Raw genomic sequence first — 57,492 nt, forward strand, 5'->3', positions numbered from 1 at the left:
TGGAAGTGGTGCAGTCGATTTTGAACCGCACGGAGTCCCGACAGGAATTGGCGATCGCCCGTCGCCCGGCCTTATATCACCAGGGAGCGATTGTTTCGACCATCGATCAGAATTTGGTGGGGGATCCGCTTGCCCTGCAAGCATTGGTGGATTTGCTCAATCAGCACCGTAAGGAAATTGCCTTTTGTATTGCCACTGGCCGGCGTTTGGATGCGGCCCTCAAGGTTTTGCGGGAACACAATATTCCCCAACCGGATGTGTTGATGACGAGCCTCGGCACAGAAATTTACTACGCCCCTCAATTGACGCCCGATCGAGCTTGGTCAAATCACATTAATTATCTTTGGAATCGTCAACGGGTGGTGGATCTTTTAGGGGATTTACCTGGGTTAGAGCTTCAACCTAAATTATTCCAAAGCACCTTTAAAATTAGCTATTTTTACGATCCGGCGATCGCCCCTAGTGTTGAAGAATTAAAACGCATTTTATTTAAAAATGATCAGACCGTAAATGTCATGTTTTCCTTTGGTCAATACCTTGATGTCGTGCCGATTCGCGCCTCAAAAGGTTACGGGTTACGCTGGTTTGCAGAACAGTGGGAAATTCCCCTCAACCGCATTCTAACGGTGGGTGGTTCCGGGGCCGATGAAGACATGATGTTAGGCAATAGTTTGTCTGTGGTCGTTAAAAATCGCCACCGGGAAGAGCTTTCGGATTTAAACAATATTCAACCAATTTATTTTTCTGAAAAAGAATTTGCGGCTGGCATTTTAGATGGTTTAGCCCACTACAATTTCTTAGAATTGTGTCGTGCGACGGGACAAAATCATGACTGATCGCTTGCTGTTATGTACTGATCTAGATCGCACTTTGATTCCCAATGGTGCCGCCCCAGAATCTCCCCAGGCAAGGGCTTATTTCCGTCAATTTGTTGCCCAGCCCCAAGTAACTTTAGCCTATGTCACGGGACGCCATTTAGCTTTAATTGATCAGGCGATTTTAGACTATCAACTGCCACACCCCCAATTTGCGATCGCCGATGTGGGTAGCAGTATTTATACTTGGCAAAATTCCCAATGGCATCGCTGGCAAATCTGGGATGAACACCTCGCGACGGACTGGCCAAAACAAGGGGCGATCGCCATCCATCACCGCCTTGCCAATCACCCGGCTCTCCAACTCCAGGAATCAGCCAAACAAAGCCACTATAAACTGAGCTATTATGTCGATCTTCAAGCAGATAGTCAACAATTATTAATTGAGATCCAAGCACTTTTAGAAAAACATAATTTTTCCACCCATTTAATCTGGAGCGTTGATGAAGAAAAGCAAATAGGCTTATTAGATATCTTGCCTTCCCAAGCGAATAAATATCAAGCTATTTCTTTTTTGATGGCTACCCAAAAATTTTCTTTAACCCAAACGATTTTTGCTGGGGATAGCGGCAATGATGAGGCAGTTTTAAGCAGTCCCATTCCTGCGGTGCTTGTGGCCAATGCCCCCCAAGAATTAAGAAAAAAGCTTCAAAATGCCCATGATCAAGCCTCACTTTATTTTGCTCAGGGTAATTGTTTAGGTATGAATGGCAATTATAGTGCTGGAATTTTAGAGGGCATTTTTTATTACTTTCCTGAATATCAACAATGGCTTAATTCCACCTAAGGAAACGTTTGACTATGGCAAAAAATATTGTAATTTTTGGTGAAGTGTTATGGGATATTTTTCCCGACAATGATAAAAAGCTGGGGGGCGCTCCCTTCAATGTGGCCTGGCATCTAAAGGCGTTTGGGGCCAATCCTTTGTTAATTTCTCGGATTGGTGCGGATGATCTTGGATTAGCAATTCAAACCAAAATGCAGGCTTGGCAGATGACCCTTGCTGGCCTCCAAATAGATGAAATTCATCCCACCGGAATCGTTAAAGTCACCCTTGAAAAGGGTCAACCCCAATATGAAATTACCGCCGACTGCGCCTATGATTTTATTGATAGTCAACAGTTTCCATCTTTAGGAGCTGATTTTTGGCTTTACCACGGTAGTCTAGCCCTAAGAAATGCAGTTTCTCAAGGCAGTTTCAGGGTACTTCAACAACAAGCAGACCAGATTTTTTTTGATGTTAATTTGCGCCAACCCTGGTGGACAGCAGCAATGATCAATTCTGCCCTAGCTGCTAGTCAATATGTGAAATTAAATACTGAAGAATTAACGTTATTAACGCCTGAATTTGCTTCGATTGACCTTGCGATTAATTATTTGTTGAGCCAGGATTCACTGCAACAAGTTATTTTAACGACGGGAGAAGCTGGCGCGAGTCTCTACACCCAAGGCGATCGCCAACAGATTTCACCTCAAAAAAATACCCCCGTGGTCGATACAGTCGGTGCTGGGGATGCCTTTTGTAGTGTCTGTTTACTGGGTCTGACATCGGATTGGCCCCCTTCTCTAACCCTAGAACGGGCGCAAGTCTTTGCCAGTGCCGTTGTGGGGATTCGGGGGGCTGTGAGTGAAGATCCCCACTTTTATCAACCCTTTATTCAGGCCTGGCGGTTATAATTCCCGGAAATAACCCAAGGTTCGTTTAATTTTTCTCGAACGATTTCCCATAAGCATCTTTGCTTTACTATAAATACGGTTAAATTTTTTAGACTTTAGGTTTCGGGCTATGTACGAACAGTTTTCCCATTCGATTTTAAATGAGATTCTGGATCAATTAAGGCCCGAACTCAAAGAACAAGAATTAAGTCATTTTTATACCCGTCTAGGTGCCAATTTCTACAGCCTTTTTGCCCTCTTTTATAAACTCTATGGTCGCCGCTCAGATTTTAAAGCGCAACTGCTAAGACTGGTCGAAGTAATGGCCTATCAATATATTGGGAGATCGCCAGAATTTAAGCAGACTGATCTAGCGCGGGAAAAAAACTTTAACTGGTTTCTGGAATCTCAATGGGTCGGCATGACTTTGTATGCCGATGGCTTTGCCGATGATCTCCAAGACCTCGGCGATCGCGTTGCCTATTTCAGCGAATTAGGGGTTAACTTCATCCACATTATGCCGATATTAGAGTGCCCTCGCCATGCCAGCGACGGTGGCTATGCCATCAGTAATTATCGACAAATCAACCCTAAAATTGGCACCCTCCAGGATCTACAACACCTCGTTGAAATCTTTCGCCAAAAGGAAATTTTATTGGCCCTTGATATTGTGATTAATCACACTTCAAATGAACATGAATGGGCGCAAAAAGCACGTAAAGGGGACAAAAAATATCAGAAATATTATTATATGTTCGACACGCGGGATATTCCCGACATGTTTGAAAAAAATCTTCCAGAAATTTTTCCAGAAACGGCTCCGGGTAATTTCACCTGGGATGAAGAATTACAAAAATGGGTGATGACTGTTTTTAACAATTACCAATGGGATCTTAATTATCAAAACCCGGCGGTGCTCATTGAAATGGTCGATATTATTCTTTTTTGGGCCAACCAAGGTGTTGATGTGCTGCGGCTCGATGCGGTCGCTTTTCTATGGAAAAAGATCGGCAGCCAGAGTCAAAACGAAAAAGAAGCCCACATGATTTTGCAGATCTTCAAAGACTGCTGCCAAATTACCGCCCCAGGGGTCATTTTCATTGCCGAGGCGATCGTTGCCCCTGTAGAAATTGTGCGGTATTTCGGAGAAGATGCGATCAACGCCAAAGAATGTGAAATTGCCTATAATGCCACGCTCATGGCCCTCCTGTGGGATGCCGCCGCCACCAAGAACGCCAAACTGTTAATCCAAGGACTCAAAAATATTCCAGCAAAGCTGGACCGCGCCACCTGGCTCAACTATATCCGCTGCCATGATGACATTGGTCTGGGGTTTACCGATGCAGATATTGCCCAGGCTGGCTATGACCCAAAATCCCACCGACGGTTTCTCATTGACTATTTTTGTGGCCAATTTGAAGGCACCGATGCGAGAGGTTTACTATTTGGTCAAAATTCTAAAAATGACGATGCCCGTATTTCTGGTACTTTAACGTCTTTAATGGGCTTAGAAACAGCTATTGAGGCCAACGACCAGCAAAAAATCGCGATTATTATCAAACATATTTTGTTACTCTACAGTATTATTTTTTCCTTTGGGGGCATTCCACTAATCTATTATGGCGATGAAATTGGCACTTTAAATGACTATTCCTACGTAGGAAATTTGAGTAAAGCTAATGATACCCGCTGGGCCCATCGACCGAAAATTAATTGGAAAAAAGCAGAACTACGACACATTGAAGGCACCATTGAACACCGTATTTTTTCTGCTTTACAACACCTGATCGCAGTACGTAAAGCAATTCCTGCCTTTGCTGATTTCAATAATCGTCAACTGTTATCCATTGATAATTCGCACCTATTTGGGTTTGTGCGCATTAGTCCCAATAAACGGGATCATATTTTAGTCATTGGAAATTTTTCACCGGAATACCAAAATTTAGATCTTAGTCACTTAGCCTGTCATCCTTTTGATTGCCATGACCAGGATTTATTGATTGATTTATACAGTCAAAATGCACCGGAAATTTTTGAAAAACAACTTGTGCTGGCACCGTTCCAGTTTTATTGGTTGAGTAAAATGCAGCCGAGTCTGACCACAACTTTGCTATAGGTTATTGCGCCAAGAACTAATTGAGAGAACCATTGGCTTTACTGCTACCGATGAGATAAAGCAACGCCATCCGCACAGCAACGCCATTGGTCACCTGCTCAGAAACAAGACTGAGGGCGGGATGATCCATCACATCGGAGGCGAGTTCCACGCCACGATTCACAGGCCCCGGATGGAGCACTTTAACATCTGGTTGACAAAATTTAAGGCGATCGCCTGTAATGCCAAACCGTTGATGATATTCCCGCAAACTGGGGAGGAGATGGGCGGTCATCCGCTCATGTTGCAGGCGGAGGGTCATCACAAAATCGGCGTCTTTGAGAGCAGGTTCAATGTCCCAGTGGAGCTTGAGGCTTCCCGCGGCGTCCGTGGCAAATTCCCGAAATCCTTCTGGGAGCAAAGTGGGCGGCGCGGCTAAGTGGACATCGGCCCCAGCGGTGGTCAAACTCCAAATATTCGAGCGGGCCACCCGGGAGTGCATAATATCCCCGACAATGGCAATTTTTTTGCCCCGCAAAAGTTCACACCGGGGATTTTCGGGATCGAGTCCCCGGCAAATGGTAAACAGATCCAATAGGGCTTGGGACGGGTGGGCGTGGAGTCCATCCCCCGCATTGAGAATACTGACGCCTGAATTTATCCGATCCATCTCGGCGGCGATCGCCTGGGGAACACCCGATTGCTGGTGGCGAATCACCATAATGTCTGCCCCCATGGCCAGATAAGTCTTCGCTGTATCCAAAATCGTTTCCCCCTTACTCAGGGACGAAGATCCCGGCGCAAAATTCATCACATCCGCCGAAAGCCGTTTCGCCGCCAACTCAAAACTACTCCGGGTACGGGTCGATGGCTCAAAAAACATATTTGTGACCACCTGCCCTTGCAGCGCAGGCACCTTCTTCATGCGACGAAATAAGACATCCCGTAAGCTAGTGGTCGTCTGCAGTACCGCATCCAGTTCCGTCACCGAAAAATCCATCAGTGACAGAATATGTCGCCTTGTCCAGATGGCCGTTGCCGTTGTCATAACTGTTCCCATTCACTATCAAGCCACAAAAAAAGAGGGCACTTTCTGTGACGCCCTCCCCATCTTAACCAATCAAATTAGGTGTCCTTACGCAGCATCCGTGTGGAAAAAGCTGAGGTGTAGCAAGTTCCGCTTCCAGGGGTGGGACTGGATTTCTCGCACAACCGCAGTGCCAGACCAATCGGGGGTTTTGACTTCAACTACGGTTTCGTTGGGGGTCACTTTTTTCAGCAACGTTAGGGCATCTTTGTAGTTCACCACAAAAACATCAGAATCAGCACCCTTATGGCCATAGAGGTTGACGGGTAGGAGGCCGTCACGGCGGAGTGCACGGGGGTTAACCCCTTCAGGGCGAGCTTGACATTCAATCGTTAAAGACATGGGAAATAACCTAAATAAATAGCGTTAGAAAATAAAAAGTTAAAAAATAGCAGGCTTAGCCGATGGGTTCACCGTTACGATCCAACAAAGCCCGTTTGGGGCCATGGATTGGGTCTTCGACGATGATCGTTTGTTCTCGACCTGCTCCTAGAGAAACAATGGCGATCGGCACGTCCATTAGTTCTGCTAGGAATTTCAAGTAGGCAAGCGCTTCCTTGGGCAACTCATCGAGGGAACGACAATCACTCGTGGGCTGTTTCCAGCCGGGCATTGTCTTGTAAATCGGCTGGCAACGAGCAAACAGATTAGCATTACTCGGGAAGTGTTCACAAGCTTCCCCGTCGATTTCGTAGGCCACACAGACCTTGATTTCGTCGAGGGAATCGAGCACATCTAGTTTAGTAATCGCTAGACAATCTAGGCCATTAATTCGTGCCGCGTAACGTCCAATAACGGCATCAAACCAGCCGCAGCGCCGCCGCCGTCCCGTGGTTGTCCCAAATTCTGCACCCACATGGCCAAGGAGTTCACCGATCTCGTCGTCGAGTTCTGTGGGGAACGGCCCTTCGCCAACCCTTGTGGTGTAAGCCTTAGCGACGCCAATCACGCGGTCAATGATGGTGGGGCCAATGCCAGCACCCACACAAGCCCCCCCAGCAATGGGGTTAGAGGAGGTGACGTAAGGATAGGTTCCGTGGTCAATATCGAGGAGTGTGCCCTGGGCGCCTTCAAAGAGGATATTTTTCTTCGCGTTGACGCCTTCAAAAACTTTAAGGGAACTGTCTACGACGTGGGGACGTAGCGCATCGGCATAGGCGCGATATTCTTCGATGACTTCTTGGGGATCTAGGGGAGGCAGATCGTAGAGTTTTTCGAGAATGACGTTTTTGTATTTGATCGCCCAAACAAATTTGTCTTGGGAGTTATCAAGATCCATGAGGTCTAGAACTCGTACTCCCGTCCGTTCGGACTTATCGGCATAGGTTGGGCCGATTCCCCGTCCGGTGGTGCCAATTTTGCGATCGCCGCGCATTTCTTCGGAGGCCCCATCGATTAAACGGTGGTAGGGCATCGTCACGTGGGCGGTTTGGGAGATAAACAGATTTTCCGTCGAAACATTCAGACGGTGGAGCTGATCAATTTCTTCGAGGAGGACTTTCGGGTCAATGACCGTCCCTGAGCCGATGATACATTCGGTATCTGGATATAAAATGCCGGAAGGGATTAGATGAAGCTTAAAAGTTTGTCCCTGCACAACGACGGTGTGTCCTGCATTCACGCCCCCTTGGGAGCGCACGACAACATCGGCGGATTTGCTCAGTAAATCCGTGATCTTTCCTTTTCCTTCGTCACCCCATTGGGCACCAATGACAACTACGTTAGCCAAGGGTTTGTCTACTCTAATTCACACAAACTTCAATTATTGTGACTTTGGCGATCTTGTGTCAAGCTTTTTAAAAAAGTTTTCTAAGGGAAGTCATGGAAAATATCAACAAAATCCCAGTGGTGATCAACGGTGCCGGTGGCAAAATGGGCCGGGAAGTGGTCAAAGCAGTGGCTGGGGCAGCGGATCTAGAAATTGTCGCTGCTGTGGATAAAAATCCGGCGCTCCTCGGTCAGGATGCAGGGGAAGTTGCGGGCTGTGGTGCGATTGAAGTGCCCATTGTGAATGATTTAGAGGCTTCCCTGGTCATGGCGACCCAGAGCAAAATCCAAGGGGTGATGGTGGACTTTACCCATCCCAGTGGGGTTTATGCGAATACGCGCGCGGCGATCGCCTATGGGGTGCGTCCTGTTGTGGGAACCACAGGATTAAGCGCAGAACAAATCAATGACCTCAAGGAATTTGCCGAAAAAGCCAGCACCGGAGCATTGATTATTCCCAACTTTTCCATTGGCGTCGTCCTCATGCAACAGGCTTCATTACAGGCCGCTAAATATTTTGATCACGTCGAAATCATCGAGCTACACCACAACCAAAAAGCCGATGCCCCCAGTGGCACTGCGATTAAAACGGCGCAGATGTTGGCGGAACTCGGCAAGCAATTCAATCCCGCTGAAGTAGAAGAAAAAGAAGAGATGCCCGGTGCAAAGGGAGCTGTCACCGAAGATAATATCCGCATCCATAGCGTTCGGTTGCCTGGTCTAATCGCCCACCAGGAAATGATTTTCGGTGCTCCTGGTCAAATCTATACCCTACGCCACGACACCAGCGATCGCTCCTGTTATATGCCCGGTGTACTGCTCTCGATTCGTAAAGTGACTGAGTTAAATACCCTTGTTTACGGCTTAGAAAATATCCTGTAGTACTTGCCAAAATTATGGCTAAATCCGCCGATATTGGCAGTAAACGTCTCATTAGTCTTAACCCTGATGCCTGGGTGCAGTGGGTCATGGGGGATCAAACGCTCCAGGCCCAGGAACTTATCGATCCCCAATTCCAGTGGGTCAGCCGGGATAGCGATGTGCTGTTGCGCGTGACCTGTCCCCAGGATGGCGATTTTCTGCTGCTCAACGAATTGCAGTTGCGTTATACCGCCCAGATGCCCCGTCGGATGACGGTCTATGCAGCCTTAGCGCGGGAAAAATTCAACTTGCCCGTTTACCCAGTACTGATCAATATTCTGCCCCCGGCAAGCAAACCCCAGATTCCGACTTCCTACCAAGCGGTGTTTAAAGGGTTACAAACGAGGCAGGACTATCAGGTGATTAATCTTTGGGAGGTGGAAGCTAATTTGGTTTTGGCCCAATCCCTAACCTCATTGTTGCCCTTTGTTCCGATTCTTGCCGGGGGGAATGATGAAAGCTTAATTCGAGAGGCGGTTCACCAACTCCGTCAAGAAGAACGACTCGATGAATTGGAGCCGCTGTTGGCCTTTTTTGCTAGCTTTGTATTGGATCTGCCCCTTGTTCAACAAATTATGAGGTGGGATATGACTGTACTTCGGGAATCGCCTTGGTATAACGAAATTCTTAGTCGAGGTCAGCGTCGAGGTCAGCGAGAAAAAGAAATTTCAGTTGTACTTCGTCTTTTACAAAGGAATTTTTCGGTGGAGGAAATTGCCGAGATTGTCGATGATTCTGTTGAAGCGGTGACCAAAATCATTCAGGATCATCAAGGGCGATCGCCACAAGAGGGCACCCAAGATTAACCAATGCTCATTCCCATTACCCAAGAGAAATTTGAACAACTGATTCCCCTGGTCGCCAGCGCCGAGCAATACCAATACTACTGGGGGAAAACCGAAGATTTTTTACGACGCGCCCTAATCTCCTTTATTTTGGTGGTCTTGTTTTATTTACTGGGCCTCTTGCTGCGAGAAACCGATTCCCTGCGGCTCCTGACCCAAATCATTGGTGGTTTGTATTGGTTTTGGTCGCCCATCTACTCAGCCAGTCTGAAAAACGCAGAATATCGGCGGCAAGCCTACTGTTTTTTTTGGCGGGGCAAGATTCTCGATGTTTACCTCACCGAAGAAATTGTCCGTACCCAGGAAGAAGTCGATAAACTTGGCCGTTTGTTGCGGGTCGAAAATCGAGAACGCCGCATTAACTTAGAAGTCGGTGACAAAGAAGGCTATTTGGCCCGCATTCAAGCCCCAGTCGCCCCCATCCATCGCAACCTCAAACCAGGCCAAGCCGTTGAACTGTTGGTGTTATCGAATCAGCGCAATCTCGGCCCCAAACTAAAGGTGACGGATGCCTATGTACCTCGACTGAATCTTTGGGTGGGGCTATATCCCTATTTGCGACGGGATGTGTTTTGGGATGTGCGGGAACAACTGCGGGTACGCTACAGCAAAAATCCCAATAATCCTCCCCCAAGACCCTATCCAAAACGGCCTACAACTCGTTTTTCAAGAAACTATTAAATAAGTATTAATTCAGTGTGCCTATCTATAAAAACAACTTTCATAATAGTCGGGGAAAATTATTTAGTTTCTGGGTTTATAAACAGAACATTTTGTCTGTTCAGTTTGTGAAAGATCTTGAGAAAGTTGTGTATTTTGAAAAATAGCTCCCTCATAATTTGGGCTAATACTAACAGCATCGACAACATTGATCGGTGTATTTGCCAAATATAATGGATCAGGTATTCCATAGCTTGAAGTAAATCTTACATGGTTAAGATCGGCATTCGTCAAATTAGCATTTTTGAAATCAACTCCGACTAAATTAGCTTCTTCAAGATTTGAATAGGTTAAATCTGCTTCCTCCAATTTAGTCGTTTTCAAATACGCACCACTACTAATCAGATTTTTAAAACCTATTATCCTCTGACTCCGACTTAATTGATTCAAAGGAACTCCATGGCTTATGCTTATAATCGACTGCAGCATCTTAACCCTTTCTGGTTCCGATGAACCTGGTATATCTAACTGCGATTGAAGTTCGGCTTTTTGTAAGCTTGCACCAATTAAAATAGCTTTCTTAAGATTGGCACCTTTGAGTTTGGCCTCTCTCAGATCAGAATGCGTTAAATCCGCTCCCTCGAGATTTGCAGAAGATAAGCAAGCTTTATAAAGAATAGCGTTTTTTAAATTTGCACCAGTTAGATTTACATTAGTTAGATTTGAGCCAGTTAAATCTGCTCCTTCAAGATTAATGTTAGTCAGGTTAAAGGCTAGGTTGTTACTCTTATCAAATAGAGATATACCGCTTAACGAGACCTTCTCTTTAACTAAGAATTCTAAGGCCTCAATTCTTGCATAGCTCATCTCCATATTACTTGCATAGGAGTTGTCAATGACTTGCCAGGCTTCATATATAGACTGACGTTTTCTATCAGAAGTCTCACAAATATAAAGAATGGCAGCAGAAGTAATAGCTATAGCTTCTAACTGTCCTAGAAAAATCTCTACTAATCTCCAATCAAATGGAGCACTAACATCAAATGTACTGGGATTTTTCCTCCAGTCTTCATCTGAATGCAAAGCAAGCAGAAAAATAATAAAAGTTGTTGAACAAATAATAAATAAACGATTTTTAACAATTTTAAAAAACAAGTTCATGAATACTATAAGTTTCCTTTGCGATTTACGCAAGTTAAGGTTTATTGACCGCCCCGACTGATGCGTAATTTTTAAACGACTCAAGAAAGCTCTTGGTACAGATTGTGGGTCTGGATATATTCAGTAACAGCGGGAATAACTGTCTTTTGTTTGCCTTCACTGCGATATTCACTGGAAGAAACCGAGGGTGGCACATAGGTCGCTGTTTCCCAGGAACCCTTGAGGGCTTCTAGTTGTTGGAGTGCTTCTGGTTGGAGAGGGTAGCCCCGGCGGGGAAAGATGAGGAGAGTAACTTGTCGGAGGAGATCCTTGGCCCGGTACCAACGGGGAATTTGACTGACTAGATCAGAGCCAATTACCAGAAAAAATGCTGTTTCTTGACCCCAAATAGTCTGGGCGCGCTGGAGAGTATGTAAACTGCGGCGATCGCTGAGGCGTTCATCCACCAGAACATTGTCGCAACCTAAATCTTCGATCACCAACTGCAACATCGCCGACCGTTGAGCCAAGGATGCCCCATGTTTTTTAAAGGGATTATCGGCAGCCCAAACCGCCACTTGATCGTAATGTTCACTGAGCCAGCGGAGGATCGCTTGGTGGCCCACCGTAGGTGGATCAGCACTGGTACCAAAGAGGGCAACGCGTGTCATGGAAACAGACATTGGTGTGACATGATGGGAGGTTAGGTTGTTCTGAGAAGTTTATATGAATTTACCCACTTGGATCACGGTTTCTCGATTGGCGGGTGTGCCTTTCCTCTTATTTCTGTTAGAAAATCCGACGCCGAGACTACGCCTCATTGCCCTAATTATTTTTCTCGTCGTGGCCCTGACCGATTGGCTGGATGGCTATTTAGCCCGCAAACTGGATCAGGTGACAGATTTAGGCAAATTTCTTGATCCCCTCGTGGATAAACTGCTAGTCACAGCGCCGCTATTATCTTTGGTTCATCTACAACAAATTCCTGCTTGGGGTGTTTTCTTGATTTTGGCGCGGGAACTGACCATTGCTGGTTGGCGCGTCACCGGGGAAAAGAAAATTCAGGGGGCAAATCTCTGGGGAAAAGCGAAAACAGTGACCCAAATTGCGGCGATCGCCTTGTTAATTTACCCAATTACCGCCCAAGGGGAAATATTGGCTTTCGGTTTATTCTGGCTGGCTGTCGCTCTGACCTTGATTTCCGGCCTGATTTACTTGCTGCCCCACACCCCAGATCGCGCTCAGGAGTAACCAAGTAAATAGATTTAAACGCAAATCGAGCACCGTCACATCAAGGGTATTAAACAAAACATAACCGCCAAAGGCCATCAGATAACTAAATAGGAGGAGGCGATTGCCCCGATCAGATAACCTGCGCCAGGCCAACACTCCCTGGGCATAGAGCCAGCCAATAGTACCGATCAGTAAAGCCGCGAAGGGAATGCCAATTTCAGAAGTGAGCATCAGATAAAAATTGTGGGGGTGGCCCAGCCAACGGTTCATCGCCACTTCGTAGCTGGGGGTAAAACTGCGGATGCCCCACCCCGTCAAAGGCCGCTGACGAATCATGTCTAGGACAAACTGCCATTGGGTAATGCGGAGATCTTCGATGGCACGGCCACGGTGCATTTGATCCGATAAACGTCCCCAAAAATAGTAAGGCACAATCTGACGCAGGGGATCCCGCCAGGGGGTTTGGCCAAAAGATGCGCCGAGAATGGCGGTACCGAAGCCCGTTGCAAAGCCACAAATCCACCACCAGCCCACATAAATGGCATAGATAAACAGCCCTAAAAAGGCGATCGCCCAGACATTCCGGGAATTCGTCAAAATCAGGGCAACACCATCGAGGAGTAGGGTCACGGTGAGATAGAGAAAAATTCGGGACTGCCGTAACTTTCCCCAAGCGAAATCCCGCAACCACAGCCCCACCCCCAATAAAAAAGCCATCAGCAGATAGGCGGCGCAAATGTTGGCATACATAAACGTGGAGGACAACCGCGTGGGGGGATTTCCTTCCCCTGTCAAACCCCAGCCAAACAGTTGCCAAATCAGAGGGGGCGTCCGCCAGCCAAACCAAAGCTCCCCTAAACCTAAAACGGCGATCGCCAAAGAAGGAGCCACAATCAGCCACGCCAAGCGCTCCAAACGTTCCAGGGTATTGAAGAGGGTCGAGAAAGCGAGAAAAACTAGGAAAAATGGGACAAAGTTAGCAACCCCCAACAAAGATTCCAAAGGATAGGGGGCGATCGCCGTTACTCCAAATAGCCAAATTGAAATGGCCCCAAAAATCCAAGTTAACGGTTGCTGCCATAGCTGTCGTCCAGCCTGTTTTAACAACATAATCATTTGAATCCCCAGACAAGCAACCCCCCAGCCAGGGGCGATCGGCAGGAGAACCATCCCCAGTTCTGTTAGGGGTGGTAAATATTCTAAAGTTGAGGCTGACGAATGTTTGATCATACCGAGGGGAAGGGAGCCACAGCTTTCAAATCCTACCGCACCACCCCACCCTTCTTGGATTGCTGGAGATTCTAACCGCCCCAAATGCCCCAACTGGTCAAGCCCACGAGACCCAAGCCCAAAGCCCACCAGAGAAACTGATTATCCTGGGTTTCGATTTGGGATAGATCTTCCAAATCCTCGATGGCAAGTGCTTTGGTTTCCATTTTTTTCTTGCCTTCGACATAGAGCGATTTTGCCGGATCAAGATTATCCAAGCTGGGGATTTCCGTGAGCCACTCTTTAGGCCGTTCGAGTTTGGGGGCTTCGAGAATATACAGTTGCCGCTGGGCCCGTTGGCTAGTGCTAGTAAAGGGATGGGTCATCAGTTCACGGCAGAGGGCGATCGCCTTTTCCCCTTGATTGTTCGCCTGGTACGCACTGACAAGCCAGAGTTGCACTTCCCCAGATTCGCGGGAATAGGGAGGTAGATTTGCAACGGTGCGCTGGAAATAGTCGATGCTTTGGCGATATTCCCCCTGAAGAAAAGCATCCTTGCCAGTTTCAAACAAAATTTGCGTCGTGGTATCCATCAAAAAAAACGGTGGCGCTGGAGAGCAGAATTTATTTTTGCTAGCCTACAAAATTTTGCGGCCCGTCAACATTTGGCGCACCTCTAACATCGCTGAATAGGTGGGCAGGATATGGAGGGTTTGCTCGGCTGGACTAAGGGCGATCGCCTGGTCGAGGGCTTTTGTTAAATCCGGTTCCACAATTAATTCGGCTTCCCCTTCGCAATAGCACAGCCGCAGGGCCATGTCGTAGGTGCGATCGCCGCTGATGATAATTTTGCCGGGGGATTGGGTGAGCTTTTCGAGATCCACATCCCAAATCCAGGACACATCGGTGCCGTCGGGGGTGCGGTCGTTAAGCACGACGAGGACGGTGCTCGTTTTCCCTTGCTGCTGTAAATCAGTGACGGCGCGGACTGTTTCGTTCATGCCCACGGGATTTTTTGACAACAGAATCCGCACCGGTTTTCCTTGGACGGTTAATTCTTCCGCCCGACCAAAGGCTGCTTTAAACGACTGAATCTGCTCGTTGATGATGTCCCGGTGAATGCCCAGGGTTTCCGCCAAGAGAGCGGCAGCAAGGGTATTGTATTTGTTGTAAACGCCGATGAGGATTTGACCCCAGTCTGGACTATGGATATCTAAGGGATTTTTGGCAAAGCCGCAACTATCACAGTGGTAATCGCCGAGGTGAGAGAGGTAAACGCCTTTGTAGGTGAGAGGTGCACCGCAGCGGGGACAATAAATGGAATCGACAGCGTGGGGGATGGCCTCTAGGTATAGGTCTGGTTCATTAAGGCCAAAAAATTTCACCGTTTGGCTGAGGTTTTGCCCCAGATCATTGAGGGTCGGGTCGTCGCCATTGACGATAATCGTGGTTTCCGGCGGGAGGGGGGCGATCGCCTGTTGCCAACGCTGACTAATGGTATCGACTTCGCCGTAACGGTCGAGTTGGTCACGGAATAAATTGAGGGCGAGGATATGGGTCGGGGAGCAGGTTTTGAGGAGGATCGGAATAATATTTTCATCCACTTCTAGGATCGCGTAGTCAATGTCGAGCTGGCCAAAAAGATTCGCGTGTTCCAGGAGGGCCGTCGTTAAACCATTGATCAAATTTGCCCCGGTAGCATTGTGGGCGAGCTTATAGCCCTGGGCTGTGAGGATTGCTTTGATTAAGAGTGAAGTCGTGGTTTTACCATTTGTGCCCACCACCAAAATGACGCCTTTTTTCGCCTGTTGGAACAGATCCGGCAGAATCTCTGGAAAAATGCGTCGGGCGATCGCCCCCGGTAAGACACTACCCGCACTGAGCTTGAGGCCCCGTACCAGCGCTGTAATTGTTTTGCCTAAACCACAGGCGATCGCCAACCGTACACTGCGCAAAATAGCCATTTCCTTCGGCTGTCTCCCAGACTGTCTAAGTCCTTAAACATAACAGAACTTGCAGTCCCTGCCTATCTCTGGGCGAGGTTCCATTGACAACTAACCAACGGCCTGGGGTAAACCTTGCCAGCCCCCATGGGCATTGGGTGAGTGATAGGTCAAATTAGCCAGCACCGGACGATCAATTCCCGGTAAATACGCTAAATTTTCTGGCTCGAGCAGCACATTCCGCAGGTCTGCCCCTTCTAATTTTGCCCCGACGAGCTTTGCTCCCCGCAGATCTGCCTCGACTAAACAGGCGAGCTTTAGATTGGCTTCGACGAGATTACTCCCCTGGAGATTCGCCTGCCGGAGATTAGCGCCATAAAGTTTCGCCCCTGAAAAATTTAGCCCTGCTAAATCCATGCCCAGCAAATTCACATCCCGTAAAAAAGCGCGGCTAAAATTGCCATGGTGTAAATTAGCGTGCTGGAGATCCGCATGGCCGAGGCGTGCTTCCTGGGCATTGACCCAAGCTAAATTTGCCTGATTTAAGTTTGCCTGGCGTAGGTTCACCCGGGCGAGATTCGCGCCGCACAGATTAGCCCGCCGGAGATTCCCACCCCGTAGATTGGTATGGTCTAGGCTGGCTCCACACAAACGCGCTTCGACCAATTGAGCGTTGACCATAAAAGCCCCGTCTAAGGTCGCTTTCGTTAAATCTGCACCAACAAGCTGGGCATCGTTTAGTTTGGCATGGGCGAGGTTTGCCCAATTTAATGCCGCCCCAGACAAATCTGCTTTTAGTAAAAATGTTCGACTCAGATTCGCACCCATGAGGTTAGCCCCTTGAAAGTTGACGCCAATTAATGCCTCACCCCGGAGATCGGCTCCCTGCAGATTAATCCCGGCAAAGTTTCGTTCCCCATGTTCGTAGGCGCGTAGTAATTGTTGAACATTCATGGATTTCGACCCACAAAACAAAAAATAGCGCTAATTCCATGCCATGACTGGACAGAATCACGGTGATGGGCTGCTATTTCAATTCACGTTTATTCTATATCTTAAAAAATTCTTAAAAGGGAATCTCCGGGGCGATCGCCAAAAAAATTCACGAAGATTTTGGGAAACTTAATAACTTTCTCTGGGGTTGGAAATGCCTTAAAAACTGAGATCTACTGTTACATTTCTTCTTAAAGAAATATTGATTTTTCACTAAGCAAAAGTCATCAACAAGCCTTGAAAAATCGTTTTTTAGCTGGGTTTAACTGTAAAGAGATAAAGCCTTTTGTGATTTCTGGGAGGAGAATTAATCGCCCCTCCATCGGAACGTCACGCAGCATTTTTCTGAGAAAATAAGTGGCAAGCGTAATATATCGCAACGGCGACTAACGCACCATTGCGATCCTGATCAGAACTAATTTAATTAATTACGAGAAAGAGTCCAGGCTTTTAAAAAGATACCCTTGACGCTTCATCTCAAAAAATCTAAGGAAGGGCAGGCTCAAATTCAATGCGTTCGGCATGGCCCCAGAAGGCTTCGAGGTTATAAAATTCCCGTTCCTGGGGCAGGAAGATGTGTACAATCACTTCGCCATAATCTTGGAGAATCCACATCCCTTCGCTTTTGCCCTCCATCCGTAGGGGCACTTTGCCATATTTTGTTTCTAATCTTTCTTCGATGGCATCGGCGATCGCCCGCACCTGAGTCCGCGAGAATCCTGTCACCACAACGAAAAAATCCGCCAGATAGGAAATTTGATCTACCTTCAAAATCGTAATATCTTCGGCTTTCCGGTCATCGGCCGCAGCCGCGATATCCCAGACTAAACGTCCATTTTCATGGGCTTCAAGGGTTTTCGGTAGAGTCATTAACGGTTCTGTTGTGAATATCAATAGAGCAAAAATAATTGTTCTTCTAGCTTACCGTGGAATCTCCCCCACAGCACCCCAGGGAGAACAAAGGCACTTTCCCTCGATTGTGCAAAATATCTTGCCGTTGATCGATCAAACTAAATATTCCTATGTTATGATGCAGCAGTTGAGAATAGTTCTTAATTGATTGGCGATCGCCTCTGGGAATTGTCTCAAGGCCCTGCCATTAGAGTCACCGTTAAACCCCCATGAATGATTCCCCCATCCTACGTGTCGAAAGTCTTTGTAAACGTTTCAGTGCCCAAGATCTACCAGCGGTCAAAGATATTCAGTTTCAACTCAAACAGGGGGAAATTCTCGGACTTTTAGGGCCTTCCGGTTGCGGTAAAACGACGTTACTGCGCTTAATCGCCGGGTTTGAGCAGCCCAGCGCAGGACAAATTATTCTCAACGGCGTACCCGTTAGTACCCCAGAAAATTGCCTTCCCCCAGAGCGGCGGAATACCGGGATGGTTTTCCAAGACTACGCCCTGTTCCCCCACCTCACCATCGCCGATAACATTGCCTTTGGGTTGCGCCACCGTGAACGCAAATTTTCCCGCCAGGAAATTCGCCAACGAATTCAGGAAATTTTGCATTTAGTGGGACTTGCGGGCCTAGAAAAGCGCTATCCCCACGAGCTATCTGGGGGGCAACAGCAACGGATCGCCCTTGCCCGCGCCCTGGCGCCCCGTCCTTCGTTGATTTTGTTAGATGAACCCCTGAGTAATTTGGATGTGCAGGTGCGCCATCACCTCCGCCATGAGATTCGCCAAATTATTAAAGCGGCGGGAATTTCGGCGATTTTTGTCACCCACGACCAAGAGGAAGCGCTGGCCATTTCGGATCGTATTGCGGTGATGCGCCAGGGGAATTTAGAGCAGTTGGGCACACCGGAGGAAATTTATACCCGCCCGGCCTCTCGGTTTGTGGCGGAATTTGTCACCCATGCGAATTTTCTACCAGCCCAGTGGATTGGTGGGGTTTGGCGCACGGAGATCGGTGAATTTAAAGTGGCGATCGCCCCCCCAGAACAGGCCGCCGAGGGAGAATTAATGGTGCGGGAGGAGGAATTGGAATTGATTCCCCAGCCAGAATCCCCGGTAATTGTGAAGGAGCGGCAATTTTTGGGCCGGGAATACCGCTATTGTCTCCAGACAGATTCGGGGAAATGTCTCCATGCCCGCATGGGAGTCAACCAATTGGTTCCCGTCGGGTCGCGGGTCAAAATTAAGATCCAATCGGCGACCCCCCAAGTATTTGCCGCGTCCTAAAAATTTGGGCTAGAGCTTAAAAGAATAAAGAATTTCCCCATCAGGCGATCGCCGGGTCGTGCCATTAAATTCCTTGGCCCTGGCATCGAGATATTTTTGTGCTTCTTTGCCGGAAAGCTGGGTACTTTGAGCGAAACGAAGCACCGTCACTTCGCCATTGGTCTCACTGAGGGTTTGGTAGAAATTTTGCCGCAGCCAGTCGGAGTCAAACTTTTCCTTCCGTACTTGGCGATTTAACCGCCACAGCATAAATGAGCCTGTTCCAGTAAAGGGAACCCCGAAAATAATAAAAGCGGCGATCGCCCCTTCGCGGTCCTCCTGGGAGACATTTTCATTGACTCCTTCCACAAGACCATAGATCGCAATCGGCAGCCCCATAATTAGCAAAGACACCCCGATAAACCGTTGCACGGCACGGAACAGAAACTTCGCCCAGTGGGTTTTTGGGGGAGCGGCGAGGGGCGCTTGTCCTTGAATGTTTTGACCCAAGCCACCACTCACCACCGTTGCGGGCACTGCTGCTTCCTGCAAATTCGTTTTTTGGAGATTAATGGCTGGCTTGGCGATGGGTTGGGCGGCCCCCGTCAGGGATTGGAGAGCGGCTTTTACGGCCATGGCCGATGGGTAACGACTGCGGAAATCGAAACAAATCATTTGGTCTAGGATCGCCGCAAATTCTGGGCTAACCTGGGCATCTTGACGCCAAAGAATCTCTGCAGTTTGGGGATCTTCGTAGAGCTCGTCGCCACTACGATAACCCATGGGAGGGAGCTTCCCGGTCAGGGCCTGGATAATAATCAAGCCTGTGGCGTAAATATCACTACTGAGTTTGGGTTTGCCCCGGCCTTGCTCGTTGGCCATATAGCCAGGGGTGCCAATGATGGTGCCGACACGGGTTTGACCCTGGGCATTAATTTGGGTGCCTGCCAGTTCTTTCACAGCGCCGAAATCGATCAGAACAATTTTGCCGTCCTGTTTCCGCCGAATCAGGTTTGCGGGTTTAATATCCCGGTGAATTACGTTCTGGCTATGGATAAAACTGAGGGGTTCGAGGATACTTTTTAACAGGGCGATCGCATAGGCTTCACTGAGTTTTTTACCAACGGTGATTTCCCGTTCGAGGCTATGGCCTTCAACAAAATCCTGAACCAGGAAAAATTCTTGATTGATTTCAAAATAGGCGAGCAAGTGGGGAATTTGATCATGATCGCCCAGGCGATTGAGCAGTTGGGCTTCCGCTTCAAAAAGCCGCCGCGCTACCTTCAGGGCTTCGGGATCAGAAAAACTGGGTTTAAACTGCTTAACGACACAGGGCTTGTTGAATTGTTTGATGTCCTCGGCGATAAAAGTTTGCCCAAAGCCCCCCGCCGCTAAGGATTTGACGATGCGATAGCGGCCATCGAGTAACTGCCCAATCATAATCTCTGTAACGCTTGGCTCACACCTAAACTGATGTTCCCATTATGGAACAGGTTCGGCGAAAACATTTAGCCAATCAGGAATTGGGCGTGATGTCGGACATGGTCAAGCATAAAAGTGGCAATGAAAAAATAGCTGTGGTCATAGCCGTCTTGGTAGCGGAGGGTGAGGGGTTGACCGACTTTTTCACAGGCGATCGCCAATTTTTCTGTCAGTAATTGTTTCTCCAAAAAACCATCGGCGCTGCCTTGATCCACCAGGATTGGGTACTTTAATGGGCCATTTTTTTGTAAGAGAGCCGTCGCATCATAATTTTCCCAGAGGGTTTTATCCGTGCCCAGATAAGCAGTAAACGCTTTTTCTCCCCAGGGGCACTGGCTCGGCGCAACAATCGGCGCAAAGGCAGACACCGACTGGTAGAAATCAGGCTGCCGGAGAGCACAAATTAAAGCTCCATGACCCCCCATGGAATGGCCAAAAATTCCCCGTTTCGCCGTCACGGAAAAGTTCGCTTCGATGAGTTTGGGCAGTTCCTCGGTGATGTAACTGTACATTTGGTAATGGTTTGCCCAGGGCTGTTGGGTTGCATCCACATAGAAACCGGCGCCACTGCCAAGATCCCAATCTTTATCCTCGTCGGCGATGCCCGTATTGCGGGGGCTGGTGTCGGGGGCCACGAGCATTAAGCCATAGTCTGCGGCATATTTTTGGGCGCCCGCCTTCGTGGTGAAATTTTCCTCAGTACAGGTCAAACCTGATAAGTAATAGAGGGTTGGTACGGGTCGAGTTTCGGCTTGGGGCGGCACAAATACCGCAAAATTCATCGGCAAACCGCACGCCTCAGAATCGTGCTGGTAATACTGCACTTTGCCGCCAAAACAGAGGGTTTCTTTCGTTAAAACAAGGTTTGTCATCATTAATTTGATCGTGCTATGGGGGCTTACCATGGTAAACCCCTACCAATTTTGATGACCTAAAAGGTGACCACGCTGCGGATAGATTCTCCGGCGTGCATCAGGTCAAAGGCTTCATTAATCCTTTCAAGGGGCATGGTGTGGGTAATCAGATCGTCGATGTTGATCTTGCCTTCCATGTACCAATCGACAATTTTCGGCACATCGGTGCGGCCCCTCGCGCCCCCGAAGGCGGTTCCTTTCCAAACACGCCCCGTCACCAACTGGAAGGGTCGGGTACTAATTTCTTGGCCTGCGCCTGCTACCCCAACGATGGTAGAAACACCCCAACCTTTGTGGCAGCTTTCCAACGCCTGGCGCATCACCTCCACATTGCCAATACATTCAAAGGTGTAGTCCGCACCGCCTTTTGTTAAATCCACTAAATAGGGCACGAGATCACCCTCGACTTCCTTGGGGTTGACGAAATGGGTCATACCAAATTTTTCGGCGATCGCCTTTTTATCATCGTTAATATCGACGCCGACAATCATATCTGCCCCCACCATGCGACAGCCTTGGATCACGTTCAGGCCAATGCCCCCCAAGCCGAAGACAATTACCTTTGACCCCACTTCAACTTTCGCCGTATTGATCACCGCCCCGATCCCCGTGGTGACACCGCAGCCGATGTAGCAAACCTTATCAAAAGGGGCATCTTCGCGGATTTTTGCCAGGGAAATTTCTGGCACCACGGTGTAGTTAGCAAAGGTGGAGGTACCCATGTAGTGAAACAGCGGCTCACCATTAATCGAAAAACGTCCGGTACCATCGGGCATCACACCCCGGCCTTGGGTGAGTCGGATCGCCTGACAGAGATTTGTTTTAAAACTGAGGCAATATTCGCACTCGCGGCATTCTGGCACATAGAGGGGAATAACGTGATCGCCCGGCTTTAGGCTTTTGACCCCAGGCCCCACTTCAACCACAACCCCAGCCCCCTCATGGCCCAGGATCGCCGGGAATAGCCCCTCTGGATCAGCCCCAGATAAAGTGTAGGCATCGGTATGACAAACCCCCGTCGCCTTGATTTCTACCAGCACTTCTCCAGCTTTGGGGGGTTCGAGTTGGACAGTTTCTACTTTGAGGGGTTCTTTTGCTGCATAGGCGATCGCCGCTTTCACATCCATGGGGTCAATCCTTAAATTTTGGTTTTAGTCGTTACTATTCTAAAGACAAATACCGGGGGGACAGATTTTTGCTAAATCTAGGGTTCATCGGCAAACATAAGGCTTTTAAAATACGAGGCGACAACATTGCGATCGCCACAGGGCCTGCACCAACAAATCCAACCGCACAGGCTTGGTAATGTAATCATCCATCCCAACCTCCAAACAAGCCAACCGATCATGCTGCATAGCATTGGCCGTCAGCGCAATAACATAGGGATGTGGCTCCAAATTTAGTTTAAGTAATGCTTTGGTTGCGTCTAAGCCGTCCATTTCAGGCATCTGAATATCCATCAAAATCACATCATAAATTTGCTTTTTAACTGCCTCTAGGACTTCTAAACCATTACTCACAATGTCCACCTGATAACCCAAATTCTTTAGGATTTTTGCGACAACCTTTTGGTTCGTTAAATTATCTTCCGCCAAGAGGATCTTCAGGGGCAGTTTCGTCGCCAACTCTCGATCAAAAACAAACAAAGGATTTTGCTTTTTTTCAAGGGAGTCACTAGGTTTATTGACAATTTGAGTACAGATCATAAACTCGAATTTACTGCCGACGCCCGGCTGACTCGTCACCGAAATTTTGCCGCCCATCATCCGGACAATTTCTTGACTAATGGCGAGACCTAAACCAGTTCCTTGGGTTTTAAATTTGGCTTTACCGGTTTGTTCAAAAGGCAGAAAAATTAAGTTGAGTTTATCAGGCTCGATACCAATCCCAGAGTCTTCAACTTCAAAATTGAGCAATGTATAGGTCTCACTCAAATCGGGAAAAGAATGAAGTTTTAAACGAAAAATAATCTGGCCTTTCTCTGTAAATTTCGCCGCATTATGCAAGAGATTTAACAATACTTGCTTAAGCTTTTTTTCATCAATGCTTACCACTGCTGGCAACTTGGGGGGGAATTCACAAATGAATTCAATGGCATCGGTATTGATTTGCGCTTGAATAATGCCCTTAATCCCTTGGAGAAATTTGGGAAAATCTACTTCTTGAAAATGAAGCTCGACTCTTCCCGCTTCAATGCGAGAAATATCTAAAATATCTTCAATGAGATGGAGTAGGTGAATCCCTGAGTCACTGATGGTTTGTAAATCTCCCCGTTCGTATTCATCTAAATTATCAGAATCTTTGAGCAGTTCCACTAACCCTAAAATGGCGTTTAAAGGGGTGCGCAACTCATGGCTCATACTAGACAGAAACCGCGTTTTGGTGCGATTCGCATTTTCTGCTGCTTGTTTGGCTTCGATGAGCTCTAAGTTTTGTTGCTCTAATAAAAAGGCATTTTCTTTCAGGATTATTTTGCTTTGTTCAAGTTGTGATGATTTTTCTTGGAGGTGGAGTTTAGATTGGCGCAAGTTGTTAAAGGCTTCTTTTTTTCTCGTAAAGTCGCCATTAAGCTCAAATTAGTCACCACGATTACCACGGTGAATAACTGCAAGCGTAGTAAAGATTCGTTAATATCTTCACTGGCAAAGGAACCCAGTCCCCGCACAGTGCCGAGTGCCGCTAACATTGTCACGAGGGAAATAAGATTTGTCGCGCCAAATTGACCAAAACGAATCACGGCCCACACCAGACAGGGAATGAGCATATATTCCAAATGGAGATCTTGAGAAAAGGAAATATAACTAATCAACAAAATAATTGTAAGTAGGCTCAGGGCCTCAACAAATCTTGTTTCAAGCAATAATTTCCAGGCAAGTTTAACGGGCTTTTTAGACTGTTTGTTAAAAGTGAAAATTGCTTTTTGAATGAGACGATTTAAAGTTTGTGGTTGAAATAACTCATACCAACTAATTAGGGCCGGGGTAAAAATGTAGATTCCAGAAACGTTAGAAATCCACCAAGTTAACCAAGATGCTCCAAAGTTTGCCCAAGTGACTGTATTGCCGATGGCAAGGGCAAAAACTCCGGCTGTGGCATTGATTGCCGGGGTTAAAATACCGATAAATAGAAGAAACTTGCAGAGATCGTCAAGCTTTTTGAGGGGATTTTTGCGCTGAATTTTGGTATCTAGTAAGTACTTTCCCAAGCCCATACCGCTTGTGGTGCCTAGGGCGATCGCCAATACCTGCACAATTGAAGTGAGGGCTTGATTGAGATTTCCCCCCTGAAAAAAAGCCCAAATATTCGCTAAAAAAGAGCCAAGAAATACCCCTGGCAATACTTGATAGCCATAGATGAATGTTGCTGCCAGGGCAATGCCATCGGGGGGCCATATAGGGGTAACGGATTGGGGGGTCGAAGCAACCTGGCGAGAAATTTCTGCGGTCCCGTAATAGGCTAAGGCAAGCAAAATAATGAGGATAAACCGTCGAGATAGTTTCAAGGGCGGTTGCGGGAAATGGAACATGACGATCCTGATGGAGCTTGGACAGATTTTGGCAGGTGAATCACAATGGGTAGCTGTAATTTAAATTGGGAAATGTCAACTGGCACAAAGAGCTCTAAGGAACTAAGTCCTACTATTCTATTATTGTCGAAAAACCACAACTACCCAAGCATACAATTTTGCTTGAGCGTGCCCTAGCTCCCTAAAATTTTCTCGGACATCGTTTGCTTGTAGGCCAGGGGCAAACCTGTAACAATAAGTAGGCAATTTGGCTGCATTTGTTGAAATCCCCTATGTATCCTTCCTTTTTACCGCCTCTGGTTAATCAGCTTACGGAACTTGATGCGATTCGCCTCGCCCAGCAGCTCCAACAGGTGGCGATCGCCACTCCGCTTCAGACAAATCCCATCTTGACGAGCTTTGTCCAACAGGGCAGCGGCGACCAAGACATTCTCCTCATCCATGGCTTTGATAGCTCAGTTTTAGAATACCGCTATCTTTTACCCAAATTAGCCCAGCAGCATCCTGTTTGGGCCGTGGATTTGCTCAGTTTCGGTTTTACGGAGCGACCAGAACAGCTTCCCTTTACCCCAGAAACCATCAAAACCCACCTCTACCAGTTTTGGCAACAGCAAATTAATCGCCCGGTAGTGATTGTTGGTGCCTCCATGGGTGGGGCGGTGGCCCTCGATTTTGCCCTGAGCTACCCCGACGCGGTCAAGCAAATTGTCCTCTTAGATAGTGCTGGTCTGGCCCCAAAACCCCTCAGCCGCTTTGCAATGGTACCGCCTTTGGATCGGTGGGCTACACAATTTTTAGGGAGCATGAATATCCGCCGAAAGATTTGCCAGAATGCCTATTTCGATAAAACAAAAGTCACAACAGATGCGGTGCTCTGTGGCGCGATGCATGTCCAGTGCGATCGCTGGCAGGAAGCCTTGATTCAATTTACAAAAGGCGGTGGCTATGGCTCTTTTTATCCCAAATTGAAGCAGATCCAGCAACCCACCTTAATTCTCTGGGGTGAACAAGACCGAATCCTTGGCACAAAAGCAGCCCATCGCTTTCAACAGGGCTTACCCAATAGCACCCTCCACTGGATTCCCAATTGTGGCCACCTCCCCCATGTGGAGCAAACAACCCTCGTCGCCGAACACATTCTTCGCTTTTGCCAAACTTTAATCCCAATCACATCTAATCATTAGCTTGAATCCTTGAGTTGATAGGAAATATTTTTTAATAAACTCAAGATGATATTTTTTGATTTTAATTAACTGGTGGAAGCCGAAATATTGTTTTTACTGTTATTGAACATTGGCAATCTCACAGTAAAAGTCGTTCCTTTATTGATTCGGCTGGACACATGAATATTGCCTCCAAGGAGATCCACAAACTGTTTAACGATACTTAGCCCTAGTCCTGTACCAGGAATATTACTGGTATTACAACCCCGATGAAACGGTTCAAAAAGATATTTTCGATCTTTTAAGGCAATGCCAATCCCTTCATCTTGGACTTTGATAATTAGTATTTGTTTCCACTTTCTTAAGCTCAAAGTAATTGCGCCACTCGCGTGGGTATAGCGAATCGCATTGGCAAGTAAATTTCCTAAAATTGAATAGAGTAAGCGTTCGTCAAGCTCAGTGATAATCGAATGGCTGGGGCAAATCAATTTAATGGGATCAGACTGACGAATAAATTCTCCTTCCTCTAATAACCGACGGCAAAATGCCACTACATCAACTTTTGTTCGGTTAACTTCTAGAACTTTGGCTTCAATCCTACCAATCACTAAAATATCGTCAATGATTTGAGTCATGCGCTCAACATTCGCATTAATACTGGAAAGATAACCTGCTTTTTCTGCTAAGGAAAGATGGGTGTCATAACGTTTCAGGGAAGAAACAGACAGGGTGATGTTATTAAGGGGATTACGAAATTCATGACAAACCATGGTGATGAAGCGTGAACGCATTTCGCTAAGTTCCCTTAGCTGTTGATTTGCCCGTTGCAACTTTTGGGTCCGCTCTTGAATTTTTTGCTCTAAATCTTCATTGGCCTGTTCAAGAATTTTTTCTGCCCAACGTCGCTGACTAATATCTTGAAATGTGACAACCGCCCCAATTAAAGTGCCATCTTCATCTTTCATGGGGGTGCTGATATATTCCACCGGAAAACTGGTGCCATCTTTGCGCCAAAATACATCGGAAATCACGCGATGGGTACTACCATCTTTGAGGGCGGCATAAATTGGGCAATCTTCACGGGGATAGGGCGAACCATCCACATGGGAGTGGTGCAATACCGTATGCATTGACTTGCCGACCAACTCTGTCACTGGCCAGTCAATCATCTTGGCGGCAGCGGGATTAATAAAGGTCACATTGCCATCTAAATCAAGGCCATAAACCCCTTCGCCAACGGCATTTAAAATGAGTTGGTGCTGGCGACGGAGCTGTTTTAATTCTTGGGCAAATGGTTTAGACAAGAAACGTTATTATCCTCGACATCAGTACAGTAGAGAGTATTATGATTGACTCTATCACTCGGCTGCCGTTACCCATTGAGTCAACTCAGACTGATGTGAATCAATGGGCTGATTACCGCTTGCAGATGATGGGAACGCTGAAAATTTTGTATTTATTCAGGGGAATTAATCAATCCGGGATGATCGAGGGGGCGATCGCCAGGGGCATCCCAAAAAAAGCGGCGCTCAGATTCGGCAATGGGTTTGTCGTTAATACTGGCTTCTCGGCGACGCATTAAACCATTTTCGTCAAACTCCCAATTTTCATTGCCATAGGCGCGATACCATTGCCCTGCATCATCCTGCCATTCGTATTGAAAGCGTACCGAAATCCGGTTTTCGTCGAAGGCCCACATTTCTTTGACGAGACGATAATTTAGCTCTTTATCCCACTTGCGGCGCAGAAATTCACGGATATTTTCCCGACCTTGAAAAATTTCAGCACGGTTGCGCCAAAAACTATCTTCTGTATAGGCCATGCACACTTTATCCGGATCGCGACCATTCCACGCATTTTCTGCCATCCGCACTTTGGCGATCGCCGTTTCTCGATCAAAAGGAGGGACTAACTTTTTTGGAGTCGATGTCATATTTCAAAGCCTCAACACAAATTCTGTTTAAAAAAGAGGCTGCCAGCCAATCACTAACAGCCCCGATCCATGCAAACGCCATTAATTCATAGCAGGAGCTCTACTTACCATTTCTTGTAGGGCAAGAACTTACCGCACATGATCACCTTAACGCGATCGCCTTTGGGATCTTCTTCGCACTCAACATCAATGGAAAAATCAATCGCACTCATGATGCCATCGCCGAATTTCTCATGGACAACCGCTTTAATGGGCATACCATAAACCTGCATGATTTCGTAGAAACGATAGATGAGAGGATCCGTCGGAATAACAGGCTCAAGCGAACCCTTCAAAGGACATTCGGTCAACGGCTCAATTAGAGACTCATCCGCCCCAATCGCTTGCACAATCTTGGTTGCTTCTTCTAAAGAGGCACTGGCCTGACGGTAGACCACAGAAGCAATCCAAACCTCATCACAACCGACTTTCGCTTCCAAATCTGCAAAGGAAATACCAGCAGCCTTTTTCGCAGCTAAAAGCTTTTCTGTAACCTCAGAAATTGCCATTCTTTAAATCCTCTAAAAAATCAAAATTACAACGTAACCAAATCGAATCATGTCGCTTAACGACTAATTCTTGCCGCCTCAACCGCGCGGGTTTCGCGAGAAAGATGACTCTCCATTTCAACCTTCAGATCGTGATATTCCGGATACTGATCCAGCTCCTCACGATTACGAGGACGAGGGAAAGGCACATCCAAGATTTCGTCCACACCAGCAGCCGGGCCACGGGTCATCATAATGATCCGATCAGAAAGCAATAAAGCCTCATCAATACTGTGGGTAATCATAATTACCGTTTTCCGTTCCCGCTCCCAGATGCGTTCAATCTCATCCTGCAAGAACCCACGCGTTAGCGCATCCAATGCTCCGAACGGCTCATCCATCAATAAAATTTGGGGATTAATCGCCAGAGCACGGGCAATACCGACCCGCTGTTTCATGCCACCAGAAATCTGATGGGGATGCTTTTTCTCCGCACCCGTTAAACCCACAAGCTGAATATGCTCTTTAATCGTGCGCTTAATTTGCTTTTTCGGCATATCCGGATAAACCGTTTCCACCGCAAAGTAGAGATTTTCCTCCACTGTCATCCAAGGCATCAGTGCATAACTTTGAAACACCATACCGCGATCAGGCCCTGGCCCAGTAATCGGTAAACCATTAAGACGAATCTCACCAGAAGTGACAGGCGACAAACCCGCGATCATATCCAGCAACGTGGACTTACCACAGCCCGAAGGCCCAATAATCGACACAAAAGTGTTCGGTTCAATATCGAGGCTAATATCCTCGATCGCCACATAATCTCTCGATTTTTTACCAGTAACCTTACCCAATAAACTTTGTTTACCGTGGAAGACTTTGGTCAAATTACGAATTGAAAGTTGAGCCGTATCCGAAAAAGTATCTTCCGGCGTTAGGGGAGTTGCGTAATTCACAGGAGTAACACTCATTATTTTCGACCAAATGCAACAAATTTTTCGACAGCCGCAAAGCAACTATCCAGAATGAGACCAACCAAACCTATGATCAGAATCGCCACCAAAATGTTCGGAATATAAAGGTTATTCCACTCATTCCAGATGAAGTAGCCTAAACCTGTACCCAACAACATTTCTGCCGCCACAATGACCAGCCAAGCAATACCCATACTGATCCTTAAACCCGACAAAATATTGGGTAAAGCAGCGGGAATAATTACTTTGAAAATAGTGCGGAAACTCGAAGCCCCCAGCGTTTTAGCGACATCAAGATATTCTTTACTGACATTCGCCACACCGAAAGATGTGTTGATCAAAGTCGGCCAGATACTAGAAATGAAAATAATAAAAACGCCAGTTTGCTCAGAATCGCGCAAGACATATAAACCAAGAGGTAACCAAGCTAGGGGAGATACAGGTTTTAACAACTGAATGAATGGGTTAAAACCTTTCCGGGCGATCGGTGAAATACCAATCAAGATTCCGAGGGGAACAGCGACACAAGAAGCCGCAAGATAGCCGATCGCCACCCGTCGCAAACTGATTAACAAATTCCAGCCAATGCCCAGGTCGTTAGGCCCATTGTCGAAAAAAGGATTAGTCGTCCACCACCACAACTCCTTGAGAGTCAAAGAAGCAGTAGGCATATTCGCCAGGATTCCTATGCGAGCACTGATTTCCCATCCTCCTAAAAAGACAATAAGAGAAGCAATAAAGAGTGCAAATGCGAGAAAATTCTCATTTTTCCAAATTGACTCTTTCGGTCTGGCATAAGCTGATTTTGGTAGCCGTTTACTTGTGACTGCCATAATAAAAAACTCCTAAAAATTACACGCCGTATTCATCGATTTGCTGTTGGACATAAGCCGCAGGATCAGCCGGATCGAAGGTGTCAAATTTGAGGGTCTCCTCGCGATAGATCTCAGTGGGCGGTGTCTGACCAAGCTCAGTTGCCAGCTCTCTCGCCAAATCGGTGAGGAAGACATCTGTACCAACGGTGTCATAGCCAGTCTCAGGAATAATTGTGGGAGCCAATCCGTCACCCTGAAGATCCCAACGCACAAGCTGCGAAGAAATCCAGTTTGCAAAACTCTGCCAAGGATAGGGGTCAAAGCCAATTCGGTCAGGAATATCAAGGCTATTACCATTACCGTCGTCAAACTTGCCAGTGAGAACTGCTTCGACAACTTCCACAGGCTGGTTAAGGAAGGCCCGCTCGGAAATCGCTTTGGCAATTTCAGGACGATTTTCAGGGACTTGAGCGTAAGCCGCAGCTTCGATAATGGACTTGTTTAGGGCGCGGAAGGTATTGGGGTTGGCGTCAATCCACTGGTCACTGGCAGCAAAGGCGCAACAAGGATGACCCGGCCAAATTTCTTTGGTCAACATGTGGATAAAGCCAGCACCTTCGTACACTGCCCGCTGGTTAAACGGATCAGGCATCAAGTACGCGTCGATATCACCTGCTACTAGCTGAGCAATACTGTCTGGTGGGGGAACAGGACGAATCTGTACATCCACATCAGGATCAATGCCGCCCGTCGCCAGGTAGTAACGCAACAGGAGATTGTGCATTGAGTAAGGGAAGGGAACCCCAATGGTAAAGCCCCTAAAGTCGGCAGGTCCATTTACCTGCCCCTTATATTTTTCGGCAACTGTGATCGCTTGACCATTGATATTTTCGATACTCGCAAGCTTCACGCCAAATGCCTCGGAACCAAGACCTAGAGTCATCGCAATGGGCATCGGAGCCAGCATGTGATAGGCATCCAATTCGCCGGCGATCGCCGAATCTCTGACGGCCCCCCAGCTCGGCATTTTGACGACCTTGGCATTAAAACCATACTTTTCATAAAAGCCCAAAGGCTCAGACATAATAATGGGCGTCGCACAAGTGATGGGAATAAAACCAATCTGTAAATCAGTTTTCTCCAAATTACCCACTGGCGCATCTGCCGGAGCGTCTGCCGCAGGGGGCGTTGTATCCTGACCACAACTCGCTAAACTCACAAGAGCAGCACCGACGGCCATATTCCGCAGAAATTCTCGACGGGTCTGTTGACTACTACGAATTGAGTCCGCAAAAAATAGACCAGCTTGGGGCCCAAAGGCCGCCGCAAAAGCATTTTCCATCCCGCCAGCCTGCTTACAGAGGGCCAAGATCAGCTTCTCTCGCTTTGGATCACTGCGACCAATGCGCTTCAAAAATAAAGTTTTTCTCAGTTCGTAGGCATTTACTCCTTCTGCAGCCCGCAACTGATTCTCTTTATAAATCCCCATTTTTACGAGGTCATCGACCATTTCTACAGGATCTTGGGGCATCGTCTGCATAAACTGCCAGTGATCACTTGCGCCATGGTATTTTCCACAAACATGACACAAAGACTGTAAGTTTGAGCGCCTGCCACCGAAAGAGTCGGAACCCCCTAGTCCCTGTAAAGCCTGCTGTGCTGAAATCAGAGTCATAATTTATATCTACCCAAAAATAACAACTTAAACTTTCAAAACCGCAGAATTTTGAAAGAGCCCTAAAACTCAGAAAAGTACTTTTATTTATTAAGAGTTGCGGTCTATAGTAGCAGCCACTTTCGTAATAAACATTAGATTTTTTTTGAAAAAATGTCATTTTTTTAGGCTGTTTTTTCAACTCCCTTGATATCCTGCTTTTTTTGTTAAATCAATTACAGAAAAGTCTTTTCCGAAGATGTTACTCTCAGTTGGTTTTTGTAAAAAGATGTCCTGGCAACCCACAAAAAGACAGACTATATTTGCTCAGAACGCCAATTTAATGGTGTTTTTCCATGGAATCGCCGGAATTGGTTGGTAAAGTAGCCAGCATCATGGTAGCCACATAATTCTGCAATTTTATGGATTGGCTTGTTTGTATTTTTCAATAGTTTGCGAGCCTGCAGCATACGCCTTGCGATAATCCACTGTTTGACTGTGTAGCCAGTTTCTTTTTGGACTAAGTTACTCAGGTAAGACGTAGAATAGCCAACTTCCTCGGCGATCGCCTTTATTTTAATGGGTTGATGGTAATGATCTTCAATAAAATCAAACGCTCGATTTAAATTGCTGGAGTAGGGGAAAGAAAAATCGCGATCAATATCTGTTAATGGAAAGTCGATTTCGGCACCAGAAGAAACAACTGTTTTATTTTTTGTCGAATCTAGATGGTGATTTTCAATCGTGTCTTGTTGTCGCTTTAGTCGAACATTGATTGCCCCTAGAAATTGTTCAACCGTGCAAGGCTTGGTCAGGTAATCGTCTGCTCCGAGCTGCATACCATAGCGAAGCTCGGCCATGGTAACTTTGGCAGTGAGAAAGATAAAAGGAATTGCGGTTGTTTTAGGTGAGCGGCGTATTTTTGACAACACGAAGTAACCATCCATGTCAGGCATGAGAATGTCACACACGATCAAATTTGGTTGTTCGTTTAATGCTAGTTCGATACCATCTAAAGCATTACTTGCAGCACAGGTTTTAAAGCCTTCAAATTCTAGGCACTTGAGGAAAACATTACGGGTTTCTGCTTCATCCTCAATAATCAAAATTTTCGTCATTGCCTTCTTGTTTCCAAAAATTGATCATTTATGCTGCCAAGTAAAGCCCCCTATACCCTAGGGCTTAAAGAGCAAATTGATATTGTGTTCTTGCTTAGATGTAATTACTGCACTCAACTTAAGCTTTATTAGCCTTTAATTATGGTCCGCCTGATGTATCCCGCTATACAAAATAGGGGCGATCGCAATGATCAACTTGGAAAAATATTGTCGAATTAGGCCCCAAGGTGTTGTGTGACCGTTCGCCCTCGGCTCCTCTGATCAACAGGCGATCGCAGTTTGGTCGTGTAACAATTAGAGTAAAGATGCCTTAGCATTTTGGATAACCTCAATGGCGATCGCCATCTATTTCTAAGGCGAATAAACTTGGCAACAACTAAGTGCAAAAGTCTATGGCGATAAACGAATAAAACGATTGAGGCATGAAATAGCGAAATGTACGACCGTGGCTTTTGTGCGCTACACTACATATTAAGAATTATTACATTAATTTCGATAAGACGAGGTTTTTACCATGGCAGCTCCAGAACCCACCGTTAAGCCCAATCTTGAAGATCCGAAGTTTGGCTTCAATCTCTATTCCGAGAAGCTCAATGGCCGGGCGGCGATGATCGGGATCATCATTGCGATCGCCATCGAATTATTTACCAAAGAAGGCGTCCTGAGCTGGTTGGGGTTGATCTAAGGCCGCTGACTAAATCTTTATTTATTGAGTCCGGGTCTTCCTCGCCATTGTGGGGAAGATTTTTTTCGTTTTTAATAAGAATCCCCGGCCCCAGGGATCATCACCGCTATTTTTGTCAGTAACTGCCATGCTTCGTCTTACGGAAATCAAACTGCCCCTCGACCACAGCCCAGAGGCGATCGCCCAGGCCATTTGCCAGAAGTTGAAAATTCAGCCGGATGACTTGCTGGAATATCAGATTTTCAAACGCAGCTACGATGCCCGTAAAAAGAGCAATATTTACCTCGTCTACATCTTTGATGTGCACACCACGAAGGATCAAGCTTTGCTAAAACGCTTCAAAAAAGATCCCCACGTGCTCCCCACCCCAGACATGAGTTACAAAATGGTGGCCCAAGCACCGGCAGATTGTGCGACGCGGCCCATCGTCATTGGCATGGGGCCTTGTGGGATGTTTGCGGGATTAATGCTAGCCAAAATGGGCTTTCGGCCGATTGTGCTAGAACGGGGAAAAACCGTCAATGAGCGCACCAAAGACACCTTTAATTTCTGGAAAAAGAAGGGAGAATTTAACCCCGAATCTAATGCCCAATTTGGAGAAGGAGGCGCAGGGACGTTTTCCGATGGGAAACTCTACAGCCAGGTGCGCGATCGCCACCATTACAAACGCAAAGTCCTCGAAGAATTTGTCGCCGCCGGGGCTAACCCCGAAATCCTCTACATCGCCAAGCCCCACATCGGCACCTTTAAGCTCGTCGGTATCGTCCAAAGCATCCGCAAAACCATCGAATCCTTGGGTGGCGAAATTCGTTTCCAAAGCAAGGTCAAAACCCTCGAACTAGAAAACCATCAGGTCAAAGGGGTCACCCTCGAAAATGGCGAATTTATCCCCAGTTCCCACGTGGTGCTGGCCATGGGACACAGTGCGCGGGATACGTTCCAGATGCTCCATGACCAGGGCGTTTACATCGAACCCAAGCCCTTTTCCATTGGCTTTCGCATTGAACATCCCCAACCCCTGATCGATGAATGTCGCTACGGGGAATTTGCTGGCAATAAGATTCTCGGTGCCGCCGATTACAAGCTCGTCCACCACTGTCAAAATGGGCGCTCGGTCTATAGCTTTTGTATGTGTCCGGGGGGTTTGGTGATTGGGGCCACCTCCGAGGCAGGCAAAGTCGTCACCAACGGCATGAGCCAATATTCCCGCAACGAACGCAATGCCAATGCAGGGATTGTTGTTGGCATTACCCCAGAAGAGGATTTTCCGGGGCATCCCCTCGCAGGCATTGATCTCCAACGAGAATTGGAAGCCAGAGCCTTTGAACTGGGTGGCGGCGATTACAGTGCGCCGGGTCAATTGGTGGGAGATTTTCTCGCGGGTTGTTCTTCTGAGTCGTTGGGCAAAGTTAAGCCTTCCTATGCCCCGGGAGTTAAGCTAACGGATCTCAGCACCGCGCTGCCGGACTACGCCATTGAAGCGATTCGGGAAGCTCTACCCGCTTTTGACAAACAAATTAAGGGATTTGCCATGGCCGAGGCGATGTTAACAGGAGTAGAAACGCGCACCTCTTCGCCAATTCGCATTAAACGGGGCAAAGATTACCAAAGCATCAACACCCAGGGCCTCTATCCTGCGGGGGAGGGAGCAGGTTATGCAGGGGGCATTCTTTCGGCAGCCATTGATGGGGTCAAAGTCGCGGAGGCGATCGCCTTAGATATTGTCAATGAGTAACAATTCAGCCAAATCGCGCTTTTTTTTCTAAAACATTTTCACTACACTGACACTACAACTTTTGATATTTTGCCTCATTCCGAGGACAGATATTTAGTAAAGTCTTAAATGTAAGGGGATTAGCGAAGATTATGACTCGGGCAACTAGCACGACAGAAATGGAAGTCACCAGTATTCGCCTAGAGCGCAAACTGAAAGATAAACTCAAGGAACTCGCTGGAAACCAAGGATACCAGGCCCTAATCCGCGATATTCTCTGGAACTACGTCAATCACAACTCAGGGGATTATCGACCCCAGTTTAGCGAAGCAGATATTCGGGCGACCCTTGAGGCGATCGCCCAAAAGGATGAAACCTGCGCCCTCACGGGGAAACGCATCCAAACCGGCGAAACCATGTGCCTCGGCCTCACTATTCACGGCGATTTTGTCCCCCTGAGTCCAGCTGTCGATCTGCCCAATTCCTAGGTTTAGGCCGTCCCAGTGGCGACTGCCAGATAGGTTTCTTCAAGCAAAAAAGAGCCCCGCTCGAACTTAACCGCCCAATAACCACCAGGGCGGCGATCGCCTAGGGTGCCAACCGCCCCCACCGCCAACAAATCCGCCGGACGCAACATCGGCATCGGGTCTGCGGTCTTGAGATAGGGGGGCAACTGTGTCAGCTTTACCTGGGTTCCTTGTTTAAATCCAGCCATAATTTTTCTGCTAACCCCTGTAACAACGCCACTGCAAATCTTATCAGGAAAAACAAAACCCCTCACCACTCAGGCAAGGGGGAATTTTATCTTCTCAACTTTCGGAATATAGTGACGGCTAGGCCACACTAAAGAAAATGACGAAGCCTAGCACCGCCCCAAACACAATGAGCGCATAGAACTGGACGCGGCCATTTTCAATGTATTTCAAGCCCTCACCACTCAAGAGGGTGGCGATCCCCGTGAGGTTTACGGCCCCATCGACGACGCGATAGTCCACCTCAAGGATTTGTCGGGCTAAGCGCCGGGTACCCATCACAAAAACATTGTTGTAGATATCGTCGAAGTACCATTTGTTCAAAGACAACTGATACAACACCGGGAATTTTTCGGCCAAACGAGCCGGATCAATTTTCTGCTGGAGATACATCAGCGAGGCGATGGTAATCCCAATGAGGGCGATCCCCACAGAATTACCACCCATGATCAAAAATTCTGTCAATTCAAAACCATGCTCAGCGGCCTCTGCTGCTTCGTTGGGAGAAAAGACAAAAGCTTCAAACCGATTACCCCAGGGAACCCCCAGCAAACCGATCAATACCGACGGAACCGCCAAAGCCATCAACGGGAAAGTCATCGTTAAAGGAGACTCGTGGGGCTTAGAGCCATGGTGGCCTTCTTCGGGGGCTTGACCTGCCGCCGTCAGGAGCTTTTCTTGCAGTTGCTGATCCGTGCCGCGAAACTCCCCTTCAAAGGTCAGGAAGTACATCCGGAACATATAAAAAGCGGTCATGCCAGCGGTGGCCCAACCAATGAACCAGAGCACAGGATTGGCCTCAAACGCCAAGCCTAAAATTTCGTCCTTCGACCAGAAACCAGCAAAGGGCGGGATCCCACAGATAGCGAGGGTGCCAATGAGAAACGTTGTGGCAGTGATAGGCATATATTTCCGCAGGCCACCCATCAGCCGCATATCCTGGGCCAGCACAGCATTATGGCCGACTACCTCTTCCATACCATGGATGACAGAACCGGAACCCAAGAAAAGCATCGCTTTAAAGTAGGCATGGGTCATCAGGTGAAACAACCCAGCGGTGTAGCCACCGATCCCCATGGCCATCACCATGTAGCCCAACTGGGACATGGTGGAATAGGCAAGACCTTTTTTGATGTCGTTTTGGGTTAAGGCAATGGTCGCCCCCAGGAAAGCGGTGGTTGCCCCCGTCCAGGCAATGACATTCATCGCCTCTGGGATCGGCTCAAACACGGGATACATCCGCGCCACGAGGAACACTCCAGCGGCAACCATGGTCGCCGCGTGGATCAAAGCGGAAATGGGGGTTGGCCCTTCCATGGCATCGGGGAGCCACACATGGAGCGGAAATTGGGCGGATTTAGCCACAGGGCCAAGGAAAACGAGTACAGCAAAGACAATGGCCAGGAGGGAGCTGATTTGCCCCGTCGAGACGAGATCCACCAGGCGATCGCCCATCAGATCAAACTCAAAACTGCCCGTGGCCCAATAGAGACCGAGCATCCCTAGCAAGAGACCAAAATCGCCGACACGGTTTGTGACAAAAGCCTTTTGGCAAGCATCGGCCGCCGCCTTGCGGTCATACCAGAAGCCAATCAGGAGGTAGGAACACATCCCCACCAATTCCCAGAAAATGTAAACCTGCACAAGGTTTGGGCTAAACACCAGACCCAACATCGACGAGCTAAAAATGCTCAAATAAGCATAAAAACGGACATAACCCGGATCGTGGGCCATGTAACCATCGGTATAGATCATCACCAGCAAGGCCACCGTGGTTACGATCACCGACATCAAGGCACTCAGGTGATCCACGGTATAGCCCATCTGCAGATGAAAATCGCCTGCCGCCGCCCATTCTAGGGTGTAGGTAAAGGCTTCATGACCCTGAATTTGACTCCAGAGTAGCCCAAAAGAGAGGGCCATCGAAGTACCGATGAGCGACAGAACAAATACCGCATTGAGTTGCCGTAGCTTGTTCGTGAATTTGTTTAAGGAGATTAAGCCGATCCCGATAACCATTGCCCCCAACAGAGGCAGCACCGGAATCAACCATGCATATTGATAAAGCGGTTCCATTACGAATGCCTAGGATTCTTGCTTTCTAAGTTACACATCCATTGATGTCAAATTTCCCAACAAATTTTGGGTGACAGCGCACAGTTGACCAAGGGCATTTTTCGGAATTGCTTGGGGCGAGTTGCTCTGTTTGGGCTGTTCTAAATAGACACCAATGGTCAAAGAGTTTCGCCCCTCATTGTGACATATCCCCCTAAATCTTCAACGGATTACCGCCGTTTGATTATATTTTGCTATCACAATTCCCCAGCAAAGGCGATCGCCCTGTTCTAATCCATTTCAAAAAAATCTAAAGAAAATCTAAAAAGATTACCTCTATGAAGATCCCCTTACAAAGCCCCAAGAAGAATGCAACAGCCATCACAAAACCCCTAGAGAAACATCCCTAAAATGCTTTTCTAAACTTCCTTGACTCACAATCTTGCACTAACTAACTCCAAGGAACCGAGCCCGGCTAAGATCGTGTTTCCAGTGACCTTGCCATCCCAATTCTGATACATCAAAATCAGTCGCACTTCCCGCCCCATTCAGTAAAGCATGGGCAGCACAATGATAGTCTAAATGGAGTAAAGCCCTTATAATCTTGACTCTAAAGCGGGAAAAAGCGGTTTGTACCGACGATCCACCCCCTTTAAGATCAAAAAAACTGATAAATCAAAATAATTGGGAAACTGCACATAATGTACGGTATCACTAGCACAGCAAACTCTACTGGAAATCAATCCTACGCCAATCGTCTGTTTATCTACGAAGTTGTTGGTCTGGGTGGCGACGGTCGTAACGAAAACTCCCTCGTTCGTAAAAGTGGCACCACATTTATTACTGTGCCCTATGCCAGAATGAACCAGGAAATGCAACGCATTACCAAACTGGGAGGCAAAATCGTTAGTATCCGTCCCGCAGAAGATGCAGCCCAGATTGTGAGTGAAGGCCAGTCCTCCGCCCAAGCATCTGCACAATCTCCTATGGCTTCTTCAACAAAAATCGTTCACCCCAAAACCACTGACATCTCAGTTCCAGTTAATATCTATCGCCCGAAGACTCCCTTCCTCGGCAAATGTATCGAAAACTACGAGCTTGTTGACGAAGGCGGCAGCGGCACCGTGCGTCACGTAACCTTCGATATTTCCGAAGGCGATCTGCGCTACCTAGAAGGTCAAAGTATTGGGATTATTCCTCCCGGTGAAGACAAAAACGGGAAACCCCACAAGCTCAGACTCTATTCCATCGCCTCTACCCGTCATGGCGATATGGAAGACAACAAGACCGTCTCCCTCTGTGTTCGTCAACTCGAATACCAAGATCCCGAATCTGGCGAAACAGTTTATGGTGTGTGCTCTACCTATCTCTGTAATCTTCCTGTCGGCACAGATGACGTCAAGATCACTGGCCCTGTTGGCAAAGAAATGCTGCTGCCCGATGACGAAGACGCAACTGTCGTCATGCTCGCTACCGGCACTGGGATTGCACCTTTCCGGGCTTTCCTCTGGCGGATGTTCAAAGAGCAGCACGAAGACTACAAATTTAAAGGCAAGGCATGGCTCATCTTCGGTGTCCCCTATACTGCCAATATCCTTTATAAAGACGACTTCGAAAAAATGGCCGCGGAAAATCCTGACAACTTCCGCCTAACCTACGCCATTAGCCGCGAACAAAAGACCGCCGATGGTGGCAAGGTTTACGTTCAAAGCCGCGTTAGCGAATATGCTGATGAACTCTTTGAGATGATTCAAAAACCCAATACCCATGTTTATATGTGTGGTCTCAAGGGCATGCAACCCCCCATTGACGAAACCTTTACCGCCGAAGCAGAGAAGCGTGGTCTCAATTGGGAAGAAATGCGCCGCTCCATGAAAAAAGAACACCGTTGGCATGTGGAAGTTTACTAAAAACGTTGCTGTGAGCTTCTGCTAGTCACACTATCGTGCAATTTCAGCAAGTTGTTAATCTCTGCCCTGGGAGCCACTACGGTTTGTCAGGGCTTTTTTGTTCAAGACAGATCCCTTGCCAAAGCAGGTTAAAACTGGAGCGCCCTCCGAGGAAATTCATCATTAATTCCCAAAGTGAAAGAGATCTTTATAAAATCGAAGGTAATAAAACTAGCAGCCGAATATGTTTGATCGAAGTCTTAATCGAGTGAACGAGCGATTAAATCGCACCCTGACTCGTAATCAATTGCTACAACAGGCCACTGATCAAACACGCTGGCAACTCCGGGTGAGTCGGGTTGTCATTTATTATTTCTATCGGGAATGGAAAGGGCAGGTGATCATTGAATCCCTGAGCCAGAGTGAATTTTCGATTTTAGGCTCGACGGGGGCCGATGATTGTTTTAATGGTGATTATGCCCAACGGTATCTCCAAGGCAGAATCCTACAAATTACAGATATTGAGGCAAGTGATTTTGACCTTTGTCACCTGGACTTTTTGCGATCAATTCGGGTGCGGGCCGATCTGGTTGCGCCAATCATCGTCGATCAACGTTTATGGGGACTGTTAGCGGCTCATCACCATGAGGTCCGGACTTGGCTAGCGGAGGAGGTGGAGTTTGTGCGACAACAGGCGCAAACCCTAGCTGGTGATTTACAACTCATGGACTAAATCCTGACCCTGGCTAAACTTGGCAGTGTGAATGTATAGGAAATCACAATGTACTAGCCAAATCTCTGCCTTTTGATGTATATGTTGGCGTAACCCTGTAAATAATTTATTTTTATGCTCTCCCTTGATTTGATGTCACATACCCTAGATGCTGAGCTATCGACGAAAGCACGGATCCTAGTAGTGGAGGACGAGGCAGTCATTCGTGACATGATTGTGATGGGTTTAGAGGAAGAAGGCTATGAGGTCTTTTTTGCGGATAATGGCCGCACAGGCTTGAATATGCTGCAAAATCCAGAATTCAATGCCCCGGATATGCCTCTGGATTTGGTGATCCTAGATATTATGCTGCCGGAAGTGAATGGCTTAGATCTATGTCGTTTTTTGAGATATCAGGGAAACACAATTCCGATTTTAGTTCTAAGTGCCAAGGCGAGTGAGACAGACCGGGTATTGGGCCTAGAGGTGGGCGCAGATGATTATTTAACCAAACCGTTTAGTCTGCGGGAGTTGGTGGCCCGGTGCCGTGCGCTGTTGCGGCGTCAGCAGTTTATCCGGAGCACGCCTAAAAATTCGGTACGTCAGTTTAAGGATATTTCTTTGTTCCCGGAGGAGTGTCGGGTGACAGTGCGGGGTGAGGAAGTGAGTTTGTCGCCCAAGGAATATCGTTTATTGGAATTGTTTATGAGCTATCCGCGCCGGGTCTGGTCACGGGATCAGTTGATTGAACAGGTTTGGGGTGCTGATTTTCTAGGGGATACAAAAACGGTAGATGTGCATATCCGCTGGTTACGGGAAAAGTTAGAGTTAGATCCGAGTCAGCCGGAATATTTGATCACAGTGCGGGGCTTTGGCTATCGATTTGGTTAGGGGAAAGCGTCCATAATTCGGTACAATCAGCGATCACATTATTTCGACAGAGATGGTATGGCTCAGGCGCTCGTCATTGGCATTGGTCGTTCGGGAATTGCGGCAGCACGGCTTTTAAAGCGACAAGGTTGGGAGGTGATCTTAGGCGATCGCCAAACGGATGAATCCCTCGTGGCAGTGCAACAGGAGCTGTCGGCCCAAGGGATTACGGTCAAACTCGGCCATACCCCCAGTTTGGAAGAAGGCGATCGCCCGGATTTAATCGTCGTCAGTCCGGGGGTACCCTGGGATATTCCTTTTCTGAAAGAGGCGCGGGATCAAGGCATTGACACCATCGGCGAGATGGAACTGGCCTGGCGCAATTTAGACCAAAAACCCTGGGTCGGCATTACGGGCACCAATGGTAAAACCACCACTACGGCCCTGGTCGAAGCAATTTTTCAGGTAGCGGGTCGTGGTGGCCCTGCCTGCGGGAATATTGGCCATGCCGCCTGTGAACTTGTGTTGGGAGAAACCACCCCAGAGTGGATTGTGGCCGAAATTAGTAGCTATCAGATCGAATCTGCGCCGACCCTCTGTCCTCAAATTGGCGTGTGGACGACCTTCACACCAGACCACCTCGCCCGCCACTACACCCTCGACAATTATCACAGCATTAAAGCGTCCCTCATTCAGCGCAGTCGTCGCCAGGTTTTAAATGGGGATGATCCGTTTTTGCGATCGCAGGCAGAGCAATGGCCCGACGCCTACTGGACAAGCATCAAGGGAGCAGAACATTTACCGTGCGACCCTAAACGGGGGGTATTTATCCAGGATGCTTGGGTGAAAGCCTTTGGGGAATTGGTAATTCCGGTTTCTCTACTCAAAATGGTCGGCGACCATAATCTCCAGAATTTACTCTTGGCGATCGCCGCCGCCCGGTTAGCAAATATTGACAAAGGGGCGATCGCCGAAGCCATTGCTACTTTTCCTGGTGTTCCCCATCGTCTCGAGTTCATTTGCCAGCACCAGGGGGTTGATTTTATCAACGACAGTAAAGCAACAAACTATGATGCCGCTGAGGTGGGCTTAAATGCGGCCCCTGGCCCGGTGATTCTCATTGCTGGGGGCGAACCCAAAGCAGGCAATGCTAAGGCCTGGATCGAAAAAATTAAAGAAAAGGCAGCGACGGTGCTTTTAATTGGTGAGGCGGCCCCCCAGTTTGCCCAGTTATTCCAAGAGAGCGATTACACCCAGTACGAAATCGTTGAAACCCTAGAAAAGGCGATCGCCCGCAGTGTTGCCTTAATTTCGACCTATCAACCGAAAACAGTGCTCCTCTCGCCCGCCTGCGCCAGCTTCGATCAATACCGCAGTTTCGAGCACCGAGGCGATCATTTTCGTCACCTTTGCCAAGCTCTATAGAGCCAAAACCCTTTAGCATTAAAGAGAATCACAAACACTTACTGGGAGCGCACCGTGAACCAAAGGCCCCTAGCCATTGATTTGTTTGCCGGATGCGGCGGAATGTCCCTGGGGCTAGAAGCGGCGGGCTTTGATGTGGTCGCAGCGGTAGAGATTGATCCCGTCCATGCCCTCGTTCACGAAGTCAATTTTCCCTATGGCGTCACCTTTTGCCGGGATATTCGTCACCTGCAATGGCCAGAAATGCGCCAAGCTATCGAACGGCGCGGCTATCCAACGGCAGACATTGATTTACTCACGGGTGGCCCTCCCTGCCAGGGATTTTCGGTGATGGGCAAACGACAATTGGGTGACCCGCGCAATCAACTGATCTTTGAATATGTCCGTCTGTTGCGGGACATTCAACCCAAATATTTCATTTTTGAAAATGTCCAGGGCCTGACTGGGCAACGTCACCAAGGGATGCTAAAACAGCTTTGCCAATCTTTAGGGGAGGCTGGCTACCATATTTTGCCCCCCCAGGTGCTCAATGGTGCTGACTATGGTGCTCCCCAACGACGTAAACGCTTAATTCTCTTGGGATATCGCCGGGATGTCCCCCCGGTGGCCTATCCAACGCCGAGCCATGGCCCCGGCCTAGCACCCTATGTTACTGTCCACGAGGCGATCGCCGATTTAGAACCCATCCCTGTTTTTACAGACATTGACCGGGGCATTGTCCCCCCCGAACCTTTGGGAACCTTTGGGCGATCGCTCCATGAGCAGTTTCGCCATTGCCATTCCCGCCACCTAGAACCTAATTTTCTTTGGGGCCACCTTGGTTCTCAGCATCAACCAGACATCCAAGCCCGTTTCCGAGCCACTCCCCCCGGCAAAAAAGAAGCCATTAGTCGCCTCTTTAAGCTAGATGCCCAGGGCCTCAGTAATACTCTGCGGGCCGGTACTCCCACTGAAAAAGGCTCCTTTACGGCTCCTAGACCGATTCATTACCAACTGCCCCGCTGCATTTCGATTCGCGAAGCTGCCCGCCTACATACCTTCCCCGATTGGTTTCAGTTTCATCGCAAGGTTTGGCATGGCTTCCGGGAAATTGGTAATGCTGTGCTGCCGCTCTTGGCCCAAAAAATTGCCCAAGAAATTATTCACACCTTAGACATTCAGCCGAATTTGCTCCCCCAAAAAACAATTCATATTACCCAAACTGATGCTTTATGGTATCCCCTTGGGCAAGCTAGTCAATATTGGGAAATTCCGCGACATTTAGTGCCACGCCGTCGCCGTCTTTCTCCACCTTAAAAACTCATAAAAATTATATTTTTTGAAACCCAATTTCTCACCTATGATAACTATATTCCTATTTGACAGACTATCTTTTTAACTCTCAATAACCCGTTGTGAAATTGATTTTGAGCTGGTAGAAACCAGTCTCTTTTTGCTGTTTAATTCTTGTTAACGCTTCTCCCCAATTACTGGTACTATGGATTTTCTCCGACTGCTGCACAGTCGATGGCTGCGATGGTTCGGCCTCAATATCTGCTTGGCGATCGCCTATGCCTGGACCGCGGAAATCAGTCTAGTTTTTACCACCCTGCCGGGAACCGTCGCTTCAGTATGGCTTCCTTCGGGATTAACATTGGGTTTAATTCTTCTTTTTGGCAATAAAATCTTACCGAGCATTGCCCTAGGTTCCCTTTGGGTTATTTCTTTTGATTTGATCGAACGGGATCCAAATATTAGTATTCAGGCTTTCTTTTGGGTTAACTTTGGTTGCATTGCCGGCAATTTAGTACAGCCTCTGTTAGCCCGTTTTATCCTAAAAAAATATTCCCAGAGCCGACATTTTTTTAATCAAGTTCGGGGCGTTTTAACCTACATCACGGCTGCAACCCTTTCGCCAATGGCCTCTGCATTTATTGGTGTCACCAGTATTGTGTTTGCAGAACGTATGGAATGGGGACAGTATGGCTTAAATTGGTTTACTTGGTGGCTGGCGAGCACTTTGGCTCACTTGATTTTCACCCCGGTAATTCTCCTGGGGAAGGACTTTTTTAGCCGAAAAATCCCCTACCATGTCATCGAGATGTTGCTGATTTTAGCTGTTTTTATCAGTGTGAGCTGGAGTATTTTTATTCAAAGTTATCCCGTTGCTTACCTATTGCTGCTGATTTTAAATTGGACAGTGTTTCGTTACGGTGCTTTTGTGTCAAGCCTATTGGTCAGCATTGTTTCTATCTTGGCTATTTATACAACTGCCCATGGCTTGGGTGTCTTTGTTTTAGAGTCCCAAAATCAATCTTTATTGTTTTTACAGTCCTTTATGGGGGTATTTGCCCTCAGTTCTCTGCTCCTCTCAGCGGTCGTGGAAGAACGGAGCCGCGCCCAAGCTTCCCTAAAGAAAGCTCTGGATAATTCCACAAAGCTCATTTTAGAAAGAACAAAAGAATTACGTCGTAGTGAAGCACTTCTCCGGCAGACCAACCAAGAACTACAAAAATTAGTCCATTTAGACGGTTTAACTCAAATTGCCAACCGACGTTGTTTCAATCAACGGCTCGCGGCGGAGTGGCATCGTCTCTACCGCGAGCAAAAACCCCTCGCTTTAATTCTTTTTGATGTGGACTACTTCAAGCGCTACAACGATTCCTATGGTCACCAACAGGGAGATGAATGTCTGATTCAAATTGCCCAAGCAGTGAAACACCTCCTCAAACGACCGGCAGATTTGGTGGCTCGCTATGGGGGAGAGGAGTTTGTGGTTGTCTTACCGAACACGACTCAGGAAGGCGCAACTATTGTCGCCAAGCGGATTCGACGAACTGTTTTAGAGCTTCAGATTGCCCACAATGCAACGGAGATAAATGAGGCAATTGTTACCGTCAGCCTTGGTGTTGTCAGTGGGATTCCCCAGAGCCAGGAAAAACCCCTAACGTTTGTGAAAAAAGCTGACCAAGCCCTCTATTTAGCCAAACAACAGGGGCGCAATCGTATTGTTGTCGCCGGGGAGTCTGAGTTTCCCCATTTGCCCTAGGCCAAGGGCATTAGGTGGCGATCGCCTTGCCTATAATTTGTCAGCCCCTAGGTTTTAAGCCCAGATTAACAGCGATTTATCCTTACGCTAGCCTGGATTAAAAGTCCATTAACCCCGTGCAAGATGATCTCAGGGAACGACCCAACCGTCTATAATGTGGGATGATTTCAACGATTTGCTTTAATTTCGAGCATTTTGTTTTGATCCAAATACCCGACATCCCCTTTGAAGTCATCCTTTTCTACAAACTCGGGAATATATGTATGGCGTACCATGAACCCCAAAAAATTTTCCGGGAGTACACACCATGCACACTACTTTTTAAAGCACCAAAATAAAAAACCTAAGGAGTTGAATCCATGAAAATTATTGTTCTGGGTGGAGATGGGTTTTGCGGCTGGCCCACAGCATTGCATCTGTCGAAAACAGGTCATGATGTTGTTATTGTTGATAACCTTTCCAGAAGAAACATTGATAACGAACTGGAAGTGACATCACTGACGCCGATTAGCCCAATGTCGGTCAGGCTCAGAGCATGGAAAGAACTCACTGGCAAAACAATTCAGTTCTTCAACTTCGATATTGCCCACGAATATGACCAGCTTCTCAAGCTATTCGTTGACTATCAACCGGATGTGGTCGTTCACTTCGCCGAACAGCGGGCCGCCCCTTACTCCATGAAGTCTCCCAAGCACAAGCGTTATACCGTCGATAACAATCTAAACGGAACCAATAACGTACTTTGCGCCATTGTGGAATCCGGCCTTGATATCCACGTGGTACACCTCGGCACCATGGGGGTTTATGGTTACGGTACCGCCGGGATGAAAATTCCCGAAGGCTACCTCGATGTTCAGGTGGTCACCGAAGAAGGCAAAGTGATCGAGAAGCAAATTCTGCACCCGGCAAATCCTGGCAGCATCTATCACATGACCAAAACCCAGGATCAATTATTTTTTGCCTACTACAACAAAAACGACCAAGTCCGCGTCACTGACTTGCACCAAGGGATTGTTTGGGGTACGAACACCGCAGAAACAGCAATGGACGAGCGGCTCATCAATCGCTTTGACTATGACGGCGACTATGGCACCGTGCTGAATCGCTTTTTGATGCAGGCAGCTGTAGGCCATCCGTTGACTGTCCATGGTACTGGCGGCCAAACCCGTGCTTTTATTCATATTCAAGATACGGTGCGTTGTGTTGAGCTGGCGATCAGTAATCCTCCAGCGAAAGGGGAACGAGTCAAAATTCTCAACCAGATGACGGAAACCCACCGCGTCCGGGATCTGGCGCAGATGGTGGCGAATATCGCTGGGGCAGAAATTCAATATTTAGAAAATCCCCGGAATGAAGCAGCAGAAAACGAACTGTATGTGGATAATCAGTGTTTCCTCGATATGGGCCTAGAACCGACCAAGCTCGATAAGGGATTGATGTTAGAGGTCACAGAAATCGCGAAGAAATATGTGGATCGCTGCGATCGCTCCCGAATCCTCTGTACTTCTAAGTGGAACCAAAGTGCGACCGCAGAACCCCTGAAAGTCCATGCAAAGGTCTAGATAGGTTTAATTAAATATTTGGCGTAATGGGGGGCGATCGCCCCTCTTTTTTGTTTTGACTGAATTGTTGGCTAGTACAGTGGCGAAGTGGTGAGGTGCGAAAAAGAACTGAATTTTTTAAAATTTAGAAATAAATAAAGAAGACCTCCATAGCAACCCATGGAAGTCTGGTGAAAGTAATAAAGAACTGGCGTTTTTGACCTTAGAGTTTGTTAAGGTTGATACCAGCTTCTCTAGCCATGGCATCAATGCCTTTCTTTTCAAGGGTTTTGATGGCTTTGGTGGAAAGACGTAGGCGGACAAAGCGATTGCCTTCGGGCCACCAGACTCTTTTCCACTGCAAATTAACTTCTTGTAGCTTTTTCGTCCGACGGTGGGAGTGGGACACCGCCATCGCATTATTGGCTTTCTTGCCGGTAATCTGGCACTTACGGGACATACGAAAGATCTCCTAGCAATTTTTATAATAAGTAATCCAATCTACAATCATAATGCATTAACGAAGCGAGGCCAAATTCATGCAACGCGGAAAACTGACCGCTATTATTACCGGAGCGATTTCTCTTTTGTTGGCGATCGCCTATTTACTGCTCGTCCAAATCCTCGATTTTCGCGGCGAAATGAAACCTGCGCCGATGGTGGAGATGCTCCCGACAACGATCAGCGTTTTTGCCCAGTCCCACATTGATCAAGCATTTCACTCCTAAGCATTAAAGCGATTTCCCTGGGGCGACCAAGTTGGGCCGCTAGAATGAAATTATGACAACCAATGGGCGATAGTCCTCTAGTCCTCAACTTCATCCATAGGGCGATCGCTCGGCAACTGGAGAATTTTATATGGCTTTTACTGGGGAAGAAAAATCTTCCCAAAATCCAACCATCGCAACCCCCTCAACGGACAATTCCCCGCAACAAAAACAAGAGTTTAATGCCTGGCAACTGTGGAACATGAGCATTGGCTTCCTGGGAATTCAGTTTGGTTGGGGCCTGCAGATGGCCAATATGAGCTCTATTTTTGAACATCTCGGCGCTAGTGCCCACAGTATTCCGATTCTTTGGTTGGCGGCCCCCCTAACGGGTCTTTTGGTACAACCGGTCATTGGCAATTTAAGTGATTACACTTGGACTCCCCTGGGACGCCGTCGCCCTTACATTCTCGTGGGGGCCATCTTAGCGTCCATGGCGTTAGTCCTTATGCCCCAATGTGGCAGCCTTTGGATGGCGGCGGGACTCCTGTGGATTTTGGACACCAGTGCCAATACGAGTATGGTGCCGTTTCGGGCTTTCGTTGGCGATTTACTGCCCCAGCAGCAACGGACAAAAGGGTTTGCCATGCAGAGCGTGATGGTTGGGCTAGGGGCGATCGCCGCTTCGATGTTGCCTTGGCTCCTGAGTCACTTATTTGCTGTCAATTCCACCACTGGCCCAGATCAGCAAATTCCCCAATCTGTCACCTGGTCTTTTTATATTGGTGCCGGGCTTTTTCTCACCACTGTACTGTGGACGGTGCTGACCACCTCAGAATCTCCCCCTCCGGATTTGGACCGCTTCGATCAACTCAAGGAAAAACGGGGTGGTATCCGCCAGAGTTTTAGTGAAACCTGGCAAGTGTTGGGACAAATGCCACCGACGATGTATCGACTTGCTTGGGTGCAAATTTTTACCTGGTTAGGAATTTTTTGTTTTTTATTTACTTCCCGCCAGCGGTGGCCCGGAATATTTTTGGAGCTGTGGATATTCAGTCAACCCTCTATAACCAAGGCATTGAATGGGCAGGGCTTTGTTTTGCTGTCTTTAATGCCGTCTGTATTCCCTTTTCGTTCCTGTTACCCTGGTTAACCCGTCGCGTTGGTCGCAAGGTGATCCACATCATTTGTCTTTTGTGTGGCGGCTTTAGTCTGATTGCCCTCTTAAAAATTCAGCAACCCTGGCTGCTTTTGCCTTCAATGGTTGGTTTTGGCTTGGCCTGGGCCAGTGCCCAAGCGATCCCCTATGCCATTTTGACCTACGCTTTACCGACCCAAAGACGGGGCATTTACCAGGGCATTTTTAACTTTTTTATTGTGCTACCAGAAATTGCCGTTTCCCTAGGCTTTGGCTGGATTATGGAACATTGGCTCCAGGATAATCGACTGACTGCTGTGGTCTTGGGGGGAAGTTTTCTCGTGATTGCAGCGGCTTTGATGTTATTTGTGCCGACGGAGGCAAAACAATTAGCGGGTCTACAAACATCACCACAGCAAATGGCAGAGCCTTCGGTTGTCGATTCAACGGTTTAGGAAGCTTGGGAAATTTGGGCGATCGCCTGGTCTTGGGTCAATAGATCGAGGGCGGCTTGATATTGCAGATCCGTCTCACTCCCCATCATTGCATAGCCGATCGGCTCTTGGGGCACCACTTCATCGGGCATAATCCCCAGCTTGTTAATGTCGTGGTGGAGAGGCGTCTCGTATTTCGCAACGGTGACGGCCATACCCGCCCCATCCGGCAATTCAAACAGCGATTGAATCAGCCCTTTCCCAAAGGTTTTTTCCCCCACGAGTACCGCCCGGCCATTGTCCTGGAGTGCCCCAGCTAAAATTTCACTGGCGCTAGCGGTCGCTTGATTCACGAGGACAACCAGGGGCGCATCGGTGAGGGGTTGGCCAACAGCACTGTAACTTTCAAAAATTCCTTGGCGGTTGACCGTGTACACAATGGTTTCTTGATCAAGCCAGAGGCGCGCGATCTCAATACCCGCCTGGAGTAAACCACCGGGATTATTGCGCAGGTCGAGGACATAGCGGTCAGCCCCCTGTTTTTGCAACTGATTCAGGGATTTGATAATTTCTGTTTTGGCGTTGGCACTGAATTGATTGAGGCGAATGTAACCCACTTTTTCGCCATTTTTTTCGTCTAATTTGTCATAGACAGGATTTAGGGCAATGGTGTCGCGGGTCACTTTGACGGTGCGTACCGTGTCTGTTTTCGGCGATTTTACGGTGAGGGAAACGGTGCTGCCTTTTTTGCCACGCATTCTTGCCGCCGCCTCCTCAAGGCCAATATTGCGGGTGTCAATGCCATCAATAGCTAAGATTTGATCTTTGGCTTCAATGCCCGCCGCTTCTGCTGGGGAGCCAGGCAAGGGCAAAATCACTTCTAAAACATCGACTTCTGGATTGACATTGATCTGTAAACCGACCCCCGACAGTTCGCCAGAGGTACTGACTTTTAGGCTGCGGTACTGCTCTGGGCGCAATAGACGCGTGTAGGGATCATCGAGGAGGGCCAACATTTCGCCCACGGCTTCATAGGCTTCGTCGCGGGTTTTGAGGGGTCGCTTCAGGAATTTTTGCCGGATGAGCCACCAATTTTGGTGGTTAAAGGTTTCATCGACGTAGGCTTGACTGACGTAACGCCAGGCCTGGAGCAGTAAATCTTGTTCGTCGGTAAAGGCGATCGCCCGCTCCATGGGCCCAAAGACCAATACCAACACCAGCAAAAGACTGCAAAGACCAGCCTGTAAACGTTTTCTCAGCATCCGTCGAGTTTTATGAAAAATACTTGATTATTTTTAACACTATAGCGAAATTAACAGCCCTTTGACGGTTTTTGAGGTTATCCTGGGGCGATCGCCGTCCATAAAAATTTGCCCTGACGCCATTAGCGTCATATCCGCCAAAAAGCCCGATAATCCCGTTACTTCACCACTTGACAGAGCAAGCTGTGTTACATTTTTGTAAAGAGATTTTTCGTTTCTAATCAGGCTTCATGTTTACAAAAGAAGTTACCGACTCCAAATTATATAAGTGGTTTAACGAACGACTAGAAATCCAAGCGATCTCTGACGACATTTCTAGTAAATACGTTCCCCCCCACGTCAATATCTTCTATTGTCTGGGTGGTATTACCCTTACCTGTTTCATTATCCAGTTCGCCACTGGATTCGCAATGACCTTCTACTACAAGCCCACCGTAGCAGAGGCATTTACTTCCGTTCAATACATCATGAATGAAGTGAACTTCGGGTGGTTGATCCGTTCGATCCACCGTTGGTCTGCCAGCATGATGGTCTTAATGATGATTCTCCACATTTTCCGGGTGTACCTCACCGGTGGCTTTAAGCGTCCCCGTGAGCTGACTTGGATTACTGGGGTCATCATGGCGACGATCACCGTTTCCTTCGGTGTAACTGGTTACTCCTTGCCTTGGGACCAAGTTGGTTACTGGGCAGTCAAGATTGTGTCTGGTGTACCTGCGGCGATTCCTGTCGTGGGCGACCAAATGGTTGAGTTGCTCCGGGGTGGCGCAAGCGTTGGCCAAGCAACCTTAACCCGTTTCTACAGTCTTCATACTTTTGTTTTACCTTGGTTGATTGCGGTCTTCATGTTGGCCCACTTCCTCATGATCCGTAAGCAAGGTATTTCTGGTCCTTTGTAAGGATCAGGTTTTCCGTTTGCTCAAAACAACGTTCTTGTTGAGGAGAACTTTTACTCATGTCTATCATGAAAAAGCCGGATCTTAGCGATCCAAAACTCCGGGCAAAACTGGCTCAAAACATGGGACACAATTACTATGGTGAGCCGGCTTGGCCCAATGACATTCTATTTACCTTCCCCATCTGTATTGCGGGAACCATCGGTTTAATTACCGGCTTGGCGATTCTCGATCCAGCGATGATCGGTGAACCGGGTAATCCTTTCGCAACCCCTCTGGAAATTTTGCCGGAGTGGTACCTCTACCCCGTCTTCCAAATCCTCCGGGTACTACCCAACAAACTGCTGGGTATTGCTTGTCAAGGGGCGATTCCGTTGGGTTTGATGATGGTGCCTTTCATTGAAAGCGTCAACAAATTCCAAAACCCCTTCCGTCGTCCGGTGGCGATGGCTGTTTTCCTCTTTGGGACTGCGGTCACTCTCTGGCTCGGTGCGGGTGCTTGTTTCCCTATTGATGAGTCTTTGACTTTGGGCCTGTTCTAAAACCCACGCCTAATTTTTTGGACTAATTTTATTTTTCATTTCTAAACAGATTGGCGATCGCCCCCTTTGGCTCCGGCTAAACGATGGCGATCGCCTTTTGCGTAACCCCTATCAGCATTTCCAGACGGAGAAGCGTCAAGGCTAGACCCTGTGCCATGTATCATTTAGGCTGAGAAACATTCCGTGACACGACGCCTAAGCGATATGAGCAACCAGACCTCGAAAATTACCTACACTTTTACCGACGAAGCCCCCGCACTGGCGACCTACTCCCTTCTCCCCATTGTGGAAGCCTTTACGACTGCGGCCAATATTGAGGTGGAAACTAAGGATATTTCCCTCGCTGGGCGGATCATTGCGAATTTTCCGGAATATCTCACCGCCGACCAACGCCGCCCCGATGCCCTCGCTGAATTGGGTGCTCTTGCAAAAACTCCCGACGCCTACATCATCAAGCTGCCCAATATTAGTGCCTCCATTCCCCAATTAACGGCAGCAATCAAAGAATTACAGACTAAGGGTTACAACGTGCCGAATTATCCCGCTGACCCCAAGACCGAGGCAGAAAAGGAGATTAAAGCGAAATATGCGAAAGTTCTTGGTAGTGCCGTAAACCCAGTGCTGCGGGAAGGCAATAGCGATCGCCGGGTCGCCGCTGCCGTTAAAGAATATGCTCGGCACAATCCCCACAAGGTCGGGGAATGGACAAAGAACTCCAAATCCCACGTCGCCCACATGGATGAGGGAGATTTCTATGGCAGTGAGCAATCGGTCGTTATTGAACAAGCGGGCACCCTGAAAATTGAACATCAAGGCACCGATGGCACCGTCACTGTTCTCAAAGAAGCCATTCCCGTGCTTGCGGGTGAGGTGGTCGATGCTGCGGTGATGAGCGTTAAGGCCCTGCGCGCTTTCTATGAAAAAGAAATCGCCGCCGCTAAAGCCGAGGATATTTTATTGTCCCTGCACGTCAAAGCGACGATGATGAAGGTGTCTGACCCGATTCTTTTCGGTCACGCCGTCACCGTTTACTACAAGGACGTTTTTGCGAAATATGCCGATACTTTCCAAGCCTTAGGTGTTAGCCCCAATAACGGTTTAGGGGATGTTTACGCCAAAATTGCCAATCTTCCCCCAGCAGAAGAAGCGGCGATCGCAGCGGATCTCCAAGCGGTTTATGACAAGCAACCCCGGTTGGCAATGGTCAATTCCGACAAGGGCATTACCAACCTCCATGTGCCCAGTGATGTGATCATTGATGCGTCGATGGCGGCAGCGATTCGCACCTCCGGGAAAATGTGGGGAGCCGACGGAAAACCCTACGATACCAAAGCGATGATTCCCGACCGTTGTTACGCCACCATGTACCAGGCCTGCATTGAATTCTGTCAAGAAAATGGCGCTTTTGACGTCAAAACCATGGGCAGTGTCGCCAACGTGGGACTAATGGCGAAAAAAGCCGAAGAATACGGTTCCCACGATAAAACCTTTGAAATTGCCGCCGCTGGTCAAGTGCGCGTCATTGATGGGCAGGGCAATATTCTAATGGCGCATCCCGTAGCAAAAGGCGATATCTGGCGGATGTGTCAGACCAAGGATGTGGCGATCCAAGATTGGGTGAAATTGGCCGTTAATCGCGCTCGCCTCACAGGGAATCCCACCGTATTTTGGTTAGATGAAAACCGTGCCCACGATGCCAAAATTATCGCTAAGGTTAAAGAGTATTTACCCCAGCATGATCCGAGTGGTTTGGATATTCACATTCTCCCGCCAGTGGATGCGATGAAATTTACCTGCGCCCAAATTAAAACTGGTCAGGACGTCATTTCGGTTACGGGAAATGTGCTGCGGGACTATCTAACGGATTTATTCCCCATTCTCGAACTGGGCACGAGCGCTAAAATGCTCTCGATTGTGCCGTTGCTGGCTGGGGGTGGTTTGTTTGAAACGGGCGCAGGCGGTTCTGCACCGAAGCACGTCCAACAGTTCCTCGAAGAAGGCCACTTACGGTGGGATTCCCTAGGGGAATTTTTGGCGATCGCCGTTGCCCTCGAAGACCTCGCCCAGAAAACAGGCAATGACAATGCTCTCGTTTTGGCAGAGGCCTTAAACAAAGCCAACAGTCAGTACCTCAACAACGATAAATCTCCCTCCCGCAAGGTGGGCGAAATTGATAACCGGGGCAGCCATTTTTATCTGGCGATGTATTGGGCCCAAGCCTTAGCGGAACAGGACAAAAACCTCGAATTAAAAGCGAAATTTGCCCCCTTAGCCCAAGCCTTAACGGAAAACCAAGACAAGATCGTGGCGGAGTTAAATGCGGCTCAAGGTCAATCGGTTGATATTGATGGGTACTATTTTGCTAATTCTGAAAAAGCGAGTCAGGCCATGCGTCCTAGTGAAACTTTAAATCAGGCGATCGCCACCTTGATTACTGCTTAAAAACCCAATTTTTCGAGGATCGGCTTCGTGGAAACAAAATATTTTCTGAGGCCGATTTTTTGATCACTGGTTTATCTAGCAAAAAAGATATACTAGGAATAATTTTAAAGCCCACGAAAAAAGCGATGGATTTGCTCACAGTTCAAGAAGCGCAAAATAAACTCCAGCGACTCATTGATGAAATTGCTGATAGCCATCAACCGATTGTGATTTCTAGTGAACACAATAAAGCTGTGATGATTTCACAAGCTGATTGGGACGCGATCCAAGAAACCCTTTATTTAGTCAATATTCCAGGCATGAAGGCATCCATTCAAGAGGCAGCCAGAGAACCTCTAGAAGAATGCATTGCCTTGGAGAATCTGGACTGGTGAGCTGGAAAATAATCTTGTCAAAGCAAGCAGCTAAAGACGCCAAAAAAGTTGCATCTGCTGGTTTGAAACCAAAAGTTCAAAAAACTTCTGGGAATTCTCCAAGAAAACCCCTATCAACCTCCCTACGAAAAATTAGTGGGCGATTTAAAAGACTATTATTCACGCCGCATCAACATTCAACATCGTCTGATTTACCAAGTTTTAGAATCCGAGAGAATGATTAAAATTTTGCGGATGTGGAGTCACTACGAATAAACATTTGACTCTTTTCTTAAAAACCCAACTTTTCGAGGAGCGGCTTCGTGGAAACAATATGTTTGCCGAGGCCGAGTTCCTTAGGAGAAATGCCCAATGCAAGAGCTACTAATTGGGGCAAATGGAGCACAGGAATTTCCAATTTCTGGCCAATGACTTTTTCGACTTCTGGTTGGCGCGAGTCTAAATTGAGATGACAGAGGGGACAGGGGGTCACAAGGCAATCTGCCCCGGCGGAGATCGCCGCTTGTAGATGTTTCCCTGCGAGACGAAACGCTTGTTCTGTGGCATAACTAGAGAGGGGCCAACCACAGCATTGGGTGCGACCATCATAGATAATTGGCGTTGCCCCAACCGCCGAGAAAACAGACTCCAGAGAATGGGGCTGGACAGGGTCATCAAAGGGAAGACTATTTTGAACCCGGAGGAGATAACAGCCATAAAAGGCGGCACATTTGAGTCCTCGGAGAGGCTTAATTACTTTTTGGGTGAGCTTATCAAGGCCATAATCTCCCACAAGCGCCCAGAGCAGATGTTTGACTTCGCTAGTGCCTCTGTAGGGTGAACAGTGGGATTCACTCAGGAGATGATTGACCTGAGAAAAATAATCTGGATTATTGTCTTTGGCTGCTTTGAGGCGTTCATCGACATGGCCGATTACCCCTTGGCAGGTGCTGCAGTGGGTTAGTAAGGGTAAATTAAGCGATTCAGCCAACGCGATGTTGCGGGCATTGACGCTATCTTCTAGGAGTTGGGATTCTTCTTTGTAGGTGCCAGAGCCACAACAGGCGGCTTGCTTGAGTTCGATTAATTCAATGTCGAGGGCTTGGGTGAGGGCCGCCGTGGAGAGGTACAGTTCCCGACAGGCTCCTTGGGCGACGCAACCGGGAAAATAAGCATAGCGCAACATTTCAGCCAAACCTTAAAATCTTGGAGGATGTAGATTGATCTTATCGTTGGTCGTTTCGTAGTCTGTGAAAATAGTTATGTTTTGTTATGTCTAATGGTCTTTCTGCTTTGAATACGGATTTGGCGATCGCCCTCCAGTGGGGACAATTCCAGGCGCGGTTTTTTGGCCAAGTGGCCCACGAATTGCGATCGCCCTTGAGCACGATCATGGGGCTGCAGCAGCTCATTTTGAGTGATTTGTGCGAAAGTCCTGCTGAAGAACGGGCCTTTATTGCCGAAAGTTATGCCGCCAGCCAAAAATTACTGGGGTTACTTGATTTGGCGATCGCTGTTTCAAAGTTAGATTATGGTCAAAGTTCGAAACAGGCGGAGTGGTTTGATCTCGAAATGCTCCTCGCAGAACTAGAAAGCCTGCTCAGCGTAAAAGCTCAGAATAATAATTTGCGCTTGACCATTGCCCATCCGGTCGGCGCTACCCTGGATATTTTTGGCGATCGCCACCATCTACACCAATTTTTCCTCACCCTCATCGACACCACCCTACAACGGGCTGAACAAGGCACAATTCACCTCAGTTACGGGCTACAGCAGCCCAATAAAATCACGTTTCAACTGACCTCAACCCAGACCACGGACTTTTGGTGTGAAACCCACGTGCCGGATTTAACCCTAGGCGATCGCCCAAGCCTCGAAGAAGTCCAACAACTAGCCCAAGCCCTTGAATTTTCTCCGGCTCTGAAGTGGCAACTGTGCAAAAAGCTGTTGGCGAGCTACGGGGGGACCCTGACCCGCCATTACCAAGACCATACTATGCAGGTAATGGGGCAGTTTCCTCAACCGCACAGGTAATCACGCTGATCGGATGCTCGTGGTTGTGGAGCACCATGGTAGTCGTCGCATTTTCTTTAAAACCGATGCGCTCATAAAACGTCTGTTGGTGGGTCGTCATCAAATAAACCCGCTCGACTCGGCACATCCGTGGGTGGCTAATCAGCGTTTCCACTAACTTACGGCCTAGGCCCAACCCTTGATAATCCGGGTGGATCACCACATCCCACACCGTCGCCCGAAAGACACCGTCTGAGGTTCCCCTCGTAAACCCAATCAGGCGATCGCCATCCCACACCGTCACCACCGGATCACTGTAGGCGATCGCCGTTTCTAGAT

The 57,492-nt window shown here is 47.9% G+C and carries 57 protein-coding genes and 2 pseudogenes (1 of these 59 only partly in view); 29 read left to right on the top strand and 30 right to left on the bottom strand.

What is annotated here, in order from left to right; translation table 11 throughout:
- The 4 genes from AACR41_RS04565 to AACR41_RS04580 form a co-directional block, all read left to right on the top strand.
- Positions 1–836, top strand: an 836-nt coding sequence (locus AACR41_RS04565) for an HAD family hydrolase (RefSeq protein ID WP_030007529.1), incomplete at its 5' end; no start/stop codon positions are given.
- Positions 829–1,662, top strand: coding sequence for an HAD-IIB family hydrolase (locus tag AACR41_RS04570; RefSeq protein ID WP_030007530.1), 834 nt, complete (start codon positions 829–831; stop codon positions 1,660–1,662). The genes AACR41_RS04565 and AACR41_RS04570, both read left to right, overlap by 8 nt.
- A gap of 14 nt (positions 1,663–1,676) precedes the next feature.
- Positions 1,677–2,552: a carbohydrate kinase family protein gene (locus tag AACR41_RS04575; RefSeq protein ID WP_030007531.1), complete on the top strand. Its 876-nt coding sequence runs from the start codon at positions 1,677–1,679 to the stop codon at positions 2,550–2,552.
- Positions 2,553–2,661: 109 nt separating this feature from the next.
- Entirely contained in the window at positions 2,662–4,647 is a 1,986-nt protein-coding gene (locus tag AACR41_RS04580) for an alpha-amylase family glycosyl hydrolase (RefSeq protein WP_030007532.1), read from the top strand.
- A gap of 16 nt (positions 4,648–4,663) precedes the next feature.
- Here the strand turns inward: AACR41_RS04580 and AACR41_RS04585 are convergent, their stop codons facing one another.
- From AACR41_RS04585 to AACR41_RS04595, 3 genes are all read right to left on the bottom strand, one after another.
- The gene (locus AACR41_RS04585) at positions 4,664–5,674 is read right to left on the bottom strand and encodes an aspartate carbamoyltransferase catalytic subunit (RefSeq protein WP_030007533.1); all 1,011 of its coding nucleotides are present in this window, start codon (positions 5,672–5,674) and stop codon (positions 4,664–4,666) included.
- An 87-nt stretch (positions 5,675–5,761) separates the two neighbouring features.
- Positions 5,762–6,055, bottom strand: a complete 294-nt coding sequence (rplY, locus tag AACR41_RS04590) for a 50S ribosomal protein L25 (protein ID WP_012306511.1) — start codon at positions 6,053–6,055, stop codon at positions 5,762–5,764.
- Between the two features lie 55 nt (positions 6,056–6,110).
- Entirely contained in the window at positions 6,111–7,442 is a 1,332-nt protein-coding gene (locus tag AACR41_RS04595; protein ID WP_012306510.1) for an adenylosuccinate synthase, read from the bottom strand.
- A gap of 92 nt (positions 7,443–7,534) precedes the next feature.
- On the opposite strand from AACR41_RS04595, the gene dapB reads away from it, so the two are divergent.
- The 3 genes from dapB to AACR41_RS04610 are packed head-to-tail and all read left to right on the top strand — an operon-like array spanning position 7,535 to position 9,927.
- The gene (dapB, locus tag AACR41_RS04600) at positions 7,535–8,362 is read left to right on the top strand and encodes a 4-hydroxy-tetrahydrodipicolinate reductase (protein WP_030007534.1); all 828 of its coding nucleotides are present in this window, start codon (positions 7,535–7,537) and stop codon (positions 8,360–8,362) included.
- A gap of 14 nt (positions 8,363–8,376) precedes the next feature.
- Positions 8,377–9,207, top strand: coding sequence for a transposase (locus AACR41_RS04605; RefSeq protein ID WP_030007535.1), 831 nt, complete (start codon positions 8,377–8,379; stop codon positions 9,205–9,207).
- A 3-nt stretch (positions 9,208–9,210) separates the two neighbouring features.
- Positions 9,211–9,927 carry a hypothetical protein gene (locus AACR41_RS04610; RefSeq protein ID WP_030007536.1) on the top strand — a complete coding sequence of 239 codons (717 nt, stop codon included), beginning with the start codon at positions 9,211–9,213 and terminating at the stop codon, positions 9,925–9,927.
- Between the two features lie 63 nt (positions 9,928–9,990).
- Here AACR41_RS04610 and AACR41_RS04615 read toward each other — a convergent pair whose 3' ends face one another.
- Positions 9,991–11,067, bottom strand: a complete 1,077-nt coding sequence (locus AACR41_RS04615; protein ID WP_052349688.1) for a pentapeptide repeat-containing protein — start codon at positions 11,065–11,067, stop codon at positions 9,991–9,993.
- A gap of 80 nt (positions 11,068–11,147) precedes the next feature.
- Positions 11,148–11,717 (bottom strand): nicotinate-nucleotide adenylyltransferase, encoded by a 570-nt coding sequence (locus tag AACR41_RS04620; protein ID WP_030007538.1) that lies wholly within the window; start codon positions 11,715–11,717, stop codon positions 11,148–11,150.
- A 55-nt stretch (positions 11,718–11,772) separates the two neighbouring features.
- On the opposite strand from AACR41_RS04620, the gene pgsA reads away from it, so the two are divergent.
- Positions 11,773–12,297 (top strand): CDP-diacylglycerol--glycerol-3-phosphate 3-phosphatidyltransferase, encoded by a 525-nt coding sequence (gene pgsA, locus AACR41_RS04625; RefSeq protein ID WP_030007539.1) that lies wholly within the window; start codon positions 11,773–11,775, stop codon positions 12,295–12,297.
- Here pgsA and AACR41_RS04630 read toward each other — a convergent pair.
- From AACR41_RS04630 to rsfS, 5 genes are all read right to left on the bottom strand, one after another.
- Positions 12,214–13,593 carry an O-antigen ligase family protein gene (locus AACR41_RS04630; protein ID WP_223209939.1) on the bottom strand — a complete coding sequence of 460 codons (1,380 nt, stop codon included), beginning with the start codon at positions 13,591–13,593 and terminating at the stop codon, positions 12,214–12,216. The two genes, pgsA and AACR41_RS04630, sit on opposite strands and share 84 nt — an antisense overlap.
- The gene (locus tag AACR41_RS04635) at positions 13,581–14,081 is read right to left on the bottom strand and encodes a hypothetical protein (RefSeq protein ID WP_030007541.1); all 501 of its coding nucleotides are present in this window, start codon (positions 14,079–14,081) and stop codon (positions 13,581–13,583) included. Before AACR41_RS04635 ends, AACR41_RS04630 begins: the two co-directional genes overlap by 13 nt.
- Before the next feature lie 45 nt (positions 14,082–14,126).
- Positions 14,127–15,452, bottom strand: a complete 1,326-nt coding sequence (locus AACR41_RS04640; protein ID WP_030007542.1) for a Mur ligase family protein — start codon at positions 15,450–15,452, stop codon at positions 14,127–14,129.
- A gap of 90 nt (positions 15,453–15,542) precedes the next feature.
- Positions 15,543–16,385 carry a pentapeptide repeat-containing protein gene (locus AACR41_RS04645; protein WP_030007543.1) on the bottom strand — a complete coding sequence of 281 codons (843 nt, stop codon included), beginning with the start codon at positions 16,383–16,385 and terminating at the stop codon, positions 15,543–15,545.
- 525 nt (positions 16,386–16,910) lie between these two features.
- Positions 16,911–17,294, bottom strand: coding sequence for a ribosome silencing factor (gene rsfS / locus AACR41_RS04650; protein WP_045442200.1), 384 nt, complete (start codon positions 17,292–17,294; stop codon positions 16,911–16,913).
- Positions 17,295–17,545: 251 nt separating this feature from the next.
- On the opposite strand from rsfS, the gene AACR41_RS04655 reads away from it, so the two are divergent.
- On the top strand, positions 17,546–18,610 hold the full coding sequence (locus AACR41_RS04655; RefSeq protein ID WP_030007545.1) for an ABC transporter ATP-binding protein: 1,065 nt from the start codon (positions 17,546–17,548) through the stop codon (positions 18,608–18,610).
- A 9-nt stretch (positions 18,611–18,619) separates the two neighbouring features.
- Here the strand turns inward: AACR41_RS04655 and AACR41_RS04660 are convergent, their stop codons facing one another.
- From AACR41_RS04660 to AACR41_RS04680, 5 genes are all read right to left on the bottom strand, one after another.
- The gene (locus tag AACR41_RS04660; protein WP_030007546.1) at positions 18,620–20,029 is read right to left on the bottom strand and encodes a serine/threonine-protein kinase; all 1,410 of its coding nucleotides are present in this window, start codon (positions 20,027–20,029) and stop codon (positions 18,620–18,622) included.
- Positions 20,030–20,097: 68 nt separating this feature from the next.
- On the bottom strand, positions 20,098–20,976 hold the full coding sequence (fghA, locus tag AACR41_RS04665) for an S-formylglutathione hydrolase (RefSeq protein WP_315862038.1): 879 nt from the start codon (positions 20,974–20,976) through the stop codon (positions 20,098–20,100).
- 26 nt (positions 20,977–21,002) lie between these two features.
- Positions 21,003–22,112, bottom strand: coding sequence for an S-(hydroxymethyl)glutathione dehydrogenase/class III alcohol dehydrogenase (locus tag AACR41_RS04670; protein WP_030007548.1), 1,110 nt, complete (start codon positions 22,110–22,112; stop codon positions 21,003–21,005).
- Positions 22,113–22,217: 105 nt separating this feature from the next.
- Positions 22,218–23,513: a response regulator gene (locus AACR41_RS04675; RefSeq protein WP_052349689.1), complete on the bottom strand. Its 1,296-nt coding sequence runs from the start codon at positions 23,511–23,513 to the stop codon at positions 22,218–22,220.
- A complete protein-coding gene (locus AACR41_RS04680; protein WP_052349690.1) occupies positions 23,453–24,511 on the bottom strand; it encodes an MASE1 domain-containing protein in 1,059 nt (352 codons plus the stop codon). Before AACR41_RS04680 ends, AACR41_RS04675 begins: the two co-directional genes overlap by 61 nt.
- 272 nt (positions 24,512–24,783) lie before the next feature.
- On the opposite strand from AACR41_RS04680, the gene AACR41_RS04685 reads away from it, so the two are divergent.
- Positions 24,784–25,695, top strand: coding sequence for an alpha/beta fold hydrolase (locus AACR41_RS04685; RefSeq protein ID WP_045442203.1), 912 nt, complete (start codon positions 24,784–24,786; stop codon positions 25,693–25,695).
- A gap of 65 nt (positions 25,696–25,760) precedes the next feature.
- On the opposite strand, the gene AACR41_RS04690 is transcribed toward AACR41_RS04685, so the two are convergent.
- The 7 genes from AACR41_RS04690 to AACR41_RS04720 form a co-directional block, all read right to left on the bottom strand.
- Positions 25,761–26,978: a PAS domain-containing sensor histidine kinase gene (locus AACR41_RS04690; protein WP_030007550.1), complete on the bottom strand. Its 1,218-nt coding sequence runs from the start codon at positions 26,976–26,978 to the stop codon at positions 25,761–25,763.
- Between the two features lie 152 nt (positions 26,979–27,130).
- Positions 27,131–27,607, bottom strand: coding sequence for a nuclear transport factor 2 family protein (locus tag AACR41_RS04695; RefSeq protein WP_030007551.1), 477 nt, complete (start codon positions 27,605–27,607; stop codon positions 27,131–27,133).
- A 104-nt stretch (positions 27,608–27,711) separates the two neighbouring features.
- Positions 27,712–28,155, bottom strand: coding sequence for a cyanase (gene cynS / locus AACR41_RS04700; RefSeq protein ID WP_030007552.1), 444 nt, complete (start codon positions 28,153–28,155; stop codon positions 27,712–27,714).
- A 56-nt stretch (positions 28,156–28,211) separates the two neighbouring features.
- Complete coding sequence (locus AACR41_RS04705) at positions 28,212–29,105, bottom strand: ABC transporter ATP-binding protein (protein WP_030007553.1); 894 nt, start codon at positions 29,103–29,105, stop codon at positions 28,212–28,214.
- Positions 29,105–29,941, bottom strand: a complete 837-nt coding sequence (gene ntrB, locus AACR41_RS04710; RefSeq protein ID WP_030007554.1) for a nitrate ABC transporter permease — start codon at positions 29,939–29,941, stop codon at positions 29,105–29,107. Before ntrB ends, AACR41_RS04705 begins: the two co-directional genes overlap by 1 nt.
- Before the next feature lie 19 nt (positions 29,942–29,960).
- Positions 29,961–31,454 (bottom strand): ABC transporter substrate-binding protein, encoded by a 1,494-nt coding sequence (locus AACR41_RS04715; protein WP_315862039.1) that lies wholly within the window; start codon positions 31,452–31,454, stop codon positions 29,961–29,963.
- Positions 31,455–31,894: 440 nt separating this feature from the next.
- Positions 31,895–32,695, bottom strand: a complete 801-nt coding sequence (locus tag AACR41_RS04720) for a response regulator transcription factor (protein ID WP_012306487.1) — start codon at positions 32,693–32,695, stop codon at positions 31,895–31,897.
- 514 nt (positions 32,696–33,209) lie between these two features.
- Here AACR41_RS04720 and AACR41_RS04725 point away from each other — a divergent pair.
- The 3 genes from AACR41_RS04725 (at position 33,210) to AACR41_RS04735 (ending at position 35,582) form a co-directional block, all read left to right on the top strand.
- Positions 33,210–33,380 carry a hypothetical protein gene (locus tag AACR41_RS04725; RefSeq protein WP_012306486.1) on the top strand — a complete coding sequence of 57 codons (171 nt, stop codon included), beginning with the start codon at positions 33,210–33,212 and terminating at the stop codon, positions 33,378–33,380.
- A 127-nt stretch (positions 33,381–33,507) separates the two neighbouring features.
- Positions 33,508–35,115, top strand: a complete 1,608-nt coding sequence (locus tag AACR41_RS04730) for an NAD(P)/FAD-dependent oxidoreductase (protein WP_030007556.1) — start codon at positions 33,508–33,510, stop codon at positions 35,113–35,115.
- Positions 35,116–35,246: 131 nt separating this feature from the next.
- Entirely contained in the window at positions 35,247–35,582 is a 336-nt protein-coding gene (locus AACR41_RS04735; RefSeq protein WP_030007557.1) for a hypothetical protein, read from the top strand.
- A 2-nt stretch (positions 35,583–35,584) separates the two neighbouring features.
- Here the strand turns inward: AACR41_RS04735 and sipA are convergent, their stop codons facing one another.
- The 3 genes from sipA to AACR41_RS04750 form a co-directional block, all read right to left on the bottom strand.
- Entirely contained in the window at positions 35,585–35,809 is a 225-nt protein-coding gene (sipA, locus tag AACR41_RS04740) for a regulatory protein SipA (RefSeq protein ID WP_030007558.1), read from the bottom strand.
- Between the two features lie 118 nt (positions 35,810–35,927).
- Positions 35,928–37,922, bottom strand: coding sequence for an NAD(P)H-quinone oxidoreductase subunit 5 (locus AACR41_RS04745; protein WP_030007559.1), 1,995 nt, complete (start codon positions 37,920–37,922; stop codon positions 35,928–35,930).
- A 30-nt stretch (positions 37,923–37,952) separates the two neighbouring features.
- Positions 37,953–38,084 carry a hypothetical protein gene (locus AACR41_RS04750; protein ID WP_254903390.1) on the bottom strand — a complete coding sequence of 44 codons (132 nt, stop codon included), beginning with the start codon at positions 38,082–38,084 and terminating at the stop codon, positions 37,953–37,955.
- A gap of 518 nt (positions 38,085–38,602) precedes the next feature.
- Between AACR41_RS04750 and petH the strand changes: the two genes are divergently transcribed.
- The 7 genes from petH to AACR41_RS04785 all read left to right on the top strand — a co-directional run bounded on the left by petH (position 38,603) and on the right by AACR41_RS04785 (position 47,387).
- Complete coding sequence (petH, locus tag AACR41_RS04755; RefSeq protein WP_030007560.1) at positions 38,603–39,811, top strand: ferredoxin--NADP reductase; 1,209 nt, start codon at positions 38,603–38,605, stop codon at positions 39,809–39,811.
- A 247-nt stretch (positions 39,812–40,058) separates the two neighbouring features.
- Positions 40,059–40,523, top strand: coding sequence for a GAF domain-containing protein (locus AACR41_RS04760; protein WP_223209941.1), 465 nt, complete (start codon positions 40,059–40,061; stop codon positions 40,521–40,523).
- Between the two features lie 114 nt (positions 40,524–40,637).
- Positions 40,638–41,393 (top strand): response regulator transcription factor, encoded by a 756-nt coding sequence (locus AACR41_RS04765; protein ID WP_012306479.1) that lies wholly within the window; start codon positions 40,638–40,640, stop codon positions 41,391–41,393.
- A 57-nt stretch (positions 41,394–41,450) separates the two neighbouring features.
- Complete coding sequence (murD, locus tag AACR41_RS04770; RefSeq protein WP_030007562.1) at positions 41,451–42,797, top strand: UDP-N-acetylmuramoyl-L-alanine--D-glutamate ligase; 1,347 nt, start codon at positions 41,451–41,453, stop codon at positions 42,795–42,797.
- Positions 42,798–42,851: 54 nt separating this feature from the next.
- Positions 42,852–44,093 (top strand): DNA cytosine methyltransferase, encoded by a 1,242-nt coding sequence (locus tag AACR41_RS04775; protein WP_030007563.1) that lies wholly within the window; start codon positions 42,852–42,854, stop codon positions 44,091–44,093.
- A 181-nt stretch (positions 44,094–44,274) separates the two neighbouring features.
- The gene (locus AACR41_RS04780; RefSeq protein ID WP_030007564.1) at positions 44,275–45,825 is read left to right on the top strand and encodes a sensor domain-containing diguanylate cyclase; all 1,551 of its coding nucleotides are present in this window, start codon (positions 44,275–44,277) and stop codon (positions 45,823–45,825) included.
- Between the two features lie 359 nt (positions 45,826–46,184).
- Positions 46,185–47,387, top strand: a complete 1,203-nt coding sequence (locus AACR41_RS04785) for an NAD-dependent epimerase/dehydratase family protein (protein ID WP_030007565.1) — start codon at positions 46,185–46,187, stop codon at positions 47,385–47,387.
- Positions 47,388–47,589: 202 nt separating this feature from the next.
- On the opposite strand, the gene rpmB is transcribed toward AACR41_RS04785, so the two are convergent.
- Positions 47,590–47,826 (bottom strand): 50S ribosomal protein L28, encoded by a 237-nt coding sequence (gene rpmB / locus AACR41_RS04790; RefSeq protein WP_012306474.1) that lies wholly within the window; start codon positions 47,824–47,826, stop codon positions 47,590–47,592.
- Positions 47,827–47,905: 79 nt separating this feature from the next.
- Here rpmB and AACR41_RS04795 point away from each other — a divergent pair, with 79 nt between their 5' ends.
- The 3 genes and pseudogenes from AACR41_RS04795 (at position 47,906) to AACR41_RS04805 (ending at position 49,666) form a co-directional block, all read left to right on the top strand.
- Entirely contained in the window at positions 47,906–48,094 is a 189-nt protein-coding gene (locus AACR41_RS04795) for a hypothetical protein (RefSeq protein ID WP_012306473.1), read from the top strand.
- 295 nt (positions 48,095–48,389) lie between these two features.
- Positions 48,390–49,055 (top strand): annotated as a pseudogene (locus tag AACR41_RS04800) (MFS transporter); the annotation flags it as partial.
- Positions 49,056–49,093: 38 nt separating this feature from the next.
- Positions 49,094–49,666 (top strand): MFS transporter, encoded by a 573-nt coding sequence (locus AACR41_RS04805; RefSeq protein WP_339367625.1) that lies wholly within the window; start codon positions 49,094–49,096, stop codon positions 49,664–49,666.
- Here the strand turns inward: AACR41_RS04805 and ctpA are convergent.
- Positions 49,663–50,907 (bottom strand): carboxyl-terminal processing protease CtpA, encoded by a 1,245-nt coding sequence (gene ctpA / locus AACR41_RS04810; protein ID WP_030007566.1) that lies wholly within the window; start codon positions 50,905–50,907, stop codon positions 49,663–49,665. The two genes, AACR41_RS04805 and ctpA, sit on opposite strands and share 4 nt — an antisense overlap.
- Positions 50,908–51,137: 230 nt before the next feature.
- Here ctpA and petB point away from each other — a divergent pair, with 230 nt between their 5' ends.
- A complete protein-coding gene (gene petB / locus AACR41_RS04815) occupies positions 51,138–51,806 on the top strand; it encodes a cytochrome b6 (protein ID WP_012306470.1) in 669 nt (222 codons plus the stop codon).
- Positions 51,807–51,862: 56 nt separating this feature from the next.
- Positions 51,863–52,345: a cytochrome b6-f complex subunit IV gene (petD, locus tag AACR41_RS04820; protein WP_012306469.1), complete on the top strand. Its 483-nt coding sequence runs from the start codon at positions 51,863–51,865 to the stop codon at positions 52,343–52,345.
- Positions 52,346–52,386: 41 nt separating this feature from the next.
- On the opposite strand, the gene AACR41_RS04825 is transcribed toward petD, so the two are convergent.
- A complete protein-coding gene (locus AACR41_RS04825) occupies positions 52,387–52,509 on the bottom strand; it encodes a hypothetical protein (RefSeq protein WP_256378156.1) in 123 nt (40 codons plus the stop codon).
- Positions 52,510–52,528: 19 nt separating this feature from the next.
- Between AACR41_RS04825 and AACR41_RS04830 the strand changes: the two genes are divergently transcribed.
- From AACR41_RS04830 to AACR41_RS04840, 3 genes and pseudogenes are all read left to right on the top strand, one after another.
- Complete coding sequence (locus AACR41_RS04830; protein ID WP_228657536.1) at positions 52,529–54,787, top strand: NADP-dependent isocitrate dehydrogenase; 2,259 nt, start codon at positions 52,529–52,531, stop codon at positions 54,785–54,787.
- A 59-nt stretch (positions 54,788–54,846) separates the two neighbouring features.
- Positions 54,847–55,161 carry a type II toxin-antitoxin system Phd/YefM family antitoxin gene (locus AACR41_RS04835; RefSeq protein WP_012306465.1) on the top strand — a complete coding sequence of 105 codons (315 nt, stop codon included), beginning with the start codon at positions 54,847–54,849 and terminating at the stop codon, positions 55,159–55,161.
- Positions 55,155–55,416 (top strand): annotated as a pseudogene (locus tag AACR41_RS04840) (Txe/YoeB family addiction module toxin). The gene AACR41_RS04835 and the pseudogene AACR41_RS04840 overlap by 7 nt, the downstream one beginning before the upstream one ends.
- 16 nt (positions 55,417–55,432) lie before the next feature.
- Here the strand turns inward: AACR41_RS04840 and AACR41_RS04845 are convergent.
- Positions 55,433–56,326: a CoB--CoM heterodisulfide reductase iron-sulfur subunit B family protein gene (locus tag AACR41_RS04845; protein ID WP_030007569.1), complete on the bottom strand. Its 894-nt coding sequence runs from the start codon at positions 56,324–56,326 to the stop codon at positions 55,433–55,435.
- Between the two features lie 86 nt (positions 56,327–56,412).
- On the opposite strand from AACR41_RS04845, the gene AACR41_RS04850 reads away from it, so the two are divergent.
- A complete protein-coding gene (locus AACR41_RS04850; RefSeq protein ID WP_052349691.1) occupies positions 56,413–57,174 on the top strand; it encodes a sensor histidine kinase in 762 nt (253 codons plus the stop codon).
- On the opposite strand, the gene AACR41_RS04855 is transcribed toward AACR41_RS04850, so the two are convergent.
- Positions 57,134–57,492 carry the 3' portion of a GNAT family N-acetyltransferase gene (locus AACR41_RS04855; protein ID WP_315862041.1) on the bottom strand. It continues 115 nt past the right edge of the window, so only the last 359 of its 474 coding nucleotides appear in the window; its start codon lies beyond the right edge, outside the window; the stop codon is at positions 57,134–57,136. The genes AACR41_RS04850 and AACR41_RS04855 overlap by 41 nt on opposite strands.

Origin of the sequence: Picosynechococcus sp. NKBG042902 (assembly GCF_963864045.1) — a bacterium.
Classification (GTDB): domain Bacteria; phylum Cyanobacteriota; class Cyanobacteriia; order Cyanobacteriales; family MRBY01; genus MRBY01.

Coding starts and splice junctions, on each gene's coding strand:
- AACR41_RS04570 (WP_030007530.1), top strand. CDS start 829: ATGACTGATCGCTTGCTGTTATGTACTGATCTAGATCGCACTTTGATT.
- AACR41_RS04660 (WP_030007546.1), bottom strand. CDS start 20,029: ATGATTGGGCAGTTACTCGATGGCCGCTATCGCATCGTCAAATCCTTA.
- AACR41_RS04635 (WP_030007541.1), bottom strand. CDS start 14,081: ATGGATACCACGACGCAAATTTTGTTTGAAACTGGCAAGGATGCTTTT.
- AACR41_RS04575 (WP_030007531.1), top strand. CDS start 1,677: ATGGCAAAAAATATTGTAATTTTTGGTGAAGTGTTATGGGATATTTTT.
- AACR41_RS04825 (WP_256378156.1), bottom strand. CDS start 52,509: ATGATACATGGCACAGGGTCTAGCCTTGACGCTTCTCCGTCTGGAAAT.
- fghA (WP_315862038.1), bottom strand. CDS start 20,976: ATGGTAAGCCCCCATAGCACGATCAAATTAATGATGACAAACCTTGTT.
- AACR41_RS04605 (WP_030007535.1), top strand. CDS start 8,377: ATGGCTAAATCCGCCGATATTGGCAGTAAACGTCTCATTAGTCTTAAC.
- AACR41_RS04615 (WP_052349688.1), bottom strand. CDS start 11,067: ATGAACTTGTTTTTTAAAATTGTTAAAAATCGTTTATTTATTATTTGT.
- AACR41_RS04735 (WP_030007557.1), top strand. CDS start 35,247: ATGACTCGGGCAACTAGCACGACAGAAATGGAAGTCACCAGTATTCGC.
- AACR41_RS04765 (WP_012306479.1), top strand. CDS start 40,638: ATGCTCTCCCTTGATTTGATGTCACATACCCTAGATGCTGAGCTATCG.
- AACR41_RS04655 (WP_030007545.1), top strand. CDS start 17,546: ATGAATGATTCCCCCATCCTACGTGTCGAAAGTCTTTGTAAACGTTTC.
- AACR41_RS04620 (WP_030007538.1), bottom strand. CDS start 11,717: ATGACACGCGTTGCCCTCTTTGGTACCAGTGCTGATCCACCTACGGTG.
- cynS (WP_030007552.1), bottom strand. CDS start 28,155: ATGGCAATTTCTGAGGTTACAGAAAAGCTTTTAGCTGCGAAAAAGGCT.
- petB (WP_012306470.1), top strand. CDS start 51,138: ATGTTTACAAAAGAAGTTACCGACTCCAAATTATATAAGTGGTTTAAC.
- AACR41_RS04670 (WP_030007548.1), bottom strand. CDS start 22,112: ATGGATGTGAAAGCGGCGATCGCCTATGCAGCAAAAGAACCCCTCAAA.
- AACR41_RS04745 (WP_030007559.1), bottom strand. CDS start 37,922: ATGGAACCGCTTTATCAATATGCATGGTTGATTCCGGTGCTGCCTCTG.
- AACR41_RS04715 (WP_315862039.1), bottom strand. CDS start 31,454: ATGCCCCAAGATCCTGTAGAAATGGTCGATGACCTCGTAAAAATGGGG.
- AACR41_RS04725 (WP_012306486.1), top strand. CDS start 33,210: ATGGCAGCTCCAGAACCCACCGTTAAGCCCAATCTTGAAGATCCGAAG.
- AACR41_RS04780 (WP_030007564.1), top strand. CDS start 44,275: ATGGATTTTCTCCGACTGCTGCACAGTCGATGGCTGCGATGGTTCGGC.
- AACR41_RS04850 (WP_052349691.1), top strand. CDS start 56,413: ATGTCTAATGGTCTTTCTGCTTTGAATACGGATTTGGCGATCGCCCTC.
- rplY (WP_012306511.1), bottom strand. CDS start 6,055: ATGTCTTTAACGATTGAATGTCAAGCTCGCCCTGAAGGGGTTAACCCC.
- AACR41_RS04845 (WP_030007569.1), bottom strand. CDS start 56,326: ATGTTGCGCTATGCTTATTTTCCCGGTTGCGTCGCCCAAGGAGCCTGT.
- AACR41_RS04795 (WP_012306473.1), top strand. CDS start 47,906: ATGCAACGCGGAAAACTGACCGCTATTATTACCGGAGCGATTTCTCTT.
- AACR41_RS04610 (WP_030007536.1), top strand. CDS start 9,211: ATGCTCATTCCCATTACCCAAGAGAAATTTGAACAACTGATTCCCCTG.
- AACR41_RS04785 (WP_030007565.1), top strand. CDS start 46,185: ATGAAAATTATTGTTCTGGGTGGAGATGGGTTTTGCGGCTGGCCCACA.
- AACR41_RS04645 (WP_030007543.1), bottom strand. CDS start 16,385: ATGAATGTTCAACAATTACTACGCGCCTACGAACATGGGGAACGAAAC.
- pgsA (WP_030007539.1), top strand. CDS start 11,773: ATGAATTTACCCACTTGGATCACGGTTTCTCGATTGGCGGGTGTGCCT.
- petH (WP_030007560.1), top strand. CDS start 38,603: ATGTACGGTATCACTAGCACAGCAAACTCTACTGGAAATCAATCCTAC.
- AACR41_RS04685 (WP_045442203.1), top strand. CDS start 24,784: ATGTATCCTTCCTTTTTACCGCCTCTGGTTAATCAGCTTACGGAACTT.
- murD (WP_030007562.1), top strand. CDS start 41,451: ATGGCTCAGGCGCTCGTCATTGGCATTGGTCGTTCGGGAATTGCGGCA.
- AACR41_RS04695 (WP_030007551.1), bottom strand. CDS start 27,607: ATGACATCGACTCCAAAAAAGTTAGTCCCTCCTTTTGATCGAGAAACG.
- AACR41_RS04720 (WP_012306487.1), bottom strand. CDS start 32,695: ATGACGAAAATTTTGATTATTGAGGATGAAGCAGAAACCCGTAATGTT.
- petD (WP_012306469.1), top strand. CDS start 51,863: ATGTCTATCATGAAAAAGCCGGATCTTAGCGATCCAAAACTCCGGGCA.
- AACR41_RS04585 (WP_030007533.1), bottom strand. CDS start 5,674: ATGACAACGGCAACGGCCATCTGGACAAGGCGACATATTCTGTCACTG.
- AACR41_RS04640 (WP_030007542.1), bottom strand. CDS start 15,452: ATGGCTATTTTGCGCAGTGTACGGTTGGCGATCGCCTGTGGTTTAGGC.
- rsfS (WP_045442200.1), bottom strand. CDS start 17,294: ATGACTCTACCGAAAACCCTTGAAGCCCATGAAAATGGACGTTTAGTC.
- dapB (WP_030007534.1), top strand. CDS start 7,535: ATGGAAAATATCAACAAAATCCCAGTGGTGATCAACGGTGCCGGTGGC.
- AACR41_RS04680 (WP_052349690.1), bottom strand. CDS start 24,511: ATGTTCCATTTCCCGCAACCGCCCTTGAAACTATCTCGACGGTTTATC.
- AACR41_RS04580 (WP_030007532.1), top strand. CDS start 2,662: ATGTACGAACAGTTTTCCCATTCGATTTTAAATGAGATTCTGGATCAA.
- ctpA (WP_030007566.1), bottom strand. CDS start 50,907: ATGCTGAGAAAACGTTTACAGGCTGGTCTTTGCAGTCTTTTGCTGGTG.
- ntrB (WP_030007554.1), bottom strand. CDS start 29,941: ATGGCAGTCACAAGTAAACGGCTACCAAAATCAGCTTATGCCAGACCG.
- AACR41_RS04705 (WP_030007553.1), bottom strand. CDS start 29,105: ATGAGTGTTACTCCTGTGAATTACGCAACTCCCCTAACGCCGGAAGAT.
- AACR41_RS04730 (WP_030007556.1), top strand. CDS start 33,508: ATGCTTCGTCTTACGGAAATCAAACTGCCCCTCGACCACAGCCCAGAG.
- rpmB (WP_012306474.1), bottom strand. CDS start 47,826: ATGTCCCGTAAGTGCCAGATTACCGGCAAGAAAGCCAATAATGCGATG.
- sipA (WP_030007558.1), bottom strand. CDS start 35,809: ATGGCTGGATTTAAACAAGGAACCCAGGTAAAGCTGACACAGTTGCCC.